The sequence below is a fragment of the Pseudodonghicola xiamenensis DSM 18339 genome (genome assembly GCF_000429365.1).
Taxonomy (GTDB): domain Bacteria; phylum Pseudomonadota; class Alphaproteobacteria; order Rhodobacterales; family Rhodobacteraceae; genus Pseudodonghicola; species Pseudodonghicola xiamenensis.
Genome location: NZ_AUBS01000020.1, coordinates 1 through 56,304, shown reverse-complemented (window position 1 = coordinate 56,304; position 56,304 = coordinate 1). Strand labels below are relative to the sequence as shown.

The window sequence follows — 56,304 nt, the reverse complement described above, 5'->3', positions numbered from 1 at the left end:
GGTCAACCCGACGATGCCCCATTTGGCGGCGGCATAGGGCGCGCGCAGCGGATAGCCGAACAGCCCGGCGGTCGAGGAGGTCAGCAGGATCAGCCCCGCCCCCTGCGCCCGCATCACCCGCGCCGCCCAACGACACGTCAGAAACGCCCCGTTCAGCGATACATCGAGGCAGGCGCGCCAGCCGGCGTAATCCAGATCCTCGATCCGGCCAGCCGGTCCGCCGATGCCGGCATTGGCACAGACCACATCGGCCCCGCCCCAGGCGGCCTCGACCTCGGCCAGAAAGGCGCCCATATCGGCCTCATCCGTGACATCGGCGCGGGTGACGATCCAATCCGGATGCGCCGCCGCCGCCGCCTCCACCGCAATGACATCGGCATCGCAGATCGCCAGCCGGTCGCCGCGCGCGGCGAACCGCGTCGCCAGCACCAGACCGATGCCGGCGGCACCGCCGGTGATCACCACCCGCTGCCCGCTCATCGGCTCAAACCAGCTTCGGGGCGCGCTTCACCAGGCCCAGCTTGGCGCGCACCTCCTCCGGCCCGATCACCCTTGCCCCCATGCGTTCGATGATACCCACGGCGCGATCGACCAACTGTGCATTGCTCGCCAGCACTCCCTTGTCGAGCCAGAGGTTATCCTCCAGCCCCACCCGCACGTTGCCCCCCGCCAGCACCGAGGCGGCGACATAGCCCATCTGGTTGCGCCCCAACCCGAAGGCCGAAAACGTCCAATCCTCGGGCACATTGTTGACCATCGCCATGAAGGTGTTCAGATCGTCCGGCGCCCCCCAGGGCACCCCCATGCAAAGCTGGACCAGCGCCGGGCCGTCCAGGACGCCGTCCTTGACCAGTTGCTTGGCGTACCACAGATGACCGGTGTCAAAGGCCTCGATCTCGGGCTTCACCCCCAGGTCTGTCATCATCCGGCCCATCGCCTGCAACATGCCCGGCGTGTTGGTCATGACATAGTCAGCCTCGGCGAAGTTCATCGTGCCGCAATCGAGCGTGCAGATCTCCGGCAGGCATTGCGCGACATGCTCGACACGCTCCGCCGCACCGACCATATCGGTGCCCACCTCCATCACCGGCAACGGCCGTTCGGTCGGGCCGAAGATGATATCGCCCCCCATTCCGGCAGTCAGGTTCAACACCACATCGACCTGCGATTCCCGGATGCGCTCGGTCACCTCGCGGTAAAGTGCCAGATCGCGCGACGGTGCCCCGGTTTCAGGATCGCGCACATGACAATGGACCACCGCCGCCCCGGCCCGCGCCGCCTCGATCGCACTTTCGGCGATCTGCGCCGGGCTGCGGGGCACATGCGGGCTGCGATCCTGGGTGCCGCCCGATCCGGTCACGGCACAGGTGATGAAAACCTCGCGATTCATGGTCAATGGCATGGCGCCCTCCTGTTCTGTCGCGCCGAGGATGTGCCGGATTGGCGAATTAAAGTTTCCTTGATACGAATGAAACTTTATGAAATGCGCAAAAAATATCCTGGTGCCCGATGAGGTGCCGCTCGACACCGTGATCCTGCTGCCACAGGAGACCAACACGCTCAGCTTCGCGGCCACAGTCGATCCGATGCGCGCCGCCAACCGGCTGGCGGGACGGCCCCTGTTTCGGTGGCGGTTCGCCACCCCTGACGGCCAGCCGGCAGGGCTGACCAGCGGGATCGCGGTGCAGGGGGAGGCGCTGGCGCGGATCGACCGCTGCGACCTGCTGCTGGTGATTGCGGGCTTCGGGCTCGAGCGGCACGACACCCCCACGCTGCGCGCTGGCCTGCGCCGGATCGCCGCCACCGGCACGACCCTGGCCGGGGTCGACGGCGGCCCCTGGCTGCTGGCCGCCGCCGGCCTGCTCGATGGCTATCGCGCCACCACCCATTGGGAGGATCTGGACCGCTTCGCCACCCGCTTCCCCGAAGTCCAGGTGCTGCGCGACCGGTTTCATGTCGACCGCACCCGGCTGACCTGCGGCGGCGCGCTCCCCGCGATCGACATGATGCTGCATCTGATCGGGCGCCGCCATGGCGCGGCGTTGGCGGCGCGCGTCGCCGGGGTGTTTCTGCACGACACCCCCAGCAACCCCGCCCGCGCCCAAAGCCGCAGCGCCCGCGACCCGCGCCATTCACGCCTGACCGCGCGCGCCAGCCTGCTGATGGAACAGCATATCGACCAGCCGCTCGCCCTGCCCGATCTCGCCCGACGCTGCGGCTGCAGCCCCCGCACGCTCGAGACGCAGTTTCGCGCCCGACTCGACACCACGCCCAGCGCCCATGGCCTGAGCCTGCGACTGGCGGAGGCAAAACGGCTGGTCACCGACACTGACCTGCCGATGATGGACATCGCGCTCGCCACCGGCTTCGCCTCCGCCGCCAGCTTCTCCCGCGCCTTTCGCGCCGCCCACGGTCAAAGCGCCCGGAGCCTGCGCCAGGCTGGCACCTCCTGACCTCCGCCTTTTTCTGGCCCTAAATATCCCCGCCGGAGGCATGCCGCATCAGCGGCATCCCCCCGCCTGCGGCGATCAGTAGGGCATCGGATGGGCGCGGTGCGCCTGGTCGATCTCGGCCAGGACCTCCTCGCTCAACGTCACCTCGACAGATCCCAGAATACGGTCCAGATGCTCCAGCCGCGTGGCGCCGAAGATCGCGCTGGCCATGAACGGCCGGGTGCGGCACCAAGCCAGAGCCAGATGCACCGGGTCGAGCCCGTGCCGCTCCGCGATCGCCACATAGGCTTCGACCGCACCATCGACGTAAGGCGTTTTGCGCCCGCCCATCTCCGGCACCAGCGACATGCGCGATCCCTCCGGCACCGCACCATCGCGATACTTGTCGGTCAGGAACCCGGCCGCCAGTGGAGAATAGGCCATAAGCCCGACATCCTCGTAACAGGACAGCTCCGCCATATCGGTGTCATAGAGCCGGCAAAGCAGCGAATATTCGTTCTGCATCGTGGCGACACGGGGGCCGCCGGTCTCCTCTGCCAGGCGCAGCCATTGCGCAGTGCCCCAGGCGCTTTCGTTCGACAGGCCGAAGTAACGGATGTTACCGGCCTTCACCTGCGCCTTCAGCGCCTCGAGACAATCGACCATATTGTCGATCACGGCCGCGCGGTCCCCGCCCGAGGGATCATAGGTCCAGTTCCTGCGGAACATGTAACTGCCACGATTGGGCCAATGGAACTGATAGAGGTCGATGACATCGGTCTTCAGCCGCTTGAGCGAGCCTTCGATGGCCCCGGCGATGGTCTTCGACGAGATCGGCGCCCCGTCGCGCGCCACCATCGAGCCCTCGCCGGAGTGCTTGGTGGCCAGAACGAACTCCTGCCGCCGGCCCGGGTTGGCGGCGATCCAGTCCCCCACGATCGCCTCGCTGTGGCCCATGGTTTCCTTCCGGGGCGGGTTCACCGGATACATCTCGGCGGTGTCGATGAAATTGACTCCCGCAGCCAGCGCCCGCTCGATCTGGGCGTGTGCCTCCTCCTTCGGGGTCTGATTGCCATAGGTCATGGTGCCGAGGCAAAGTTCGGTCACCATCAGGCCGGTGCGGCCCAGTGGATTCATCTTCATCGCGCGAAGTCCTTCCAAACGGATCGAGTATTGTGTCGGACCGGACCCTAGCGGCTTGATCGGCAAGGGCAATCGGAAAGCGCCGCGGACCGCCCGCCCTGACCCGGCACGCCTTTGGTCGCAGGTCTGCGGCTAGAAAAAAGGCGCTGTCGGTGCTGACGACGGGTCGGGGCGACGCGATATGTCGCAAAACCGCTCGACATCCGGACAAAGACCATCAGGGTGGGTGGACCATGCGCCTGATCGTCTCTTTCTTCGCCCTCTTCCTGTCCATCCTGCTCCTACAGCTTTCGACCGGCGGGGTCAGTCCGCTCGATGCGCTATCGGGCCTGTCACTGGGGTTTTCCACCGCCGAGATCGGCGTGCTGGGGTCGTCCCATTTCCTCGGATTCTTCATCGGCTGCTGGTGGGCGCCGCGGCTGATGGGCACCATCGGCCATTCCCGCGCCTTCGCAGCCTTCACCGCGGCCGGCGCGATCGGGCTCTTGGCCCATATGCTGGTGATCAGCCCCGCCGCCTGGGCGGTGATGCGGATGGCCTCGGGGCTCTGCGTTGCCGGTTGCTATACGGTGATCGAGGCCTGGCTACAGGCCAAGGTCACCAATGAGACACGCGGCCGCGCCATGGCCACCTATCGGGTGGTCGACATGAGCGGCTCGCTGCTTGCGCAGCTTCTGATCGGCGTGCTCGCCCCGGCGAATTATGTCTCTTACAACATCCTCGCGATCCTGTGTTGCGCGGCACTGCTGCCGCTGACCCTGACCCGCGCGGCACAGCCCGAAACGCCGTCCGCGCCGCGACTGCGCCCCGGCCTTCCGCTCAGCCGGTCGCCGCTGGCGGTGGCGGGCGTGCTGGTGGCGGCACTCTCCTCCTCCTCCTTCCGGATGGTGGGGCCGGTCTATGGCCAGGAGGTCGGGCTTAGCACCGATCAGATCGCCAGTTTCCTCGCCGCATTCGTCCTTGGTGGCGCGCTGGCGCAATATCCCGTCGGCTGGCTTGCCGACAAGTTCGACCGCCGCCGAGTGCTGATCTGGCTGTCGGCAGCGACAATCCTGGCCTCTGGGATCACCATCGCCGCGCAAGAGATCGGCACCTGGGGGGTGATGGGCACGGCCTTCCTGTTCGGGCTGACCAGTTTTCCGATCTATTCGGTCTCTGTCGCCCATGCGCATGATTTCACCGAACCTTCGGAGCGCGTCGAACTGTCGGCGGCGTTGATGTTCTATTTCGCGCTGGGGGCCATCGCGGCGCCCTATACAGCCTCTCTGCTGATCGGCGCCTACGGCCCCCCGGCCATGTTCCTGCTGATCTCGGCAGCACATGCCCTGCTGGTGATCTTCGGGCTGCTGCGCATGCGGGCGCGTCCCGCCCAGCGGCACACACGCTATATCTACAGCCCACGTACATCCTTCCTGATCGGCCGGCTGACCGGGCGACAGCGTGATCGTGACCCCTAGGCGCGACGCGCCCCTCGCCCCGCCGGCTGGCCGCTTTCCCTGAGCGCGACGCAGAAGAAAGGAGACCATCCTGGCTCTCGACCTCGACGCAAGACAGTGATCCTCACCAACGTCGCCCCGGGCATCGGCAAGACGGCCGCCAAGGAATTGGCGAGGCAGGCCTGTTTCCGGCTGTCGGACCGGGCGAGTTTCATCACCGGGCCCTATCATCTGCTCGGCGGCGGCCATACTGCCCCAACGATCTGGCCCAACGATCTGACCGGCGTCCCGCCTTCCCCCCGCGCGCTTGCCTCTGGCCTTTCGGCGGCCTGAAATGTAAGGGATGTCCGATCACGAAACAGTCGGGCATCCCATGGCACGCATTCTCATCACCTCCGCGATCCCCTACATCAACGGGATCAAGCATCTGGGCAACCTGGTGGGCTCGCAGCTCCCCGCCGATCTCTTTGCCCGTTACCAGCGCGGCCGTGGCAATGAAGTGATGTTCCTCTGCGCCACCGACGAACACGGCACCCCGGCGGAATTGGCCGCGTCCAAGGCCGGCAAGCCGGTAGACCAATATTGCACAGAGATGCATGAAGTGCAGGCCGATATCGCCCGCCGCTTCGGCCTGTCGTTCGATCACTTCGGTCGCTCGTCGAGCCCGCAGAACCACTGGCTGACCCAGCATTTCGCCGGCCAGCTGGCCGAACACGGGCTGATCCGCGAAGTGGTGGAACAGCAGATGTATTCCAAGGCCGATGGCCGTTTCCTGCCCGACCGCTATATCGAGGGCACCTGCCCAAACTGCGGATACGAGAGTGCACGGGGCGATCAATGCGACAACTGCACCAAGCAGCTTGACCCGACCGACCTGATCAACCCGCATTCGACGATCTCGGGTTCCACCGACCTGGAACTGCGCGAAACCAAGCACCTTTACCTGCGTCAATCGACGATGAAGGACAAGCTGGAGGCCTGGATCGACAGCAAGACCGACTGGCCGGTACTGACCACCTCGATCGCCAAGAAATGGCTGAATGACGGCGACGGGCTACAGGACCGTGGCATCACCCGTGATCTGGACTGGGGCATCCCGGTCAAGAAGGGCGCCGAGGAGTGGCCAGGTATGGAAGGCAAGGTCTTCTACGTCTGGTTCGACGCGCCGATCGAATATATCGCCTGCGCCAAGGAATGGGCCGATGCCAAGGGGCTGGACGATAGCGCCTGGCAACGCTGGTGGCGCACCGACAAGGGCGCCGACGACGTCCGTTACGTCGAATTCATGGGCAAGGACAACGTGCCGTTCCACACTCTGGGCTTTCCCGCCACCCTGATGGGCTCGGGCGAACCGTGGAAGCTGGTCGATTACATCAAGTCGTTCAACTATCTGAACTATGACGGCGGCCAATTCTCCACCTCACGCGGGCGCGGTGTGTTCATGGATCAGGCGCTGGAGATCCTGCCGGCGGATTACTGGCGCTGGTGGCTGCTGAGCCACGCGCCGGAAAGCTCGGACGCGGAATTCACCTGGGACAACTTCCAGGTTTCGGTCAACAAGGACCTGGCCGACGTGCTGGGCAACTTCGTCAGCCGGATTACCAAGTTCTGCCGCTCCAAGTTCGGCGAGGTGGTGCCCGAGGGCGGCACCTATGGCGCGCAGGAAGAGGCGCTGATCGCCGATCTGACCGCGCGCCTGCGCGCCTATGAGGCCTGCATGGAAGCGATGGAAGTCCGCAAGGCCTCGCAAGAACTGCGGGCGATCTGGGTCGCGGGCAATGAATACCTGCAATCCGCCGCCCCCTGGTCGACCTTCAAGGAAGACCCCGAGCGCGCGGCGATGCAGGTGCGGCTGGGGCTGAACCTGATCCGGCTTTACGCGGTGCTCTCGGCCCCCTTCATCCCCTTCGCCTCTGCCACGCTGGTCGAAGCGATGCGGATCGAAGATCAGAGCTGGCCCGCCGATGTCGTAACAGCGCTTGCCGCCCTGCCCGCCGGCCATGCCTTTAGCGTGCCGGACGTGCTGTTCGCCAAGATCAGCGACGAGGATCGCGAAGACTGGCAGACCCGTTTCGCCGGCATCCGCACCTGAGGCGACAGCTGAAACCAAGACAGAGGGCGTGCCAATGGCGCGCCCTTTTCATTTGCAACGGCTCCCGCGTTATGCGGCCCCGTTCCACCAGTGTATCGGGCCATCACAAGCCATTTCAGTCGAGGAAGATTATCCCGCTCAGACCACAGAGGTCATCGACACGGGGCTTGTCATGGGACATCGGGACACAAGACGCCAACACGGCATCATGTCGATCTGAACAAATCAATGGGCCCGGAACCGGCCCCATTGGTCCCGGTCTGCACCATCCGCGCCATCGGGGATGATGGCGCCGATGGGTCGCATCAGGGTCAGCGCGTCAGATAGCCACCGTCAATCGGAAGATAGGCACCATTGACGAAGGTCCAGTTCGGTGCGGACACCATGGCCACGACAGAGCCGACCTCTTCGGGTTCGCCCATGCGACCGACCGGATGCGCGGTATCAAGATCTGCGCGCGAGGCGGGATCGAGATTATCCTCCATGCCCGTCTTGATGAAGGCGGGTCCGACAGCAATGGCGCCAACGCCCTTGTCGGCATAGTCCACTGCAACCTGTTTCGTCAGGCCGACAACCGCGTGTTTCGTGGCCACGTAAGGTGCCATGCCGGGAAATCCGACCTGGCCGAGAATCGAGGCGACATTGACGATCACACCGCCGCCATTTTGCACCAGCGCCGGGATATGTGCGCGGATACCGTAGAACACGCCATCAAGATTGATCGACATGATGCGCCGCCACAACCCATCGTCGATTTCCGCCAGCGGCGTGGCGGGCGGGGCTACGCCTGCGTTGTTACAGGCAATGTCGAGCTTGCCATAGGTAGACAGCGCTTTTGCGACGAGCGAATCGGTATCTTTGGCCGAGGCCACATCGGTGTGCTGGAACTGGGCGACGCCGCCGGCTTCGGTGATCAGCCGGACAGTCTCTGCCCCGGCGTCATCGTTGAGGTCGGCCACCACAACCTGTGCCCCTGCCTTTGCATAGTGAAGCGCGATTGACCGGCCGATACCGGCACCCGCGCCGGTCACGAGAGCGACCTGCCCATCGAGGAAATGATTTGCCGATGTCGTCGATTATCTCCGTTCAGGAAGCCTGGACCATCACGCGGCAAGAGGGGCAGGTCTCTGCCTGATCGGCCTGTTTCGTGGGATGCGACCCGGTGGTTTCATTGCGGGGCAGAGGCAGCCCTCAGCCCTGCGTTGTCGAATTAGTTCATCAGGCTCAGCTTGCCCTTCAGGTTGGTGAACGCCCCATCCGTTGCCGCGATATTGGTATAGACGGTCCCCCCGGCGATATCCTGCACATGGGTCACATTGGAGCGGGTGCTGTTGGGTTCCAACCAATAGGCCATGAACACGCCCGGCCGGATCGCGACGGCGGTATAACTGACCGTATCGGACAACTCGCCGAACGCCCCGGTCAAATCCGTGAAGGTCATCTCCCGGTTGGTCTTGAAATCCAGGCCGAAGGCGAAATCGCCGAAATCGGCCTTCGCCTTGCGCCCGACGAAGGGATAGAGCTGAGCAACCTCCCACGGGATTTCCCCGGTGAATGCCTTTGCGCACATGTCGAGGAAATCCTTGACCGGCAGGTCCGGATACGCCCGCAGGACCGGGTCGATGATATCGCCGAGGACTGGGCGTTTTCGGCCGCGGCACGCCAGGTGCGCAGATAGTCGGTAAAGAACGGCACCACCTCGGGAGCGTCGGAGAACGCACCGATGATATGGCCGCCAATCACCTTTTCAGGGGACAGGGCCGCGATCTCCTCAAGCCGCGCGATCCATTGGTCGGCCGCCTCAAGGCTGGTCGTGTCGGCCATCCACGGATGTGCCCCGGTGAAGATGGAAACGCCGCCCAGAACGGTTTTCAGTGCGAGAACCCACAGGAAGATATGGGCCGGGTCGTCCTTGGACTGATGCACCTCGATCTCTTCGCCTTCGATGACGATATTGCCGATCAGAGCATCCGGCGTGATCAGTTCCTGCGGGGCGTCGTCGCCGAGTTGATCCTGCCAGACCGTCAGCTTGTCGGCTTTGGTCGCCTCGATCAGCCAGGCGGTTTGCGCTGTGGCCACGATACGGGCATCGGGAAATTCGGCGCGCAGGGTGTCGAGCGCGAAGTAGTAGTCCGGATCACTGTGCGAGATGAAGATCGTGGCCAGCTTGCGTCCGACTGCCTTGATCCGATCCGCCAGTTCCCGCGCCTTGGAGGCTTGGAACTACGCGTTGATCAGAACGGCTTCGCTTTCGCCGTAGATCAGGGTCGACGCGATGGGGAAGATGGCATCTTCGGGGACGTAAGTTTCTGCATGCAATGACATATTCTGTTCCTTTCGGAGGTTGCCTCAGACCGATGATCGGACTGAGGCGGTTGAGCTGCTGCGGATCGCGGCGCCGCTCGACTACGGACAAAGCTTCCTTGTTCCTGTGCTTGCGCAGTTCCGCGCGCTCTATCCAGCCTGCACGGTGGCGCTCGATCTCCGCGACAGTCTGGTGGATCTGCAGGCGGGCGACTGGGATCTCGCGATCCGGCTCGGATGGCTTTCAAACTCCAGCCTCAAATCAAGACGGGTCGGAAGCATCATGCAGCATCTCGTGGCGGCGCCGTCCCTGGCAGCACAGTTCGCCCCCCCGACCCACCCGGAGGCTCTCGGGCCATGGCCCTTTGTCACGAACAGCGCGCTGCGTGAGCCCCCCGGCACGAGTTCACAAGCGAGGACGGGCGCCGGGTACGCATCAGGCCAAGAGTCGTGGCCGGCATGACCACCACACCGGCGGTACTGGCAGGGGTTCTGGCCGGTCTCGGCGCGGCGAGCCTGCCCGATTTTCTCGTTGCCGAGCCGCTCAGGGACGGGCGGTTGGTAAAACTTCTGCCCGATTGGCGCCTGCCCGAGGGAGGCATCTACATGGTCTATCCCCCCCCGCGCGCTTCCGCCCTCCGCGTGTGGTGGAATTCACGAAACTGCTGATCAGCGCGGAAAAGCAAAGAAAAAAGGGCTGACCGCGCCGGGCAGAACCGGCCGGAACTGTCCGCATAAAGCGCCCCACGGACGCGGGAAACGTTTGGCGCGGCAAGACAAGACAAGACAAGACAAGACAAGACAAGACAAGACAAGACAAGACAAGACAAGACAAGACAAGACATGCCCGCATTCTTGGCCGGCAACAACGCAAGGCGCCGAAAAACGAAGACAAGCGCCAGCTCCGGACGATGAAGTCCGCCGCTTGAGCACGGCAGCCTCATTCTTCGCATCCACGATCCCCGGGCCGCTCCCCTTCATCGGTTCCCGCATCGTCTCTCGGCCCTCCTGAAACAGACGCACACCTGTTTGTGCCGAAAAGGCATGGACATGATTGGCATCCGGGACGAGGGAAATCCGCGCGCCCTCGCGGTAATCCGCTTCACGAGGCAATACGGCCGAGGCATAGTCTTCTGCCATCTGGCAATGGGCGATACGGCTGCACCAAGGTCTTCGATCTGGTCAATGCGGGCAGACAGGCCCGGCTGGCCGACGGGCCTGACCATGAGATCTTCGGGGCGTATGCCGAAGGTGTAGCTGGTCCCCGGTGCGATCCGCAGACCGGTGTGCAGCGGCGTGTCAGGCGGCGTGTCAGGCGCCATGTCCAGCCGGGTGGTGCCATCGCTCTCCACCCGCGCAGGGAACAGGTTCATCGCCGGCGCGCCCAGGAAGCTCGCCACGAAGGTGGTATGCGGGGCGGGCATAGATCTCTGCCGGGGTTCCTGTCTGTTCGATCCGCCCCGCATTCATGACGACCAGCCGATCGCCCATGGTCATGGCCTCGACCTGGTCATGGGTCACCAGCAGCGATGTCGCCCCGAGCTTGCGGTGCAGGCGGCGGAGTTCGATCCGCATCTGCACGCGCATCTTGGCATCGAGATTGGACAGGGGTTCGTCGAACAGGAACAGGGCCGGCTCGCGCACGATGGCACGGCCCATGGCGACGCGCTGGCGCTGCCCGCCCGACAGTTGCTTGGGACGGCGCCCAAGATAGTCCGTCAGGCCCAGAACCTCTGCCGCCTCGCGCACCCGGCGATCACGCTCTGCGCGCGGCACGCGGGCCAGCTTCAGCGGATAGCCAATGTTGGCCGCAACCGTCATGTGAGGATAGAGCGCGTAGTTCTGGAATGCCATGGCGCAGCCGCGGTCAGCCGGCTCGTGGTCGTTGACGACCTCTCCGGCGATGGCGATCTCGCCGCTGGTGATCGTCTCCAACCCCGCGATCATGCGCAGCAGAGTGGACTTGCCGCAACCGGAAGGCCCGACGATCACCACGAAGTCGCCCTTCTCAAAGGTCAGGTCCAGCCCGTGCAGGGTTTGAACGCCATCATAGCTTTTCTTGAGGTTGCGGATGGACACATGGGACATCAGGCAGCTCCCTGGATGAAAGTCTCGTTCAGCATGCGCGCACGGATGCGGGCGATCTCGGCCCCGGTGAGGCCATTGGCCAGAAGAAAGGTCTCTGCCCCCCCGTGGGTCTGGTCGATATGGTCGAGGAAGGCCTCCATTGTCGGGCTTTCGCTGGCCAGAAGCGGCGCATTGACGTCAAAGTCCTGTCCGGCGGCTTCCACCTCGCGGCGCAGGGCGGCGAACATCGCAGGAGCCTGCCGGCTGGTCAGCGCGTAATCGGCGACGATGTCGTCGCGCGCCACACCGACAAGGGACAGCAACAGGGCCGAGATGATACCGGTCCGGTCTTTGCCTGCAGTGCAGTGGAAAACCACGGTGCCCGGGGCTGCGGCAAGCAGGCGTAGCACCTCGATGACCTCAGCCGCCCTGACCGCCATCGCTTCGCAATACAGCAACAGAAGCGCATCCTCTGCCTCGACAAGATCGGTGCGGGTCGGGTCCAGCGCGCCGAAAAGCGACACATTGTGATATCGGATCGTGGGGTGACCGGCCGCGACGGGGTTGGGCTGCGCGCCGGCCTCCTCCGCATGGCGCAGGTCGATCACATCGGTGCAGCCCATGCCAGCCAAGGTGGCAAGGCCATCAGCATCGACGCGATGCAAGCTGTCTGCACGCAACGCGCGGCGCCAGACCGTCGTGCCATCGCCCGCCGGATAACCGCCGAGGTCGCGCATGTTGAAGCAGCCCGCCAATGGAATGTGTCTGAGATCAGTCATCAGCGAAGTCCGGATTTCATGAAGGAGGCGATCACCTGGCGCTGCAGCACGAGGTAGATCAGAAGGATAGGCAGACTGGCCATCGTCGAGGCCGCCATGAGTGGCCCCCACTGAGTGCCTTCTGCGGTGATGAACATCTGCAGCCCGATCTGAACCACCGAATTCTCCGGCGAACGGGTCAGCAGCAGCGGCCAGAAATATTCGTTCCAGGTGGTGATGAAGATCAGGATCGCCAGGGGCGCCAGAGTGCCGCGCAGATTGGGCACGATGAGCTGCCACAGGATATGTGCGTGGGTAGCGCCGTCCATGCGCGCGGCCTCGATCACCTCGGAGGGAAAGCTGCGCATGGCCTGGGCCAGCAACATGATCGCGAAGGCAGAGGCCACATGCGGCAGGATCAGCGCACCGAGGGAATCGATCATCCCCATCCGGGCGACCAGCAGGTAGTTCGGGATCATCACGACCTGAAGCGGCACCAGCCAGGTCAGGGCGATGGCCCCGAAGAGGAAGCCGGCACCGCGGAAGCGCCAGCGGGCAAAGGCATACCCCGCGAGGATACCCGTCAGAAGCTGCACCGGCGTCACGACCAGCGAGACGGTAAAGGTATTCACCAGCATCCGGACCATCGGCATCGTCCCGAGCGCATAGGCATAGTTGTCCAGGCTGACGGCATCGGACCAGAGCGCGGAGGAGAAGATCTCGTTCTCCGGGCGCAGCGACGTCACGATCATCCAATAGACCGGGAAGACGCAGATCAGCGAGACGATCATCATCAGAACCTGACCCACGGCATTGTCCCACCCCTTGGGCAGGAGGCGCGCGCGGCGGCGCCAACGATGCAGGGGCGCACGAAGGGCCGCGTCAGTCGTCATGGAATGTCACCTTGGATTTAAGGGCGAAGAGGGCAGCGGCGAGCAAGCCGAAGCCGACGCCGACGCCGACGCCGACGAATAGGGTGACTGCGGAGGCAGATGACCAGCCCACCGACAGCGAGCCGAAGCCGAATTGCCAGAGCAGGTAGTAGATGTTCGTGGTCGAGCCGAGCGGTCCGCCCTCGGTCAGGACATGGATGTAGGCAAAGCTCCACTGCGCACCCAACAGCACGACCATCAGGATCAGCAGCATTAGGGTCGGCGAAAGAAGCGGCAGCCGGATATCGCGGATGATCTCCCATTTGGAGGCGCCATCCAAGCGGGCTGCCTCGATCTGCGACGTGTCGATCGCAGCATCGGCAGCGGAGAGGATCAGCGTCGCGAAACCGACGAGCTTCCAGCCGGTGATAAAGGTAATGGTCCAGAGCGTGATATCCGGGTCATACGGGAAATCCACCGGCGAGCTGCCCAGCTTCTGCAGGCCAAGATTGATGATGCCGTGGCCGGGATCCAGCAGCCAACGCCACACGGCAGCCGCCACGACCGGCGGAATGATCATCGGCACGAAGATCAATCCCCGATAGAGGTTGCGTAGGCGCGGCGGTAAGTCCTGCGTGAACAGCGCGATCACCAAGGGCAGCCCCACAGCCAGCGGGATCAACCCCAACAGATAGTACCAGGTGTTCGACAACGCCTGCCAGAACTTGGGAAGCTCCAGGATGTTGCAGTAGTTATCGAGGCCAACCCAATGCTTGGGCGACACTGGAAGCATGTTCCATTGCCGAAAGCTCAACATGAATGCTTCGAACAGGGGCTGATAGACCCAGATCACGAAACAGGCCACCGCAGGCAGCAGGTAGAGATAAGGACGCAGCGCGCGGTCCCCCCTGCGTAGGGGCGTATTGCGCCTGCGGGCCTGACCGGGCCACGACACGTGCACGCGAGAAGGAGCGTCGGACATGTCTGAACCTTTCCATGAGGAACGGCGCAGCCTACCCGCGCCGTCCTTGGATCGTCGTACGATCGGGATCAGGGCATCATGCGCTGCAGGCGTTCCTGCGCGCTGCTCAGTTGGCCGGCGACGTCGTCATCGTCGCCAAAGGTCGCCATCTCCATCGCGTCCATCATCGAGATCACGATCTGCAGGTAATTGGGACCCGGCAGGGGGCGGTAGGGCGTCATGTCGGAAAGCTGTTCGAGGTTCGGCTGCAGCAACGGGTTGGCAGCGGCCCAGTCGGCCAGATATTCCGGATCATTCACGATCTCGGGGCGCAGCGGCAGATAGCCGATCTCGGAGGTGATCACCGTGTAGCCGCGCTTGGAGGTGAGATACTTCATCAACTCCCAGCTTGCGCGCTGCTTGGCCGGATCGGTCGAGAAGGTCATCAGCGCCGCCCCCGAGTTGCTGGGCTTCACCGGATAACCGTCGAAAGCGGGCATGGCGGCGGTGCGCGGTTCGAAATTATCCTTGGCACCCACCACAAGATAGCCCTGCACGGCAGAGGATTGCAGGTACATCGCGGTATTGCCCGAGGCCATCCCCTCCATCTGCGCCATGATCGACATGTTGCCCATCAGCTCGTTCTGAGCCAGATCGCGCATCGTCTCGATGGCCATCACACCCTGAGGGTCGGCAAAGGTCAGCTCGGTCCGGTCGTCATTCATGACCGAACCACCTGCCGAATTGAGGCTCCCCAGCATCAGCCAATCCAGCGCGGTCGGCCCATAGATGCCCGTTGCCAGCGGCAGGTGGTCGGTCTTCTCGGCAACCGCCTCGGCCGCAGTGCGTAATTCGCTCCAGGTCCGGGGCGGTTGCTCGGGATCGAGGCCCGCCTCACGGAAGATGTCGGCATTGTAGAACAGCACCGGCGTAGAGAAGGTATAGGCAAGGCCGTAGGCTTTCCCGGCGATACGACCAAGTTCAAGACCGTTGGGCACCATGCCTTCGAAATGCGCCTCGAGCTCAGCCGGCGCGATCATGTCTTCCAGCGCCTTGGCGCCGAAGTTCTCAGCCAGGTATCCCAGGTTCGGGAAGGTGATCTGCGCCACGTCGACAGGTTGGCCCGCCACTATGTCAGCCTGCACGTGCGCGGTGATGTCCTGCGCCGGCACCGGCACGCCCTCGACCTTAATGAGAGGGTTCAGCGCCTCGAACTCGGCGATCATCTTGCGCGTGGCATCGGCGCCGCCCCCGGCACTGCTCAGGTTATAGTTATAGAAGGTGATGGTAACCGGTTCGGTCACTTCCTGCGGAATGGTCTGGGCGCCTGCCATTGTCGCGCTCAGGGCGATCGTGGAGGCGATCAGGATCGTTTTCATGGGGTCTCTTTTCTGAACAAACGAATTGACTGGAGAGAATTCCCGCAGATCATTCGGCCGCGGCGCGATGGGCAGCGATGTGATCCGCGATCAGTTGCATGTCGATCATATGCCGGACTTCACGCGTTTGCGGATGGGGGACGAAGGTGGTTGTCAGGCCCGAGAGGTAGAGCGTGCAGACCCCGAGCCCGCTGCCATCCAGCATGTGGAAGGCGCGCGGGAAAGAAAGCGCATCGGTCCCGGCGTGATTGCCCATGCCGATGACCACGGGCACGCTATACCAGTGCGAGACGCGGTCCATGTGGATGTGCCCCGCCAGGATACCGACGATATTCGCGCCCTTAATCGCTGTGTGCAGCGCCTCGGTGGAACCTGCAGACAGCGTTTCCCACTCCATCTCGTGCCGTTCAGGTCGATCATCAGCGCGTGGTGCATGACCAGGAGCTTGGGCAGCTCGAGGTGGTCGGCAAGGCGGGATGTCAGCCATTCCATCTGGCCATCTTCCCAGAACCCGCCGACTTCGCCGGGCTTGGAGTTGTCGAGCATGATCACGTGCAACCCGTTCAGAACATGATCGTGGTCGACCGGCTTCGCAGGTTCCTGGTGCAGCTCGGGAAGGGCCGCGGCAAAACCCTCACGCTTGTCGTGGTTGCCCAGGGTGTAGAGGATCGGCATCTCAAGCCCGGCATCCGCGGCGATGCCTGCGAGGGTGCGATAGGATGCTTCGTCCCCGTTGTTGGTCAGGTCGCCAGAAACCAGGATGAACACGGGCGGCGTCTCCATGCGCTTCACCTCTGCAAGACTGCGACGCAGGTTTGCGCTGGTGTCACTGAATAGCATGTCGTCCTGCAATCCGGGGGCGTTCACGTGCAGGTCGGTCAGGTGGAGGAAGGTCAGCGGCTGGTCTGCAATGCGGGGTTCCTTTGCAGGTTTCTGTTCCGTATCTCGGGCACATGGTGAATCTCTTGTCCCCGCTCGAGGCGACGCCTACCATTCGAACATAATAACTGAATGAATGTTCATTCATTATGACGAAAGCTATCCCGATGCGGGACCGGATCCTGGACGCAACGGCCAAGCTGATAGTGGAGCACGGCACCCAGGTCTCGATGTCAAAGATTGCGCAGGGCGCTGAGGTCGCCGCCGGATCGCTCTACAACCATTTCGATTCAAAGGAAGATTTGATCCACGCCGTTTATGAACGCCTGGCTGGGGAATTCGCGTGCGCGATCGCGGAAGGGGATGAGGCCGCAGTCCCGCCGCAGGAACGGCTAGAGCGCTACATCGACAATTACATTGCCTTCATCTGGGATGATCCCGACCGTGCGGTGCTGTTTGAATACCTTGCCAGCGTCCCGATCCTGCCGCCACAAATGTTTGTAGAGAGCTTCCAGGCCAGCGCCGCTTTCATCAACGAAATCCTGAATGAACTGTCCGAATCAGGCTGGCTGGCCGAAGGCGACACCTTCTTCATGGCCGGGTTCCTTGGTGGTGCGATCCGCAATTCACTGAAATGGCAACGCGCCTACGACCGTCACCTGACGGACGAAGACCGGCTGCAGATCAAGGCGATGTGCATGAGGGCCATACGTCAGAAGACCTGAGGCTGCGGACCTCCCCAGGAAGACAGTCGCATCGGTGCAGTCACAAGGGCCCCGCCCTTCTTGGTAGCAGCGCAAGCCGGAATACCCCACGATTCCCCTGGGCCGCGTCTTTCGCGCCAGACGGTGACGACGAGACAGAGTTCCTCTCGAAGAGGTTGCCGATGCACTCAAGCTATGCGGCCACGAAGCGGTGGAACCTGCGGAGCTGAGACATGTTCTCCCGAAAGCCGCTCACCCCGCCGATCCGGCGGGGACAGTCTGAGCCACCCGGAAGTTCCACGCGATGATGGCGTTCAGGACTATGGCCCCCACGCAGGAATAAACGGCCCCCTCGAGCGGCAGCACCAGCAGCGCCAGCGCAAATATCACCGCGTCGAAGCACATCTGGAACCAACCGGCGCGAAAGCCGGTCCTTTCCTCGATGATCAGCGCCAAGATGCCAAGCCCGCCAGCCGAAGCCCCGTGCCGAAACAGAGCGATCAGCCCGACGCCACAACATGCCCCCGCCAGGACAGCCGCAAGCAGCGGCGGCAGTTCGTCAAAGCGGATCAACGCGCCCAGCGCCGGGGTAACCGTCGAGATGCCGAGAACGGCAACGATGGTCCGCAGCGTAAAGCTAACGCCCCGCCGCACCCAGGACAGCCAGAAGAACGGCAAGCTGATCAGAATGAAGAACGCCCCGAAATCAAGGGGCAGCACATAGGAAAGCAGCACAGCGGCCCCTGCGGTCTGGCCCGTCACCAGCGCTGCCTCCTTCAGGAAGGTGACACCCAGCGCGGTCATCAGCACCCCGAAAGCCAAGCCCTGGACGTCATAGAGGGAGATCGGTGATTTAAGGGACATGAGGTCAGAACTCCGAAGAGGCACGCCCCGCGGCAAGCACCGTGTCCAAGGTGTCCAGGAAATCGGCGCGCTCGGCCTCGCCCAGCGGAAACGACAGCGCGATCAGGCCACGCGCGGCAAAATAGTAACCCCGCTCCATCATGTGAAAATGCAGCAGGCGCAGCCGATCGCGGCGAACCGCAGGGTCTTCTGCCACGGCATGGATGTTCATGATCGACCCCATGCCCGTGACATGAAATGCGCCGCCCTGGGCCGAGAACCGCGCGTTCAGCGCCTCCCGGAACACCTCGCCCCGCTCGAACAGCGCCTCGAGCGCGCCCGGGGTCAAATGATGGCGCACCGCCTCGAGCCCAGCAGCCATGGTCAGGCGATTATTGTTGAAGGTGCCCGCATGGGGGATCGCCTCGGGATGCGAAGGGTCGAAGCGCGCCATCACCTCGGCCTTGCCCCCGAACGCCCCGAAGGCAAGGCCGCCGCCAAAGATCTTGCCCAGGGTCGTCATGTCCGGCGTGATGCCCAGGCGTTCCTGTGCGCCGCCGGGCGCCATGCGGGCGGTCTGCACCTCGTCGAAGATGAGCAGCGCGCCGCTATCATCGCAAAGCGTGCGCAGCCCCTGCAGGAAGGCCGGAGTCCCCACGACACAACCGCCGGCGCCTTGCATGGGCTCGACCAGGACCGCGGCGATACGATCCCCGGCGGCCGCGAATTCCTGCGCCACGGCCTGCAGATCGTTATAGGGCAGCACGGCGAACTCGAAGGGAATGTTCACCGGGGCATTGCCTGCGCCGAAAGTCAGGACGCCGCCGTGATAGCCCCCGGCAAAGACAACGATACGGTCGCGCCCTGTCACCAGCCGCGCGGCCGTCAGGGCCATCAGGTTGGCTTCGGTGCCCGAGTTGGCAAAGCGCAGCAGGTCGATCGACGGAAAGCGTGCCGCCAGTTCCTCGGCCAGATCCGCCTCGTAGGGCGTGTGCGACGACAGGCCGAAACCGCCGCGATGCGCCTCGGTCAGCGCGCGTTCCAGCGCCGGGCAGGTGTGCCCAAAGATACCGGCGGTGAACTCGCCCAGGAAATCGACATATTCATGCCCGTCGGCATCTGTAATGCGGCACCCCGAACCGCTGGTGATCGACAGCGGATAGGGCGCCGCCCAGAGCGAGCTGCGAGTGTTCCCACCCGGCATGACCCGCGCGGCACGGGCCTGTGCGGTGGCACTTTGCGGCGTGCGATCACGATAGCCTTGCTCGGCGCGGGCCAATTCAGAAGTCAGGGTACCGGCGTAGAATGTCATCGTTGCAGCCTTGTCTGGGGAAGAAGCGTGCTGAACTCGTCCGGCACCCGTCCGGCGACCATCTCGGCCAGCAACGCGCCGGTGGTCGGCCCGAGAGTGAAGCCCTGGTGCCCGTGGCCAAAGTTCATCCACAGCCCCGCGTGACGCGGAGCCGCCCCCACCAGCGGCAGCATGTCAGGCAGACAGGGACGGGTGCCGAACCACTGGGGTTCGTCAACGCGTTCACCGACCTCGATGAGGTCGGAGATCCCGGCGCGACCACGTTCGAGCTGGCGCGGGTTGGCGCCGCTCTTCCTGGTGACCAGCGCCGCACCGGTGGCAAGACGCAGCCCGCCAGTCATCGGTGCCGCAACGATCCCGTTGGCCGCGTCAAGGAAGGGCCGAACCGGAGAATGCGGTGCCGCGAAATGTCCGTGATAGCCGCGTTTGTAGATCATCGGGATACGATAGCCGAACCGGGCCAGCAGCCGCGGCGACCAGGGACCAAGGGCGATAACAGCCTGCTCGGCCGTGACGGTTCCCTCTGCGGTCTGAACCTGCCAGCCGGAGCCTGCCTGCCGCAGGCTGGCCGCATCGCCGATCAGAACCCGGCCGCCGCGCCGGACGAGAAGATCGGCATAGCCCGCCGTCAGCCCCCCCGGCGAGGCGCAGCTCCAGCAATCGCGCCAATGGATGACCCCGGCGGGCGCCTTGCGCAGCGCCGGGTCCTCGAGGACATACTCGTCACCATCGACCGCACGAAAACGGGTGCCATAGGTCCGGGCGACACGTTCTGCATCCGCCACGGCATCCTCGTATCCGGCCTGGTCGCGGTACAGGATGCCCATGCCATTGCGCGAAATCAGGCCTTCCATCCCCGCAGCCTCGATCAGCGGTGCGTGGTCGCGGGTGGAGCGCTCGGTCAACTGCACGTAGGTGTGCGAGATCTCGGCATGGCGGGCGGGCGCGGAGTTGCGGAAATAGCGCCACAGCGCGGGCAGCATCTCGGTCACGCCGCCCATCGACCAGGTCACATCGTTGGTTCGGCCAAGCGCGAAGCGCAGCAGCATCATCGGATCACGCGGCAAGGCATAGGGTTCGGCCGCTTCGGCCTGAATGATGCCCGCATTACCGAAGGAGGTTTCACGCCCCGGCTCCTTGCGATCAATAAGGGTGACCGCGTGGCCCTGTGCCTGCAGCGCAAGAGCAGCGGAAACGCCGACCATGCCGGCACCAAGAACGAGAAAGTCTGCCATGGGAAGTTCCGAAAATTTCAGAGGATGGCGATCACCCTGCAGGGTGCAGCGCCAGAGCAACGCGGCGCCCCGAGACAGGGGCACCGCGGACCGGTATCACACTTCGGCGATAACGGTGATCTCGACCTTCGCATCAATCATCAGGCCGCTCTGCACGGTGGTCCGTACCGGCAGCGGGTCCGAGAAATACTCGGCATACACTCGGTTGAATTCGGCGAAATCGCTGACATCGGTGAGGTAACAAGTCGCCGAAACCACATTGGCAAGGCTCAGTTCCTCAGCCTCGAGCGTTGCCTTGATCCGGTCGAAGATGTTGCGCGTCTGCGCCTCGATGCCTGCGGGCACCGTACCGTCGGCCCCAAAGCCGATCTCACCGGAGAGGTAGAGGGTGTTGCCGATGCGACGGGTCTTAGAGAAGGGGAGATTCATCAAAGTTTCCTTGTATTTTGACGATGGAAATTCCTGAAGATTCAGATGGGATCAGCGGGGGCGCGAGCTCTCAGCCCGTCGATCAGCAGATCGAGCAATAGTTCGAAACTGTCGCCGTAAGACACATCCACGCCGTTCTGCCAACGCAGGACAAAGATGCGATTGGAAATGTCCGGCAGCGCGCGAGAAGTCAGCGGGTAAACCTGCGGGTCGATCTGCGCGATGCGCTCGGCAAAGAGCGTCTGCCAGCTACCGCTGTCGCTGCCGCGCTTGCTCCCCGGGGCCGGAGCCAGTTCCATGGTAACGAAGCCCGCGAGCCCGCCGACCAGCACATTGAAGGCCAGGCGCAGGGCATCCCCACGATAGCCGCCGTCCTGAAGCGCCGAAAGAATGGTCTCGACCCAGTCGAGGTTGGCGACCCCGTTGGACTGCATCTGCGCCCCCAACAGCGGCGCGACCTCGGGATGACGATGCACCAGCTTGCGGTAATTGAGAAACACCTGCCTGAGCCGCACATCCCAGGGCATATCGGCATCGAGACCATCGGACAGAGCTCCGGTAATCGAGGCGGAGATCTCGGCGAAAAGGTCTTCCTTAGCCCCCCCGACATGCCAGTAGATCACCGCCGGAGAGACCCCGAGCGCGCGCGCCAATTCACGTAACGAGAAAGCGGCGAGCCCCTTCTCGTCAATCTGAGAGATCGCCGCAGCAACCACCTGCTTCTTGTCCAAGCCAATGGCTGCGGCGCGCCCGCGTGGAGAACTGCCTATTTTTCGTGCATCGTCGGTCATCATCAGCGCATTTCTGTCTTAAAAATAGGCAAATCATTTTTTGAATGATCGCGTGGACAAGTTCGATTTAACATTTATAGAACATCGTTCAATTAAAAACACAACACGCTTGGCCACCTGCCGGGCCATGAAACACACGAACCAGACGAATGGGGTCAAAATGACGGCACTGCCGATCTTAATCTTCTCGGTCGCCCTGCTCATGGGAGGGGCGGTGCTCGCCCACTTGATCGGCGCGGCCTCCATCCTGTCCTTCATCGCCGCCGACCGGACGCGGTTCCTCGCCGCCGCACCGCAACGGATCATCGCCCACGTTGACCTGTTCTCGATCATGTCGATGCCGCTCTTCATCCTCGCGGGCGAAATCATGAACCGCGCCGGCGTCACCAAGGCGCTGATCGACCTTGCCATGGCGATGATGGCGCGTCTCAAGGGCGGGCTCGGACATGTGAACATCCTGACCTCGGTTTTCTTCGCCGGGATCTCCGGCTCGGCCATGGCCGACGCTGCGGCGGTCTCGAACACCTTGGTCCCGGCCATGCGCAAGGCGGGCTACAGCGTCCAGTACGCCGGGGCCGTCACTGCGGCCTCCTCGGTCATCGGCCCGATCATACCGCCGTCGATCGTGATGATCTTCTATGGTGCGCTGATGAACACCTCGGTTGCCGCGCTCTTCGTGGCGGGCATCATTCCGGGGATCATCATGGCGCTGGCATTGTTCGGGGCAAACGCATGGATGGCCCACCGGCACGATCATCCCGCAGGCGAGCGGGTGCCCCTGCGCGAGGTGTTCCGCCGCGCGATCTACGCCCTGCCCGCCACCGTGATCCCCGTCATCATCCTGTCGGGCATCGTCTTTGGCGTCATGACCCCGACCGAGGCCGCCGGCGTCGCCGTCTGCTGCGCGATCCTGGCGGGGATCATCTATGGCCAGATGTCCTGGAGCAAGCTTCTGGCCAGCCTCGAACGCACGGCGATCCTGTCCGGCTCGATCTTCATCCTGCTCTCGGGCGTGGCAATCTTCGGCTATCTTGCCGGTCTGGAAAAGCTGCCAACCCTGCTGGCCGACGCGCTGATCGGGCTGGGTTTCGAGGGCTGGAAATACCTGCTGCTGCTCAACCTGGTGTTCCTCGTCGCGGGCATGTTCCTTGAGGTGCCTGTCGCCCTTGCCCTCCTGGTTCCGCTCCTGGTGCCCACGGGCATCTCAATGGGCGCCGATCCGATCCATCTCGGCATCGTCATCGTGGTGAACCTGATGCTGGGCATCGTCACCCCGCCCTTCGGTGCCGCTCTGCTGGTCGTCTCGGCGGTCTCGGGCGCACCCTACTGGGGCATCGCACGCGCCGCCGCCCCCTTCCTGCTGGTGCAGCTGGGCGTACTGCTGGTGCTGACCTTCATCCCCGAGCTGACACTGTTCCTACCGCGGCTCGCCGGGTTTGCGAACTGAGGAGAGAAGCCATGATCCGTCTTGCAGATCTCACCTATGCGCTGTCGCAGCGCGTCAACCGCATCGCCATACGTGTCGCGGCCCTGTGCTTCCTGGCCATGCTCTGCGTGATGATGCTGCAAGTCGTCGCGCGCTATGCCTTCGCCTCGCCGCCGTTCTGGACCGAGGAGCTGGCACGCTGGCTGATGGTCTGGGGTGGCCTTCTCGGCGCCTCGGCCGCGTTCCACACCCACGCCGACCCGGCGATGGTACATCCGCCGAGCCACGTGATCTGGCGCCAGAAGGTGCAGGTCGTGGCGCGGTTCCTCGCCTCCTGGACCTTCTTCGCGCCGGTACTGTGGTTCACCTGGCCCTATATCGAGCGTCAGATCGGCCGCACCTCGGAGGGGCTGGAAGTCTCCACCGCCTGGATGGCCTTTGCCCTGCCCGTCGCGCTGATCCTGATCCTGTTTCACGGGCTTGCCGGCCTCGGCGCGCTCATCTCGCCCAGGGTGCTCGAAGAAGAGATCGCCTACGCAAAAAACACCGAAGCCAACATGACGGAGTAACCGATGAAATTGCCTTTTACCGCCACCGCCCTTGCCGCGCTGCTGCTGGCTTCTGTCGCCTCGGCGCAGTCGATCAATGTCGCGCTCGATTCCAACCCCGACCGCGAACAATCCGGCACCTATCGCTATGTAGACAACCTTTTCACCAAGCTGGCCGACGCCGGCTGGGAAACCGAGACCTTCCCGCGCGATACCATCGGTGGCGAGGACGAGCGGCTGGACCAGATCCGCGCCGGCATCCTCGATCTGTCGATGTCGAACTACGCGGTCGCGACGCAGTTCGTCGAGGAAATGCGCGCGCTGCAACTGCCCTATACCTTTGAGAACCCGCAGCACGAGTTCAAGTTCTTCACCGATTCCGACTATCTCGACCAGGTGAACGAGAAACTGGAAGCCGAAGGCATGCGCATCCTGGCCATCGTGCCGACAGGCGGCTTCCTCGGCATCTTCAACAACAAGAAGGAAGTCCGCACCGTCTCCGACATGGAAGGCCTGCGGATGCGCGCGCTCGATCCGAACCAGCTCGAGATGTTCGCTATGATGGGGGCGAGCGGCGTGGTCATCCCGTTTTCCGAGGTGCCGAACGCAATCCAGACCGGGATTGCCGATGGCTACGTGAACGCCTCGCTGGTGCCGCTGGTCTTCGGTCAGGCAGATCTGTTCAGCAACTTCACGGATGCCAAGGTCATCATGTCCGCCCGGCTGGCGCTGGCCTCCAGCGCCTGGTGGGACGGCCTGTCCGAAGACGAGCAAGCCACCTTCAAGGCAGCCTCGCGCGAAGCGCTGGCAGAGGTCTTCGACTGGGTTGACGCCTCGGAAGTGACGCACAAGCAGCACCTCGAGGAAGCGGGGATCGCAGTCTATGAGCCTACCAAGGAAGAGCTCGCCACCTTCCGCGAGGCCACGCTGCCGATGGCCGACGTGCTGACCGAGGTGCCGAGCAGCCGCATCGAGGAGCTGCGCAGCTTCGTCAACGAATACGCGCCCAAGTGATCGCCAGTTCGGCGTGATATGGGGGCGTCCTGCCGGGCGCCCCTTTTTCGTTCCGGCCCTTGCCGGGCAGCAAAACGCCGGGTCCGCGATACGGCCCGGCGTTTCCGTTTCCTTCCGCGACAGGGATCAGAGGCTGAGGAAGCCTTCGACCTCCGACAGCGGGCCCGCGGCCTTGAGGGCAGCGATATCAGGTCCGCGCGGGGCAAGGTCAGAGCTCCCCGCGATGACCGCTTCCAGTTCCGCAGCCACGGCCAGCACCCCAAGGTCATCGTAACGCCGGCCGACGATCTGCAGCCCGAACGGCATGCCGTTGGCGTCGATCCCGCAGGGGATGGTGATCGACGGGTGCCCCGCAATGGTCGAGGCATAGGCCATCGCCAGCCAGTGGTAGTAGCTCTTGGTCGCCACCCCGTCGATCTCGGTCGGATAAAGTTCGTGCCAATCGCGCGGGCTGATGGTGACGGCGGGCGAGATCACGAAGTCATGGGTTTCAAACCACGTCTGCCAGCGCTGGTGATAAGCCCCCTGCATCGAAAGGGCATCGGCGATGTCGTCGGGGGTGAAGCTGCGGCCCTCGTGGACATTCTCGGTCACGTTGGGACCGACCTGCTCGGGGTGGGCATCCATGCGCTTGCCGTGCATCCCCACGAAGAGGATCCCGCGCAGAACCGAGAAGATGCGATCGGCGTCGGCGCAATCGGGCGTGCCCTCCTCTCCGGTCGCGAACAGCGGCGCCAGTTGCGGCACCACGCGGCGGAAGTGGTCGCGCACGATGCTCTCGGTCGGGGCAAAGCCGTAGTCCTCGGTAAAGGCCACCCGCAGCGAGGAGAGATCACGCCGCGGCAGGGTGGCAAAGCTTGCCGGTTCCCAAGCGGTGCGGCCATTCACGACGGCGGTATAGGGATCGCGCATATCGGGCCGCGCCAGCACCGACAGCATCAGCGCAGCGTCTTCCACGTTGCGCCCCATCGGGCCCGAGGTCGACATCGGGAAGTACCCGATGCCGCGGGTGTTGCCCGGCACCACGCCCGGCGAGGGGCGATAGCCGACAACACCGCAGAAGGCCGCCGGATTGCGTAGCGAGCCGCCGGTGTCCGACCCGGTGGCCAGCGGGAAATACCCCGCCGCCAGCCCAGCAGCCGACCCGCCCGACGATCCCGCGCAGGTGCGGGTCAGGTCATATGGGTTGGCAGTGGCGCCATAGACGCGGTTGCGGGTGTTGCCGCCAGCGCTCCATTCCGGATTGTTGGTCTTGCCCATCGGGATGGCCCCGGCGCCGCGCATGGCGGCGACGATGGCATCGTCCTTCGTGGCGATATTGTCGCGGAAAAGTTCCGAGCCGAAGGTCGTCGGCAATCCCGTCACGTCGATCATGTCCTTCACGCCGAAGGGCAGACCATGCAGCAGGCCGAGCGGGGCGCCGGATGCCAGCGCCGTGTCGGCATCCTTGGCGCCCTTGCGCAGCCCGTCGAAGTCACGTGCGACAAGGGCATTCACCGCATGGTCCACCGCCTCGACACGGGCGATGCAGGCCTCTGCCAGTTCTGCGGCAGACAGTGCCTTGCGGGCGATCAGCCGGCGGGCTTCGGCGGCGCCGAGATCGGCGGGATCGGTGGGAGGGGTCTGGACCACGGGAAAAGTCTCCTTCACAAGAGGGTCTTGCGCAGCAGTTTGATCGCCGCGCGGATGAGGATGAGGGCAAAGATCTGGCTTAACCGCCCAGCGGACGGCATGCGGGTCACCCTGCTGCCAATGGGCACCGCAAGGAAGGTCATGACCGTGATCGCCGCCGAGGCCGGCAAGCCCACGAGCCCAAGCAGGACCAGCAGCAGCGGACCGTTGCCCGGAGAGATCGGCAGATGGTCCACACCAGCAGGAAGTACGATCATCAGGCCGCCCCCGCCGCCATCCATGGCGCCCGGGCCCACAAGACGCCGGCCAATGCACCCCTGGCCATGAGAAGCCCCAGGATGAGAAGCATGGAAAGATCGAACATGGATGCGCCCTGCCTTCCGGATTTGCGATCCCTCCTAACAATTAATTGTACGATGTTCAATTGAGATACAGCCACGGGCTCCGCTGATTGTCTGGCCCTCGCGCTCAGCCCGGGTTCCAACCTGCCTGGCAGGCGCCGAACGCGTCCAAACCGCTCCCCATCAATGCCCCCCCGGAACCTGCGCGCCGTCACGTGCTTTGTCGGGCGCAACTGCCGACTATGCGCCGCCGGCGGATCAGGAGGACAGCCAGATAGTTGCACCGCCTGCGGCCAGAACGATGGCATAGACCCCCAGCACCCGCAGACCGAAATCACGGCCGCCGACGACAAGCGCGATGAGACCCTTTACCGAAGTATTGACCGAGACTGCCAACACGATCGCCACCGCAGCCGCCTGCAGGGCCAGATCGTTCCGGCTCAGCCTGGCGACCGAAATGGTCAACGCATCGACATCGGTGAGCCCCGAGAGGGCTGCCACGACATATACGCCCCCCTCTCCGAACCAGAGCCGCAGATAGTAGGTTCCCAGCAGTACCACCACCAGAACCGCGCCAAAGGTGAGCGCCGTTCCCAGCGCCAGCGGGTTGGTCACCCCCTTGAGATCGGAACTGGCCTTGCGTTGTGGCCGCGCGGCAAGTGCAAGCCCTCCGGCGCCGACCAGACCGGTCAGCCCCATGACGCCAAGAGGCCAGGCCAGCGGCCCAAGCAGATCACGGCAGAAGATCGTTCCGACGATCAGCACCCGCAGAAAGGTGACCGCCCCCGCCAGCACGACACCGACAGCCAGCGACGGGCCCAGCCCGCTGTCCCCGCGCACCATTCGCGACAGCGCCAACGTTGTCGAGGTCGAGGAGGCCAACCCGCCGAACAGGCCGGCAATCGCCGCCCCGACCCGCGCCCCTGCTACCCGCATCGCCACATAGCCCAGGAAGGATAACCCGGCCACCAGCACCACGGCCCACCAGAGCTCATAGGGGTTGAGTGTCCCTCCCGGCCCGTATCCCTGACGCGGCAGCAACGGCAGGATCACCACGGAAATCACCGCGAGCTGGAGCAGCGCCGCCAGCTCGAACCGCCGAATGCGGGCGACCCAGCCATGCAGCACCCGTTTGAGCGACAGCAGCGCCACCGCCATCACCGCCGACGCGGCAGCGACCGCCATGTCGCCCAGCAGCGCCACCGCCCCCAGCGCGAAGGTCAGCAGCAGCGCCACCTCGGTCGTCAGACCCAGATCATCATCCCCGTCGATCTGAACCCAATAGGCAACCGCGACCAGCATGGTCAGCGCCAGAAACGCAAAGCCCAGAAACAGGGGCGAGGTGAAAAGGCTGATCCAGCCGCATAGCCCGCCCAGCAGACCGACCAGGGCGAAGGTGCGCAACCCGGCGGCCCGGGAGCCCTCCGCATCCTCGCGCGCGTGCCAGCCCCGTTCGAGGCCCAGCAGAAGCCCGATCCCCAGAGCGAGGCCCAGACGCCGAAAAAGCTCGATCTCATCCATGCAATGAAGCATGAGCCAAAATCCGGCCCGTGGCCAGATCGGGCTTTGCGTCCTCTGGCGATCTACTGTCCGGAGGCTCTCCAACACGGAAGGCCGACACCGACCGCAATGCCGGGTTCGGACGGCAAGCTCACCGCGCCGGCAGTCAGCCGACGGTTTCTGCCGTCACGACAAGCTCTGTGCCCAGCCAGCTCAGATAGTCCCGGATCGCCGCCTCGTCCCGCTTGCAATAGGACCATTTCGCATGCTTGCGCACGGTGATGAACCCCGCCTGCTTCAGCAGTTCCAGATGTCGGCTGGCGGTGGGCTGGGCAACCTCCAGCGCCTCGGCGATCAGGCTCATGCAGACGCCGAACTCCACCGGATCGGCCGACCATTGATGACCGAAATGGGCCTGCGGGTTCGCCAGCAACCGCAGGATCTTCAGCCGCGGCGCGCCGGACATCGCCTTGATTTGGGTTGATCTGTCCATGCATCATTCATATCGTCAATTAGCTAATTGTCAATGTGAGTCGCCGAAATGCTGGACCTACCGAATACCGCGATGATCGAGGGTAATGCCGTTCGCTGGGGCGTATCCGGAAACGGCCCGCCGCTCGTCGTCCTTCACGGAACCCCGTTCTCCTCTCAGGTCTGGCGCCGGATCGTGCCGCTGCTGACCGATTGGCGAACGGTCTATTACTTCGACTTGGTCGGATATGGGCAGTCCGAGATGCGCCCGGGACAGGACGTCTCTCTGGCGATGCAGAACCGGGTGCTTGCCGCCCTCTTCGCGCAATGGGGCCTCGATCGGCCCGATGTACTGGCGCATGATTTCGGCGGCGCCACGGCGCTGCGCGCCTATTACCTGAACGGATTGCGCTATGCCTCTCTGACGATCTTCGACGCGGTGGCACTGGCGCCCTGGGGTTCGCCGCTGGTGCAGCATGTGCGCGAGCACGAGGCGGCGTTTTCAGGCATGCCGGATTACATGCATCGGGCGGTGCTGCGGGCCTATCTGCAGACCGCCGCGCATGGTCCGCTTTCGGAGGAGGCGTTGGAGCTCTATTCCGCCCCCTGGCTCGGCCCGGTGGGGCAACCGGCCTTCTACCGCCAGATCGCCCAGATGGACCAGCGCTTCACCGATGAGGTCGAACCGACCTACAACAGGATGGATTGCCCGGTCACGGTCTTGTGGGGCGAAAACGACGATTGGATTCCCCTTGAGAAGGGCCAGGCGCTGGCGGCACGAATTTCCGATCACCCCTGCATTCCCATCGCGAATGCCGGGCACCTGGTGCAGGAGGACCGCCCCGAAGCCATCGTCGCGGCCCTGCTGGCGCGTTTCGCCCAGGGCTGACACCCCGCCCGGGCCCCGTCGCCTGCGGCCCGAAACCACCGGCGACGGGACAGGTCCGAAGGCGCCTCAGGACGGTTTCATTGCCCCGGCGGGCCACTCTTCGCCCGAGGCCAGCCAGAGACGCAGCGCCCGGGTCAAACGCTCCGGCGCGTCCTGCTGAACGAAATGGCCGATGCCGGGCCAGGTTTCTATCGTCAATTCCGCCTCGACCCATTGCCATAGATCATTCAGACCAGCCGGCAGGGCATAGGGATCCTCCAGCGCGTGAATTGCCAACGTCGGGCAGGTCACGGGCGGCGGCGCCTCGGAACGTTGGGCATAGGGCGGCGCCGGAAAACAGGCGCGATAATAGTTCAGCATCCCATTGGCATCGGATCGCACCAGGGCCGCAGCGTGACGTTTGGCAAAAGCCGCATCCCGAACCCATGCCGAGAGCCGCGCAGGCTCCAGCGCCTGATGCGCCTGAGGATGCTGGAACTGGCGCACATAGGCGCTGGCCTCCCGCTGCGCCGGGTTGACCGCCAGTTCACGCGCAATGGCCCATGGATGAGGCATGTTCACGATCCCCAGCCGCGAGACCAGCCTTGGCCTGTCCATCGCCATATGCCAGGCCACGAAACCACCCCAATCGTGGCCGATCACAACCGCATCCTCCGCACCGCAATCGGCAATCACCGCAGCGACATCCCCTGTCAGGTGGTCTGGCGCATAGGCGCTGACCGCTGCGGGCCGGTCGCTGAGGTTATACCCCCTGAGATCCGGCGCAACACAGCGATAGGCCGGCGACAGCGCCGCCATTTGCTGCCACCAGGTCAGCCAGTGATCCGGAAACCCATGCAGGAAGACGACAAGCGGCCCCGTGCCGATGCTTGCATAATGGATGCGAATGTCGCCGTTTCGCGCGACGTGATGGGTGAGCTGCGCCTCAAAGGCGGAAAGGTCATCCTCCAAATCGACAGTGAACATCGTCATGCCCCCTCTACTCTTGTGTCTGGACGAAAGCGAAAGGCCACAAGCAAGGCCAGCACCACCCCAGGCAGCAGCAGGACCAGCCCGCTGGCCGGAGCCGCGCCAAGCCCATAGCGCGAAAAGGCGGTGGCGCCGATGAGGATGCCAAGGCCCTGCCCCAGATAGATCATCGACCCGTTGAGCGAGAAGGCGAGCGTCGCGGCACTGCCCGCCAGCCCGGCCAGGCGCGATTGCACCAGAGCCCCGGTCGAGGATTGCGCCGCCGGCCCGGTGCAGACGCTGACCACCATCGCCGCCATGCCGAGCGCCGAGATCCCGCCGGCCATGAGCGGCGCCACGACGATGCCGAGCGACAGCGCCAGCAGACCGAAAGGCACCAACAGCGCGTGGCGCGTCTCGCCAGATACCAGTGCCGTCCCCAACCGCACCCCGGCCAGGCTGCTCAGCCCGGCCAGGACCTGCATTGCCGCGATCCCTGTCCCGCCGAAACCGGTGGTGGCGCGGATCGCCGGCCCGATCAGGCCGACCAGAGCGAACAAGGCGGTCGAGGCAACCAGGGTGACCCCGAGATGGGCATAGATCCCGGGCCCGAACCGTGATGAAGCGGCGCTGCCCGGTTCGATCTGCGCGACCACCGGCACGGCCGGAACGAACCGCCAGACCAGCAGCGCCGCCACCGCGCAGATCACGGCCGTCGCGAAAAAGCTTGCCGGCCAGCCGAAGGCATTGCCCGTCACCGACCCGAGGGGGATCCCGACGATCAGCGCCACCGGGATCCCCGCGTAAACCGCCGCAACGGCCTTTGGCCGCGCCTCTGGCGCCAGCCCCGCCACCGCCAGCACAGTCGCCAGCGGAAAGGCGAGCGATCCGATCGCCCCCACCGCCAACCGCAGGGCGAAAAGCATGTGAAAGTCACGCGCCATCCCCGATGCACCATTGAGAAACACCAGCAGTATCAGCACCACCAGCAGCAATGCCCGCGGTGCCCGCCCTCGCGTAAGCTGTGCCAGGACCGGCCCCGAGAAAGCGCAGGCGATGGCAAAGGCAGATTGCAGCGTCGCCACCGCCGAGACCGAGGTGCCGAAGGCCGCCGCCATCGGCTCCAGCACCCCGGAAAAGACGAAGGCCCCGGTGGTGAAGGCAAAGGGGCAGAAAAGAAGTGCGATCAATCTCATGCCTTATTCCGCCCCTGCACTGCGGATAAAGCAGGTGGTGGTGCCCGTCGCCAGCAGACGGCCGGTGCTATCCTCAATCCGGCCCGATGCCGTCGCCGTGTTCCGGCCCCGGTTTTCCACCTCGGCACGGCATCGCACCTGACCGGTTTCGGCCAGAATGGGACGCAGGAATTTCACCTCGGTTCCCAGCGAGGCATAGGTTTCCCCCCGCGCCAGAACCGTCTGCACGGCGCAGCCCAGCGCGGAATCGAGCAGCGTCATCGCCCAACCGCCATGGATCAGCCCCATCGGGTTGAGATAACGCGCATGCGGATCGCCAAGAAAGGTGACATGGCCCTCGCCCATCTCGTGAATCCATTGCTGCATGACCTCGACGATGGGGGGCGCCGGGAACCGCCGCTCGACGATGGCCCGCATCTGTTCAAGTCCGGTCATTGTCGCCGCGACACGCGGGTCCGCGAGGCCAAAGGCCAGTTCCGGCATCGGGACGGCGGCTGAGGGCATCGACAACATGCTCATCCCTCCACCTCCACGGCGATGGCTGTCGCCTCGCCACCACCGATGCACAGGCAGGCCACGCCACGCCGCAGCCCGCGCGCCCGCAGGGCATGGATCAGCGTCACCAGGATACGCGCCCCGGTCGCGCCGATCGGATGCCCCAGCGCGCAGGCTCCGCCATTGACGTTGAGCCGGTCACGCGGGATGCCAATATCACGCGCCGCCGCCATCGCGACCACCGCAAAGGCCTCGTTGATTTCGAAAAGATCGACATCGCCGGCCTGCCAGCCGACCAGGTCCAGAAGCTTGCGGATCGCCGGGATCGGCGCCGTAGTGAACCACTCAGGTTCCTGCGAATGGGTGGCATGGCCGAGAATGCGCGCCATGACCGGCATCCCGCGCGCGGCGGCCTCGCTCTCCCGGGTCAGGATTACTGCGGCGGCACCATCGGCATTGGCCGAGGAGCTGGCCGCGGTGATCGTGCCATCTTCGCCGAAGGCGGCGCGCAGACCGGGGATCCTCGCCGGGTCGATCTGCTCGGGCCGCTCGTCGCGGGCCACGGTGACGGCGCCCTTGCGGGTCTCGATCGTGACCGGTGTGCATTCCGCATCGAACGCCCCCGAGGTCACCGCAGCGCGCGCCCGCTCCAGCGTCTCGATGGCATAGGCGTCCTGATCGTCGCGGCTGAAGCCATAGCGCGCGGCGGCGGCCTCGCCAAAGGCGCCCATCGGGCGGCCCCGGTCATAGGCGTCTTCCAGCCCGTCCCGCATCATGTGATCCAGCGTCTCGACACTTCCGGCCTTATGGCCATGGCGCATCTCGGGCAGCAGGAACGGCGCTCGCGACATCGCTTCCATCCCGCCTGCAACGACGATGTCGGCGCTGCCCGCGCGGATGAGATCATGCCCCAGCATGACTGCCTTCATGCCCGAGCCGCAGACCTTGTTGATCGTGGTGGCGCCGACCGCATCGGCCAGTTGCGCCCTGCGCGCCGCCTGTCGCGCCGGCGCCTGCCCCTGCCCCGCGGGCAGCACGCAGCCCATCAGCACCTCGGAGACATCGGCCCCGTCAATACCGGCATCGGCGACAGCCGCGCCAATTGCCGCGGCCCCGAGATCGGTGGCCGCCGCCCCCGACAGCGCCCCCATGAAAGCACCGAGCGGCGTCCGGCGCGCGGCCACGACGACAATTGCGTCAGAGTGTGAATCCGGCATCTGCATCCTCCTGAAGTTTCGATTAGATTATGACCATAATCAAACTTGTCAACAATAAGATTTAGACTATAATCCAAACTCGAACTGCAGGAGGGCCAGATCATGCGCATGAGCCGACAGGACGCGGCGAAGAACCGCGAGCGGGTCGTGAAGGCAGCAAGCGAGATGTTTCGGGATTCCGGCTATGACGGTGTCGGCATCGCCGCGCTGATGAAGGCGGCAGGCCTGACTAATGGTGCCTTTTACAAGCAGTTCGACAGCAAGGAGGCGCTGATCGCAGAGGCAACGGAATATGCGCTGGCCCGCAATGCCGAGGCCTGGCAGGCCGTGCTGGACCAGGCCAAAGACCAACCGCTCGAGGCGATCGCCAAATGGTATCTGTCCGCCCCCCATATGCAGCACCGGGGGCTCGGCTGCACCTATGCGACGCTGGCCGCAGAGGCACCGCGTCACGCCCCGCCTGCTCGTGAGGCCTTTGACAGCGGGATTCGCAAGACTTTGGAGCAGTTGGCCGAGGTCGCCCCCACCGGATCGGAAACCGCGGACGATACCGCCGCGATCCGCCTTCTCAGCCGACTTGTCGGGGCGCTCACCCTTGCCAGGGCGGTCTCCGACCCCGAGCTGGCGGATCGCATTCTGGCCGCCAATGGTGCCGTGACGAAATAGACAGACCTGCGCCCCACCCGCGCAGGACGCTTGCGCGGCTCAGGTCCGCATGGCGCCCGCCTTCACGGGATCACCGCCACCGATTGCGGTCGCCGGCCGGCCCTCCCCCTGACATTCGAATCACACCCGCCTGTCAATCTGACGGAAACATCGCGGCCAAGAGGCCGCTTTTCCCTGCCTGAAACCGGGACGGGAGAATAGATTTCTATAATCACGATCAATTTAGACGTGATTATTCCTTTGCAAAACACGATTAATCCTGTCGTTATTTACGTGTCAGGCAGCCGCGCTGCTCCCCCCGGTTCGTGAAGCGTATCGCACGACCCGGACGGGCTGAGCCGGTGAACAGACACAGGGTTCAACAGCGATCCGCAGAGGAGGTCGACATGATCCATACAATCAGCCTCGGCACGCATGTGCTCGCGCAGGGGACATTCATCCGGAAACTGGGGGATGGGCGCATTGAAATTGACACCGGAGGCCAGCGCCTTGCCGGCACTCCGGTGGCAGGGCCGCTCAGCGCGCCGCGCAGCGGATCGCCGCTCCGGCGTCTCATGTCTGCCCCGCGCTGGAAGGGTGGCCTCTTCGCGGCGCTCAGCGCGATCCCGCTGGCCTTCGCCGCCGCCACCGCGCCCCGGGCGCAGGAGGCCAGCGAGATTCTCAACGTCTCCTACGACCCGACCCGGGAATTCTACCGGCAATACAACACGCTCTTTCGCGACTGGTGGGCCAGCCAAGGCCATGAGGAAGTGACCCTCCGGCAATCGCATGGCGGCTCGGGCGGGCAGGCTCGATCGGTCATCGACGGGCTGGAAGCCACGGTCGTGACCCTCGCGCTATCGGCGGATATCTCGGCCATCGCCGAGCGGACCGGAAAGATTCCGGCGGACTGGCAGACGCGACTGCCACATAACTCCTCACCCTACACCTCGACCATCGTCTTTCTGGTCCGGGACGGGAACCCGAAAGCCATCGCCGACTGGGACGACCTAACCCGCGACGATGTACAGGTCATCACCCCCAATCCGAAGACGTCTGGCGGGGCGCGCTGGAACTTCATGGCCGCTTGGGCCTGGGCACTGAAGGAACACGATGGCGACGAGCAGGCCGCACGGGATTACATGACCGCGCTGTTCCACAATGTTCCGGTGCTCGATACCGGCGCGCGCGGCGCCACCAACACCTTCACCCAGCGCGGCATCGGCGACGTGCTGCTGGCTTGGGAGAACGAGGCATTCCTGGCGCTTGCCGAACAGGGCGATGCCGCCTTCGACATCGTGGTGCCCTCGGTCTCGGTGCTGGCAGAGCCGCCGGTGACGCTGGTGGACGGCAACATCCGTTCGGACGCCCAGCGCGCCGCGGCCGAGGCCTATCTTACCCATCTCTACAGTCCCGAGGCGCAGGCGCTGGCCCTCAGGAACTTCTATCGGGCCTGGGATACCTCGGCGGCCTCGGAGGAGGATATCAGCCGCTTCCCCGCGGTCGAACGGTTGTCAATCGACGCCTTCGGCGGCTGGGCCCTGGTGCAACCCACCTTCTTCGGTGACGGCGGCGTGTTCGACCAGATCTATGAGGGGCAATAGACCATGCGGGCGGGATATCTTTCCGCGCCCTCCCCTCTGCCGGGGTTCGGGCTGAGTTTCGGGATCACGATAAGCATTCTGTCCATCACCGTCCTGCTGCCGATCGCCGCCCTTGTCGGCCACGGGCTGGGCATCGGCGCGGCGGACTTGTGGGAGGTGATCAGCGCGCGGCGTATCCGCGCCGCGCTGGCGCTGTCGTTCCGCGCGGCACTGGCCGCCTCCGTCTTCAACCTGGTGTTCGGCCTGGCCTTGGCCTGGGCCCTGGTCCGCTATCGCTTCTGGGGGCGCCGGCTGATCGACGCCGCCATCGACCTGCCCTTTGCCCTGCCGACCGCGGTGGCCGGCATCGCGCTGACCGCGCTTTACGCGCCCAGCGGGGTTTTCGGACAGCTTCTGTCACCACTCGGCATCCAGATCGCCTATACTGAAACCGGCATCTGGCTGGCCCTGATCTTCATCGGCCTGCCCTTCGTGGTGCGCACGGTGCAACCGGTGATCGAGGAAATCGACCGCGAGGTCGAAGAGGCCAGCGCCACGCTGGGAGCGCGCCGCACCTATACCCTGCGCCGAGTGATCCTGCCGATGCTCACCCCCGCCTTGTTGACCGGCTTCGCCCTCGCCCTGGCCCGATCTTTCGGCGAATACGGTTCCGTCATCTTCATCGCCGGCAACCTGCCGTTCCAGACCGAGATCGCCCCCCTGCTGATCGTGATCCGGCTCGAGGAATACAATTACGACGCGGCCACCGCGATCGGGCTCGCCATGCTGCTGATCTCCTTCGCGATGCTGCTGACGATCAACGCCATACAGATCTGGAGCCGTCGGAGGATCGGAAATGTCTGACACAAATCTCATGACCCGGCCCACCCCGGTCACGACGGAACCCCGACTTGCCCGCCACATCCTGATCGGAACGGTTGTGACCCTGATCGCGGCCCTGCTCTTTGCGCCGCTGATGGCCGTCTTTGCCGAAGCGCTGCGGCAAGGCTGGGCCGCGTCTTTCGAAGGCCTGACCTCGCCCGACGCACGCGCCGCGATGCGACTGACCCTGATCGTCGCCGCCGTGGTGGTGCCGCTGAACGCGGTGTTCGGCATCGCCGCCGCCTGGGCGATCACCCGGTTCGACTTTCGCGGCAAGGCCTTCCTGATCACCCTGATCGACCTGCCCTTCTCGGTCTCTCCGGTTGTCGCCGGGCTGGCGCTGGTGCTGCTGTTCGGGGCGAATTCCTGGCTCGGGGCCTGGCTGATCGACCATGACTTGCGGATCGTCTTCGCCTTTCCGGGCATCTTGCTGGCCACATTGTTCGTGACCTTTCCCTTCGTGGCGCGCGAACTCATCCCGGTGATGATGGAGCAGGGCCGCGCCGAGGAAGAGGCCGCACTGACGCTGGGCGCCGGCGGTTGGCGCATCTTCTTCACCGTGACACTGCCCAATATCCGCTGGGCGCTGCTGTATGGGGTTCTGTTGTGCAATGCGCGCGCGATGGGAGAGTTCGGCGCTGTCGCCGTCGTCTCGGGCAAGATCCGCGGCGAGACCACCACCATGCCGATCATGATCGAGATGCTTTACAACGAATACCTCTCGGTCGCGGCCTTTTCCCTGGCCGCAGCCCTGGCGCTGCTGGCGCTGGTCACGCTGCTGCTGAAATCCCTGCTCGAATGGCGATACGCCGATCTTCTGGCCATCACCAGACGCCACTGATCCCGCCTGGAAAGGACCTGTCATGTTTGTCGAAATCGAAGAAATCGCCAAGGAATTCGGAACCGGGCGCGCCCTGCACCCGGTCTCCCTCTCGATCCCCTCGGGGGCGCTCATCGCGCTGCTGGGGCCATCGGGATCGGGCAAGACGACATTGTTGCGCATCCTCGCCGGGCTGGAGTTCCCGACCTCAGGCCGGGTGCTGTTCGACGGTCGCGACGCCACCGGGCTGAGCGTTCAGGAACGCCGCGCCGGCTTCGTGTTCCAGCACTATGCCCTGTTCCGGCACATGACGATTTTCGAAAACGTGGCCTATGGCCTGCGTGCCCGCAAGCGACGCGAGCGCCCCACCGAGGCCGAGATCGGCCGGCGGGTGAACCGGCTGCTAGAGCTGATCCAGCTTCCCGATATCGGGGCGCGCTATCCCGGCCAGCTCTCCGGCGGCCAACGCCAGCGGGTGGCCCTGGCACGGGCGCTGGCGATCGAACCGCGCATGCTGCTGCTCGACGAGCCCTTCGGCGCTCTCGATGCCAGGGTCCGCAAGGAACTGCGCCAGGGGTTGCGCGAAATTCACGATACCACCGGGCTGACCACCGTCTTCGTCACCCACGACCAGGACGAGGCGATGGAACTGGCCGATCTGGTAGTGGTCATGTCGATGGGGCGGATCGAGCAGGTCGGTCGTCCGGCGGACATCCGTGCACGCCCCGCCAGCGACTTCGTCCGTAGCTTCACCGCCGCCTAAGGAGGCCGCTGATGACATGCCGTTGCATCCACCGACATATCCGAGCCCCTGGCTTCACGCCGCGCTATGGGCCACCACCTCGCGTCTTGCGCCTTCCGGTCGCGCCGCCCGCTTGCCTGGGCACATCCTTGACCGCGCCCGAGGCCCAGGCTGGCGCCTGCGCGTGGCCTCGCCCAGATGGGCGATGGTCTGGCATACTCACTCGGAGACGCAACGCGCCCTGCGCGCGATCGTCCTGCCGCGCCCCGGAACCGACATCACCGATTGCGCCTGGCAGGTGCTGTTGCAGCACCGCCTGCACGGCTTCGGACTATCCGACACCGCGCCGGACACCCGACACCTGGCCAAGGCCGAACACGAACTTCTCGTTCGGCTTGCGTCCCCCTGGACAAAGCTGATGACAGGAGCCTGCGAATGAGCGAACCCATCCTCGACCGGATCGACCGGAAAATTCTCGACCAGCTGATGCGTGATACCACGCTGCCCGTCGCGCAGCTCGCCGATCGCGTCGGACTGTCCCAGACGCCCTGCTGGAAACGGGTGCAAAAGCTCGAGGCGGCGGGGATCATCACCGGGCGCGTGGCTTTGGTGGACCCGAAAAAGATCGGCCTCGGTCTGATCGTTTTCGTGGAGATCGAAGCCACAGAGCACACCCCGGCATGGCGCAACACCTTCCAGAAGGTCGTCAAAGGCATGGATGCCATCACCGAAGCCTACCGGATGACCGGAACCGTCGACTATCTGCTGAAGGTCATCGTCCCGGACACCGCCGCATTCGATGACTTCTATCTGCAGCTCACCGAGGCGCTGCCGTGCCGAAACGTCACGTCGAAATTCGCGATGGAGACGATCCGACGCTCGACCGTCCTGCCCATTGACGTGAACAAGATCTGACCCCGCGCGCCGGCGCGCGCGGCCTCTCCCCACCCTGGGCAACATAAGCGCCAGGCTCTCTATCAGATGGCCCGCCGAAGCGTTGCATCATCCAATCAGACATCCTGCAAAACGGTGCCTGATTGCTGCAACACAGCGCGTACCTCCACCGGCAAATCCTTGTCGGTGACAAGGATGTCGACATCCTCGAACGACCCCAGTCGCACCAGGCCGCGGTGGTCGAACTTGCTGCTGTCGACCGCCAGGATCACGCGTTCGGAATGCCGCATCGCCCGCTGCACGATCCGCACCTCGGCCAGATCGTCGTCACCGAGGTTGCCGGCGGCATCTACCCCCGACACCGAGACGATCGAGACATCGAAACGGAAACTGTCGAGAAAGGTTTCCGCCTCTTCATGAAAGACGCCGCCATCGACCTGGCGCACGAAGCCGCCGGGAATGGCGATGATGAAATCGGTGGCCTCGCGCAGCCAGGCGGCGGTGCGCAGGCTATAGGTCAGGATCCGCAGGTTGCGCCGCCGCGCAAGCGCATGGGCAATCGTCTCGCAGGTGGTTCCGGTGTCGATGAAAACCGCGGCCCCATCGGGAACCAGATCGGCCACACGTTCGGCGATGCGTTGCTTGACATGGACGTTGCTGACCCGCCTGCGATGCAGCTCGCTCGGGGCGACCGAGTCCATAATCATCGCGCCACCATGCATCCGGCGCAATTTCCCCTCGCGCTCCAGATCCATCACATCACGACGGGCAGTCTGTGTGGTGACATCGAAACGGGTCGAGATATCGTCAAGCGACAGGTAGCCGTTCAGTGCCAAAGCCTCAAGCAAACGGGCCTGACGTGCCGCTTTCTTGCCGCCGTATTCCATTGGGTCTTGTCCCTCAGTTTGTCTCAGGGGGGATATCATCAAAGCCATGGCTCTCCGAAAGAAAAATGCTGAATGCAAAAGCCGCGGCTGAGACAGCCGCGGCCAATTGTTCCGGAACTCGGATCAGAAGCGGAAGCCGAAACCCGCGCTGAAGGCCGAGACATCGCCATCGTCGCCGAATGCGCCATTGTAGCCGATCGAGAAGACACCGCTTTCGCTGATCGCATAATCGAAGGCGATCCCGACACTCAACCGGTCCTGTGCCAGGCCAGCACCCGACACGCCGAAGGCATCGCCGCCGGCAAAGGCCATGCTTGCATTGGCGGGATCGCCGCTGAAGGCGTGACGCCAGCCGATCTGGCTGCGCAGATTGGCTTTGTCAGAGGCACCGATACCGGTGTTCAGCCGCAGGCCGACCTCAGCAAAGGTCACATCATAGCTGCCACCGACCTTGCGAAGCGCGGCGGAACCGCCGGTTTCGCTCACCCCGTCGGTCTTCACCCGGATATGGGACAGCGATCCGAAGGGCTCCAGCAGGGTATTGCCGGTCTTCATCTGATGCGCCAATTCGGCAAAGACATGCGTGGTGTTGGCATGCCCGCCAGAGGAAAGCGTGTTCGCAAAGCCGGTGGTGCTGACATCACGGCTGCCCGACAGGGTGCTGTGGGTATAGGCCAGACCGCCGCGCAGGATCGTCGCGCCGAATTGCTTGCCAATGGACAAACCAAGATGCAGGTCATCGGTATCCACCGTGCCCGACCGACCGGACAGCGAAACCTCGCCTTGCCCGAACCCGGTCATGACACCGATCTCCAGCCCGTTTTCGGTCAGCGCATCAGCGCCGAAGAGCGTGCCGACCGTCTTGTTCCGGACGTCGGACAGATCCCCGCCCGCCTTGGTCGTGCCGTTCTCGCCGTAACCGCTGGCCCAGAATGACAATCCCTCGCGTTCCATCCGCGAGGCGCCGCGGCTCTTCTCGCCCCAGACATTGGCGACGCGGGCGCTTTGGTTCGCCAGCGCCCCCATGGTGGCGGCGTGGATTTCGCCGGACATCTGGGAAAAGGCATCGCTGGCAGTGTCAGCGCCCAACAGCACCACGGCGTCATAGACCTCATTGCCCATACCCAGCGCTTCGATCGCGGTGGCTGCGGCGCGGGCGTTGCCGGAGACGGCCACGGTATCAAAAGAGGTATCGTTGCGATCCAGCGTCAGATCGACCGAGGACGCCCCATAGCTCAGCTCGGCATCAAGGAAGGCCAGAGAAGAGGTGATGCTGTCGAACCGGCCCGAAACGGTGCCGCCAGCGCTCAGCACTTCATAGCTGGTCTGCGGGCGGTAGTCCCCGCCTTCGGCCAGGGCGATGGCGCTGCCGCCCTCGATGGCGATGTCACCAGAGACAGCGACCTTATCAGCCTCGCCATCGGCATTGGCCTCGATCTCGAGGATCGAACCGCTGGCAAAGCTCAGGTCGCCGGCGACGTTCAGCGTGCCGATGCTGTTTCCGGCCCCGAGCGTACCGCCCTCGGCAACACGCACGCTGCCCGTGGTGCCCGTGCCGCCCAGCCGGGCCCCGTCGCCCACCGTGGTCAGGCCGGCGGTGGCGATCGAACCGTTGACGATCAAGGCGCCCGCCTCGATCCGGGTGGCGCCGGTATAGCTGTTCTCGGCCGCAAGCGTCAGGCTGCCGACGCCGCGTTTGATCAGATCGCCCGAACCACTGACGGCCTGCGCCACCTCGACCGCGCCGCCGGCGCTGCGGACATCCAGCCAGCCGCCTTCGTCTTCCAGAGAGATTTCGCGGTCAAGCGTGGTCATCTCGGTGCCGATGACGGCAAGCCCGCCGTTGGACAGCCGCAGCCGCGCGTCCGCCTCGCCAAGGGCTGCATCCTCGGCCACAACCACCGTGCCACCGTCCGCGACCAGCGTTTCACCGATAAAGCTGTGATCGTCGATGCAATAGTCCTGAACCGCCTGCTGCAACCGCGGATCGTCGGTGGTGCAGTCCAGCAGCGTCTTTTTCTCGTCCAGCGTCAGCCCGGTAAGGATCGGCACACCGTTTTCATCCGCGATCTGGCCCAGATAGACATCAGAGCGCATGTTGTTACGGGTCAGGAAGAATTCCGGGTTCTCTTCGCTGAACGTCGTGGCGCCCTCGCCCCAGACCAGACGGGTTTCCTCGGTCGCCTCGGCACCGGTGTAATATTCCAGCTTGGGGCCGATCCAGCGGAATTCATGGGCCACGGCGGCGTGGTCGGCATAGGGCACACCATCTTCGGTGCGCAGATCGTCCAGCGTGCCCAAGTTCGGATCGGTCGGATCATCGACGATCTGCCACCATTTGCCGAACGGCCGCGATGCCAGGTAGTGGTCGATCCGGGTCCGGTCCCAGCTGGCCCAGACATTGGTCGCATCCTCGCCCACCGAGGGCCAGGTGGTGGACCCATCGGCCAATTCGTGCGGGGCGAACCCTTCGCGTTCGCCGTCCAGTTGCAGGAGCATATAGTCCCGCTTCATCCGGTTCATCGTGTAGGGGGTATTCGATTCAATCGGATAGGTCTCATCGGCGAAGAACGTGTCCGGGATCTGATCCAGGCTGAGGCTTTCACCTGTGTGGTCCGCGATGAAGGCCTCCATCGCCTCGGCATCGACGGTATATTCCGTCAGCAATTGACGGTAATAGCTGTTGCCCGACCGCAGATAGTCCTGAAGGATCAGCTTTTGCTGAGAGGCCCGGTTCAGGCCCCGTTCGGACACATCCCCGGCGTTCCAGTCGCCGACAAGGATGGTCGGACGGTTGACGCCCGCGGCCCAGTCGGTGATCCCGTCAACCTCTTGCAGGCGCAGATCGGCCGGGTCGTGATAGTCCAGATGAACCACACCAAGCAGCGTGTCGGGAACACCCTTGCCCGGTTCCATCAGCTGCCAGGCCACTGAATCGCCCTGAGTGCTTTGCCCCAGTGTACCGTCGATCCGGCTGAGCACCCCATTGTCGAGCTGCCGGATATACCGGTAATCCCCCGCGCCAGCCTCGGCCAGCAGGCTCTGCAGCTTGCTCAGGGTCTGTTCGCTGACCAGTTCCTGAAAGACGATGGTGTCATAATTTCCCTTCAGGAACTGTTCGGCGATCTTTTCCGGCTGATCGCGGAATTTCTCGACCCAGACATTCAGGCTGGCGATACGCAGGGTTCCGCTGTCACTGGCGCTTGCGGCAACAGCGGGAGAGCCGAGCAGGGCAAGCGCGGCGACACCGCACAAAAGCGTCTGCCGCATGGTCACCCGACTGCCGCCGAGGCGCGCGGGACGATGATGGTGTTTGAGCATGTTTCTGGTTTCCGTCGGAGTTCACAAGATTCGTCGCGATCACCGGATCGACCGGGCGCGGGTGTGACATGACAGGCAAAAATGTCAGTAAAATTACAAAAGTACTTTTTTGATAATTTTTCTGCAGACACGCCTCTCCAGACCGCAGGAAATGCCTATCGCCTTGCATCGACACATTGCCGCTCCGATCAGAGCGGAGCCTGCATGCAACCACATGCGGCACAGATGTCAGGAAAGGGTTTTCGCGCGTCATACCGCCTGCGGGGACATGCAAAGCGCCTATCCCACGCTGGACCATGTTGCGCGGAAATGGTGCCGGCCTCACCAAGGCCGGAAACGGGATATCAGGCGCAGACCCCGCCGTCTGGGCAAAAGCTGACGCGTCTGAGAGGGCAGATCAAAAGGGGAAGGATGTCACCGAAAACCCGGGGGAGGGGCGGCCCTGCGGCTGCCCCCGGGCGTCACTCCGGCGCTTCAACCAGGATTTTCACATGGGATTTCTCGGCAACCAGCGCATCGAACCCCTCTGTGGTGATGTCTTCCAGCGCGATCCGCTTGGTCACCAGCTTGTCGGCACTGAAATAGCCCTGCATCATCAGTTCCATCACCGCCGGATAGATATGTCGGTAGGCGATGCTGCCCAGAAGCTGCCGCTCTTTCAGCACGACGGTATTCGGCTGGAACGCGGCGGCCTTTTCCCAGATCGAGACAATCAGCACCTGCCCTTCATGCCGGGTCGCCTCGATACATTGCTGCAACACCTGCGGCACGCCGGTCACCTCGAAGGAGACCGCCACACCTCCGGTTGCGGCACGGATGGTCGCGACCGCATCCTCGACGCTCGGGTCGATAACGCTCGTGGCCCCCAGCTCAAGCGCCTTCTGGCGCCGGACTTCTGACGGTTCGACCACGTGAATTTGCGCCGCCCCCGCGACGCGCAGCGCCTCGACCACCAAAAGGCCGATGGGCCCGGCACCGAAGACGGCCGCCGTATCCCCTGCCTTGATCTTGGACATGCGCACCGCATGGAGCGCGACGGCAGAGGGTTCGACAAGCGCGCCCTGCTCCATCGACAGCGCGTCTGGCATCTTGTGCACCATGCGCGCGGGCACCACGGAATAGGCTGCAAAGCCACCATGGCCGCCAGACAGCCCGACGAAGCCAAGGCTATCGCAAAGGTTGTATTTCCCCTCCAGACAGGCGGGACAGGTGCCACAGGCAAAGATCGGTTCGATCACCACCCGGTCACCCGGCACGACATTGGTGACGCCCTCCCCCACCTCGGTAACGGTGCCGCTGTATTCATGCCCCATGGTGATCGGCGCCTGATCATGGCTCAGCGGGTGATCCTCTCCCACCGGGACAAAGATCGGGCCGGCCAGATATTCATGCAGATCGCTGCCACAAATCCCGGTCCAGGCCACCTTGAGTTTGACCTCGCCGGGGCCGACCGCAGGCTCATCCACCTGTTCGACCCGGATATCTTTCACGCCATGCCAACGTGCTGCTTTCATTTTTTTCGTTCTCCATGAATTAAAAAGGGACGCCCGGGCCTGCGGCAGGGCCCGGGCGCAGGCTGTCTCATGCCAGGTGATGCACCTCCTGCAGACCGTAGACCGGGGTTTCGAGCCCCTCCATCCGCGCCTTCAGCTGCAGTGCGAGATAGAGCGAATAATGCCGCGACTGATGCAGGTTGCCGCCGTGGAACCACAGGTTCTCCTGCTGCGTGGGTTTCCACATGTTGCGCTGCTCCCCCTCCCAGGGGCCCGGGTCCTTGGTGGTGTCAGAGCCAAGCCCCCAAACCTTGCCGACCTTGTCGGCGACCTCCTGACCGATCAGATCCGCAGCCCAGCCGTTCATAGACCCGAAGCCCGTGGCCATGACCACCAGATCGGCCTCGAGCCGCGTGCCGTCATCCAGAACAACGGCGGTCTCGTCGAAATGATCTACCTGCCCCTGCACCAGCTTGACCTCTCCATCAATGATCAGCTGGCTTGCGCCCACGTCGATGTAATAACCCGAGCCACGCCGCAGGTATTTGAGGAACAGCCCAGAACCGTCGTCCCCCCAGTCCAGCTTGAACCCGGCCTTTTCAAGCCCGGCATAGAATTCGGCGTCGCGCTCGCGCATCTGGTCATAGAGCGGGATCTGGAATTCATGCATGATCTTGTAAGGCAAAGACGCGAAGATCATGTCCGCCTTTTCGGTGGTGATGCCGTTGGCCAGCGCCTGTTCGGAATAAAGCCCGCCCAGACCGATCTCCATCAGGCTGTCAGATCTGACGATATGGGTCGAGGAGCGCTGCACCATCGTGACATCGGCACCGGCCTCCCACAACGCGGCACAGATATCATGCGCCGAGTTGTTGGAGCCGACCACCACCACTTTCTTGCCAGTCCAGGCATCCGGCCCCTCGTGCCAGGAGGAATGCTGGATCGTGCCCCTGAAACTGTCCATGCCGGGAAATTCGGGCATGTTCGGTTTTCCCGACATGCCGGTGGCCAGAACCAGATGCGTCGGATGCAGCGTGATCTCTTCCCCGTCGCGATCGACCGTCACCGACCATCGGCCACTGGCCGCGTCATAGGCCGCCTTCTGAACCTCGGACCGGGTCCAGTAGTTGATCTCCATGACCTTGGTATACATCTCCAGCCAGTCGCCGACCTTGTCCTTGGGCGTGAACACCGGCCAGTTGTCGGGGAACTTGATATAGGGAAGATGGTCGTACCAGACCGGATCATGCAGGCAGAGCGACTTGTAGCGACTGCGCCACTGATCCCCGGGCCGGTCGTGCTTGTCGAGCACGATGGCTGGAACCCCCAGTTGACGCAGCCGCGCGCCAAGAGCGATGCCGCCCTGCCCGCCGCCGACGATGACGGCATAGGGCTGGGTCTGATACCCGAGCTCGGCGGTCTCCGCCTCGCGGCGCTCCTTCCAGCTTGTGCGGTTCTTCCTGGCGCCATGTTCGGCCCCCATCGGGCGACGCGTCCCGCGGTTCTCCTCATGGCCCTTCAATTCCTGAAGCGTGGTCAGCAGGGTCCAGATCCGACCGTCCTTCAGCCGCATCAGCCCCCAGCCACGCCCTACCGCAGTCTCGAAGGTGATCCAGGCGGTGGTGACGCCGTCTTCCTCGACAGGCAGTTCGCCTTCCTGAAGCCGGAACTTTCCGGGACGGGTCTGCGCCAGTTGCTGCGTCAGCATGTCGGCCACTCCGGCCGGCCCCTCGACGGTCTTCAGGTTCCATGTCACCGAAACCAGATCTCGCCAGTAGCTATCGGTGGCAAAAAGCCCGGCGACAGCGACAATGTCCCCTGCCTCCAGCGCCGCGTTAAGCGTTTCCAGCACCTCCTCCGTGCGGGAAATAGCAATTGAATCAAGCATCGCGTCTCCTCCTACGAGCGTGTTGCCACAGGAGTGTCGCGGAGGTTCCGCTGCGTAATCCAGCCAGAGACGACAAAAGATGCCCAAAAGCTGGGCGCTGCATTGCGGCATGTTGCGCGCGCAACATCCTGCAACCTGTCAGGTGGGCGGACGCAACCCGGCGCGCCGCAAACGGCGCAGAACGGTCGAGCGGTTGACCCCCAGACGCCGCGCTGCGCGGGCCATGTTCCAACCACAGGCCTCCATCACCTGCTCCAGGGGTTCTTCCGCCTCGGTCGAGCCAGACACCATGGTGACCGGAGCCGGCAGGTCCTGCTGGTCGATCACCCGCCCCTCGCACAACGCGATGGCGACATCGAGCACATGCTCCAGCTCGCGCAGGTTTCCCGGCCAGTCGCGGCCCAACAGCTCCGCCCGGGCCGAGGGCGACAGGCGCATATCCTCTGGCGCACGGCGCCGCAGCAGCAGATTCACCAGCCAACTCAGGTCCCGGCGCTGCCGCAATGGTGGTATCGACAGCGTCGCTCCGGCCAGCCGGTGAAACAGCGGCAGCGGCAGCTCCAGCCTGTCAGGCGCGACACAGGTGGTCGTGATCGCCCGCAGGTCATTGCGACTATCGAGGATCGCGCTCAGCGCCACCATGGTCTCCTCCGGCATGTCCTCGATCCGGCGCAGCAACAGCGTCGTGGCGCCCCCCCGCGCCCCGGCGCAGCCCTGTCGCAAGGCCTCCGGCGTCAGCCCGGCGCAGTCCAGCATAACGAAACCGCCAGCGCTGCCCGCCATATGCAGCGCCCGCGCCAGTCGCGTTTTGCCGGTGCCGGTTTCGCCGCAGACAAGCAGCGGCACGCTGGTCCGGGCCAGTCTTGCCGCACGGTTCAGCATCTCGGTCATGGCAGGATCGCCCTGGGTCAACCCCGCCAACGGCCCACCCCGGCGCGCGCTGCGCAAGGCCGAGCGCGGCGCCTGCGGCGCGATCGCATGGCCGAAAAGCGCCCCTCCGTCGCGCATCTCGATCATGCGGTCTTCGCTGGGCCGGTCGCGCATCAGGTCGGGCAAATCGTCCACGGTCATCCCCAGAACCTCGTCGATGCGACGCCCCAGCACGCCACCGCCATCTGGAAAAAGCCGCCGCGCACCCCGGGTATAGCCCAGAATTCGACCCGCCCCATCCAGCCGCACCGCCGCCTCCGGGTCGATATCGAGAAACTCGGGCCGGTCCGAGACACGCAGGATCCAGTCGCGACGCCCCTCAGCCATGAGATTGGCCATTTCCACCCGCCGGGCGGCATTGGTGACCAGACTCATCGCCAGGTTCTGACTGCGTTTTGGCGAAGGCGAGCGCAGCAGGGAGATATCAAGCACCGCCGCCAGCTCTCCAAGACTGTCAAAGATCGGCGCCGCCGTGCAACTGAGCCCGGTATGCGCATTACCGAAATGATCGTCCTGATGCACCGTCACCGGTTCCTGGGTGACGATGCAGGCGCCCACGCCACAGGTCCCGGCCAGGTCTTCCGACCAGTTGGAGCCGAGATAGAGCCCGGCGCCGCGCAGTTCCTCGACGAAAAGATCATCGCCGAAGAAGTCGACACAGACGCCACCGGCATCGGTCAGCAGCAGGACATAGTTCTGACCGGCCACCTGTCGGAACAGCGTCTTCAGGCTCGACCGGGCGGCGGCGATCATCCGTTCCGCCTGGACACGATGTTCGCGCAGCTCCGCCTCGGTCACGATATGGGCGGGATCGCGGCGTGTCGGGTCCATTCCGTAAAGTTCGACGCAGCGTCGCCACGAGGCCGACACGAAACCATCGCGCCCGGTCACCGCACCATCAAGCACACGTTCGATTTCCGCCACATGATGATAATCCGACATGTCGCTTCCCTCCTCCTCAGCGGCAAAGCTAGCACAGGTTGCACACCCTTCAGAACGAATTTCCACGGTCACGCAAACGTCGGCCCCGCTCCGCCGGCAACGGGACAAGCCGCCCCCATGAAAGGTCTTCTTGGTCTGCCCTGCTCCGTCATGCTTGCTGGAACCGGGCCAAAGACATCTCTGCACGTTCTGGTCACATAGGAAGGACAGATCGGGCTTGCCTTTGAAAAAATCCTGATGGCTACAATGTCGCCGCCAGCCGGGCCGTGCTCGCGCGGATTTCATCGGCGACCTCGGTGACGATCTTCGTGCGGCTTGACCAGCTTGGGTAGAGAAAGCCGTAACTCAGGATGCCGCGCGGTTCGAACGGACGCAGCACCAGCGACTCGACCCCGCTCGAAAGCGCGACGAAGGGATCGGCCAGACAACAGCCGAGATTCAGGCCCGCCATCTGGCAGGCGATGACGCCATTGCGGGCTTCGATACGGACATCCAGGCGTTCCCCGTATTGCTTGCAAAGCGATTCGAGATGCTGACCAAGCAGGGATCGGGCATGTGTCGAAACGATCGGACGTGCGATGAAGTCCTGAAATGTGACTGTTTTTTGGGCAGCCAACGGGTGATCTGGATGCATGGCCACCATCATTGGCAATTCCAGGAAAGGTTCGACCTCGAACGCTCCGGCCTTGATCGGCAGTGGAGCGATGCCGAGATCGAAGGTTTCCTGACCGACCCAGAGGTCGATATCCAGCCGCACCCGGGCGTCGATCTGGGCCGTCATCTGGGGATGCCTTTCCATCACCTGCGCCAGTGACTGGTTGATGACGGCATGTGAGATGAAGGGTGCCACAAGGATGCGCAAATGCTCCTTTCGCCCCCGCCTGATTTGGTCGGCGCGACGTTCAGCATCGTCGAATGCCTGCATAACCCTTTCAGTTTCTGCATAAAAATCTTTCCCTTCACGGGTAAGCCGCAGCCTCCGCCCATGCCGGGTCAGGACCGAAAACCCCAACTCGTCTTCCAGAGCAGACAGCAGACGGCTGACCTGCGCCGGAGTCCGCAAGAGCCGGTCCGCAGCACCATTGACCGAGCCGGTTTCGACGAAGGCACGGAAGGCTTCGAGGGTTCGTTGAGTAAGCGCCACTGTCGACTGTCCTGCTGTTCTTTGCTGATCACACAGTTACTATAAAAGTAACAAAACTGCCAAAATATTCAATTTACGCAAGTACAAATTTTCGGCTGTAACGACTCCCAAACAAATCACGGAAGTCCCAATGACCAAGCAAGTCGATCTCAACAGCCGCGTCTCCGCATACGAAGCTGACCGAGCAGTGCCCTACAGCCTGCCGTCCAAGCCGCAGTCCAGCTATCTGACGATGCGCGATGGTTGCCGGATTGCTGTCGACGTCTGGTGCCCCGAGGGCGCGGCGGAGGGAGAGACCTTTCCGACCTTGCTTCTGTTCACCCCCTACTTCCGCCGCTTCAAGCTGGCCGAAGGCTCCGATGCCATCGCCAACCCGAACACTGCCAAGTTCAGCAACTACTTCGTGCCGCGTGGCTATGTGGTGGTGGTGGTCGATGTCCGGGGCACCGGTGCCAGCTTTGGCACACGTGACGGCTTCCGCTCTCCGAGAGAACGCCTCGACAGTGCCGAAATCGCCGATTGGGTCATCGCTCAACCCTGGTCGAACGGTATCTTGGGGGCGACGGGCATTTCTTATCTTGGCGCGGCCTCCGACTTCCTGGCCTCAACCGGGCACCCGGCCGTCAAGGCCATCGCGCCGCTCTTTTCGGTCTGGGACACCTATGCCGACAACTACTTCCCCGGCGGGATGCAATGCACGTCGCTCACCCAGCTTTACGACAACCTGATGAAGGGGCTCGACCTGGATCAGCGTGATTACCTGAAGGACTACAAATACTACGCAAGTCCGGACTATCAGGGGCCGCAACCCGTCGATGAGGACACGGACGGCAGCATGGTCGCCGCCGCGGTGGCCGAGCACCAGGCCAATTTCCGGCAAACCGACTTCATGGCGGACCTCGCCTACCGCGAGGAAGGTCTGCCCTATGACCCCGATTACAGCAGCGCCTCGATCAGCCCCTATTCCTACACCGCAGGGTTCCGTGATGATGTCGCGATCCTCTCGCTCTCGGGCTGGATGGACGGAGCCGGCTATGCCAATGGCGCCATCGCGCGTTTCCTGACCCTGGACAAGAATCCGCATCACCTGGTGCTGGGCCCCTGGGATCACGGCGCGCGGATCGCCGTTTCGCCCTGGCGCAACAGCGAAGAGCCCGACTTCTCGGTGCTGGGCTGCGTGCTGCGCTTCTTCGATACCTACCTGATGGGCGCCGATACGGGCCTGAAAGGCGAACCGCCGGTGTCCTACTTCGCGATGCATGAAGAAGCCTGGGCCGAGGCCGAAAGCTGGCCGCCGCAACCCACGCTGGACGTGCTGCACCCCGGCACCGCGGGCGCGCTTGGCCAAAGCGCCACGGAAGGGGCCGCGGAATACCAGTTCGTGCCCCATACCCGGACCGGCTTTGAAACGCGCTATGAACGTATCGCGGGTATGGATTCGCGGAACTACTATTACGACTGGCAGGGCCGCACCGCCGAGATGCTGAGCTGGGACAGCGCGCCGCTGTCCGAGGAGACGCGGATCGCGGGCCATGCCCTGCTGGATCTCCATGCCAGCTTCGACGCGCCCGATGCCGGTCTCTTCATCTACCTGACCGAAGTCGAGGCCGACGGGACCGAGCGGTATATCACCGAAGGCGTGCTGCGTGCGATCTTCCGGGCCGAAGCCGAGGCCCCCGAGAACATCCGCATCAACTGGCCCTACCGGACCTTCCATCGCGACAGTGCAGAGCCCCTGCCCGCGGGCGAAATGCAGCAGATCCGCATCCCGTTGCTGCCGGTCGCCTGGACCCTGTCGCAGGGCAGCCGGCTGCGCCTGTCGATTGCCGGGGCCGATGCCGACCATTTCAAGAAAGTGCCCCATGGCCGTATGGCCCGGATCTCGGTCGACCTGGCGCAGACCCGTCTGGATCTGCCCGTCGTCAAGACCGAGGGGCCCGCATGACCTCGACCCGCAGTCTCTCCGACCTGCTGCCCGAGCTGGCGGCACAGGCTGACATTCGCGCCCTGACCGCGTTATTATACCACGACGACCGGGCAGAGCGCGTCTTCACCAGCCATGCTGAGATCTTTGCAGGGTCCGGGTTCAAGCTGTTTGCCGATGCGCCAACCATGGCACGTGTCCGGGACACTGGGGCGCCCATCCTGACCAAGGGGGAGGATGCCCTTCGGGCCGGGTTCCCGGATGCCCAGAGCATTCTCGACCTTGGCGCCGACGCCATCGTCAACTTGCCGGTCCGCACGGAGAATGGCGAGGTCGTCGGGCAAGTGAACCTGATGGGCGGCGAAGAGGCATTCGACGCCGCCCGCCTGGAGGCCCTGCAAACCGTAGCAGACAGCTTTTCCTGTTGCTTTCTGAGGACCGATACAAAGAAAGGCGCGCCATGCGACTGACTGGACTTATCTACCGCGGCGGGATCGTTATCGCCTATACCGTGATGCTGCTGCCGGTCCTTCTGCTGGTGGTCACCTCCGTTTTCCGCGATGCGATCATCGCCTTCCCGCCGAGCGGCCTGTCGCTGGATTGGTACCGCAATGCCATCGGCCGCGAGGAATTCCTCAACGGCTTCATCGTCAGCTTCAAGGTGGCCGCGATCGCCACGGTGATCGGGGTGCCGGTGGGAACGGCGGCCTCGCTTGCGCTGGTGCGGAGCAACATCCGCGCCAAACAGGCGATTACCACCTTCCTTCTGGGTCCGATCATCGTCCCCGGGATCGTGGCGGGCACCGCGCTGTATCTGACCTACCTGCTGGCGCAGAACCAGCTGGACATGGACATTGTGGGCACGCTGCCCGGTCTGGTCGCATCGCATATCCTGCTGACGATCCCCTGGACGGTGCGGGTCGTGACCGCTGGTCTGCAGGGGCTCGACCGCAGCGTGGAAGAGGCGGCGCTGAACCTCGGCGCCCGTCCCTTCACGGTATTCTGGCGGGTCACCCTGCCGATGATGCGCCCGGCCATCGTCGCCGCTTCGATGTTTTCGTTCATCCAGAGCTTCGAGAACCTCGAACTGACCCTGCTGCTGGTCGGCCCCGGCATGAGCACCCTGCCGATCGCAATGCTCAACTACCTGGAGTTCCAGATCGACCCGACCCTCGCCGCCGTCGCAACGATCCAGATCGTCGTCATCGCCGCCATGATGCTGATCACCGATCGCTACGTGAAACTGTCCCGCATCGTCTGAATGCCCGGAGATCAAGAGATGAAATCGCTCGAACTAATCAACATCCGCAAGGAATACGGCGAAGCAATCGCGGTTGCGGACATGAACATGCAGATCCAGCGCGGAGAGCTGGTTTCGCTGCTGGGGCCCTCGGGCTGCGGCAAGACGACGACGCTGCGCATGGTCGCGGGCTTTATCGCCCCGACCTCCGGCTCGGTGGTGCTGGACGGGCGCGATGTGACCGACCTTGCGCCCTACGAGCGCAACACAGCCCTTGTCTTCCAGTCCTACGCACTGTTTCCGCATATGACCGTGGCGCAGAATGTCGGATTCGGCCTCGAGATGCGCAAGGTCGGCAAGGCCGATCGCGAGGCGCAAAGCCTCGAGGCCCTGAAGCGGGTGCGTCTCGACCACCTGGCAGATCGCTATCCGCGTCAGCTTTCGGGCGGACAACAACAGCGGGTCGCCCTGGCGCGCGGACTGGTTCTGAACCCGGCGATCTTCCTGCTGGATGAACCGCTGTCGAACCTCGACGCCAAGTTGCGCGGCGAAGTGCGCAGCGAAATTCGTTCGCTGCAGCAATCGCTGGAATTGACGACCCTGATGGTCACCCACGACCAGGAAGAGGCGCTGACGATGTCCGACAAGCTGGTGCTGATGGAAGGCGGCAAGGTCCGTCAGGCCGGCACCGCCCAGGATCTCTATGAACGCCCGGCGGATTCTTTCGTGGCGGATTTCGTCGGCCGCTCCAACGTGATCGAGGGGCGCGTCGAGGAGGATGGTTTCCATACCGTCTGCGGCACGCTGCTCCCTCCCGCGGCGGCAGGGCAGCCTAACGCCCGCTTCTACTCGGTCCGGCCCGAGAAGATCGCAATCACCCGTGCGGGGGATGGGGTCGAGGGCGCGCTGCGCGAGATCCTCTATCTCGGGGCGCAGACCGAATACACCGTGATGCTCGGAGAGACGTCTGTGACCGTGGTCACCGCGACCCCAGGCCCCGATGACGCCCTTGCCGGTCTGCAGACGGGCGACCCGGTCCGTCTGCAATGGAACGGCGGCGATGCCCGCCTGCTTGACGCCTGAGGTCAGAAACGCCGACCGGAATACCGATCCAGAAAACCCAAACCAGAAAATCCCAACAGGAGACTCCCAGATGACCAGACTTTCCCGGCGCAGCTTCCTCGCCACCGCTTCAGCGGCCACAGCCACGGGGCTGCTGTCCAGCCCGGCCATCGCCCAGTCCAAGGACCTTGTCGTCGGCACCTGGGGCGGCACCTTCGGCGACCTGCTGAAAAAGAACGTCGACCAGGCGATCCTGGAACCCGCAGGCTGGAACATCCTGCAAGAAGTGTCGGGCCCGGTGCCGCGCCGCACCAAGCTGATCACCGAACGCATGCAGCGTCGCGGCAGCATGGACGCCGCGCTGCTGGCCGATTTCGACATGCACGCCGCCGCAAAGGTGGGCGCGCTGGAAGAGCTGAGCGCCGATAACGTGGCCTCCTATGACAACATCCTGCCGTTTCTCCAGAAGAAGCACTCGGTGCCGCTGATCTATTCGGCCCATGCCGTCGTCTACCGCAAAGACCTGATCACCACGCCGCCGGCATCTATCGCCGAGCTGTGGAACCCGGCCTACAAAGGCAAGATCGGCCTGAGCGACTTCCTCTACACCTCGAACATGGCCTATGCGGCGATCGCCAACGGCGGCACGCTGTCGGACTTCAACGGGGCGGATAAGGGGGTCCAGCAGTGGAAGGACCTCGACGCCAAGCTGCTCCCGTCGACCGAGGCCGTCGGACAGGCACTCGCCTCCGGTGACATCTGGATCACCATCATTTCGGCTGCGCGCGGTTACAGCTGGAACAAGAGCGGCATCGACCTTGGCTGGGTCGTGCCCGAGGAAGGCGCGTTCCCCGCGGTCTACGAGGCGGCGGTGCCGAAGAATGCCCGCAACTCCGAGGGCGGCATGGCCTATATGGATGCCCTGCTGAACCCGCAGGCACAGGCGGCCTTCGCCGAAAAGATGGGCTACCTGCCGACCGTCAAGAACGGCTCCATCAGCCCCGAACTGGAAGCGCAGATCGGCTTCAGCGAAGCCGAACAGAACCGCCTCTGGCAGCCGGATCTGGACTTCATCATGGAGAACCAGGCCTCCATGCTGGATTCCTGGAACCGCATTCTCAAGGGCTGACACATGGCAAAGCTTGTTCTTCCGGCCGGTCTTCTGGTGCTGCTTCTGCTCGGGGCGCCCATGCTTCTGATGTTGCGGTACTCGTTCAATGTCTTCGACCCGCTCTACCTGATGAAGACCGCCTTCACCTTGGATAACTATGCGAAGGCGGTGGCCGATCCATATTACCAGAAGATCCTGACGACCACGATCGTGGTGGCCCTGACCTGTACGATCTTGACCACGTTTCTTGCCTATGGTCCGGCTTATTTGCTGGCCCGGATGGAAGGACGCTGGAAGAGCAAGCTGACCATTCTGACCATGTTCCCCCTGCTGGTGGGGGGCGTGGTGCGCTCAGCCGGGTATCTCGCCCTGCTGAGCACCGATGGCCTGGTCAACGCCTCGCTGCGCAGCCTCGGGATCATTTCGGAACCGCTGCAACTGCTCTACACGCCCGGCGCGGTGATCTTCGCCACCGTGGGCATCGTGCTGCCCTACATGATCCTGACCCTTGCCTCGGTCATCGAAAGCATTCCGCGTCAGGTCGAAGAGGCGGCGGCGAACCTTGGGGCACGCCCGGCACGTTCGTTCTTCCGGGTGCTGATGCCACTGTCGCTGCCCGGGGTGCTGGCCGGGGCAACGCTCGTCTTCATCCTGTGCATGAATGCCTATGCCACGCCGCTTCTGCTGGGGGGGCCGCAGTTCCAGATGATGGCTCCGGCGGTCTACGAACAGTTCGCCCGGGCGTCCAACTGGCCCTTCGGTGCAGCGCTTGCCTTCATCCTGCTGATCGTGACGGTGGTGCTGACCAGCCTGGGCAGCTCGATCATCGCGAAGCGTTACAAGGCCGGCTGAGCTGATCACCGCCGCGACACCGACGGACACCTCCCAGGTTGTCGAATGAACGCCTCTCGTCGACAGCGTGACCGTTGCGATCACGCTGTCGACGGACTTCAGCTCTGAATTTTCCGGAAAAATCGGGCGCGCCATCTTGCTTGCGCCGATATTCCGCCGGCTCGCCCCGGAACCAGGATATGGGGTGCCCCGCTGATCCCCCGGCTCCCAGACACCTGCCCCTTTCAATTTCAGCGGTCTCTTTTAGACGTCAACAGGGATAACAAGACGTTGTCCCTGTGCCTGCACGTCGGGTGCCCTCCTCCCGTCTTCCGTCCCCTGGCCGCGTGTCAGGAGGTTGCAGATGCCAGGGCCTGAAACTCACTCGGCCGCCGGGGTCCTTCACCCGCACCCAAGTTCACTTCGGCAACGCAGTTGCCGCTCTCTGTCTGCCACGACACGTGACGCTCGAACAATTTCGGCTCATGCCCCGGAATAACACGGTCGAGATCGTTGTTCAGGATCTTGCGGATCTTCAGGAACACCTCAATCTGATTTGTCCCCCGTCAGCGCCAATGGCACAGATTTGAGGTTGTGATTTAAGGAGGATTTGGGCTTCGTCGTAGTGACGAAGGAACGAAGATGAAACCC

55 protein-coding genes and 2 pseudogenes (1 of these 57 only partly in view) are annotated in these 56,304 nt (G+C 64.0%); 25 read left to right on the top strand and 32 right to left on the bottom strand.

Going from position 1 to position 56,304, the window contains the following annotated elements:
- Window positions 1–480: the 5' portion of an SDR family oxidoreductase gene (locus tag G455_RS0115575; protein WP_028094545.1), read on the bottom strand. The gene continues 288 nt to the left of window position 1, outside the view; only the first 480 of its 768 coding nucleotides appear in the window; the start codon lies at window positions 478–480; its stop codon lies off the left edge, out of view.
- Window positions 481–484: 4 nt separating this feature from the next.
- Window positions 485–1,402 (bottom strand): BKACE family enzyme, encoded by a 918-nt coding sequence (locus G455_RS0115570; RefSeq protein WP_028094544.1) that lies wholly within the window; start codon window positions 1,400–1,402, stop codon window positions 485–487.
- Between the two features lie 76 nt (window positions 1,403–1,478).
- Between G455_RS0115570 and G455_RS0115565 the strand changes: the two genes are divergently transcribed.
- On the top strand, window positions 1,479–2,453 hold the full coding sequence (locus tag G455_RS0115565; RefSeq protein WP_028094543.1) for a GlxA family transcriptional regulator: 975 nt from the start codon (window positions 1,479–1,481) through the stop codon (window positions 2,451–2,453).
- 75 nt (window positions 2,454–2,528) lie between these two features.
- Here the strand turns inward: G455_RS0115565 and G455_RS0115560 are convergent, their stop codons facing one another.
- Complete coding sequence (locus G455_RS0115560; protein ID WP_028094542.1) at window positions 2,529–3,575, bottom strand: aldo/keto reductase; 1,047 nt, start codon at window positions 3,573–3,575, stop codon at window positions 2,529–2,531.
- A 233-nt stretch (window positions 3,576–3,808) separates the two neighbouring features.
- Between G455_RS0115560 and G455_RS0115555 the strand changes: the two genes are divergently transcribed.
- The 3 genes from G455_RS0115555 to metG all read left to right on the top strand — a co-directional run bounded on the left by G455_RS0115555 (window position 3,809) and on the right by metG (window position 7,103).
- Complete coding sequence (locus G455_RS0115555; protein WP_028094541.1) at window positions 3,809–5,032, top strand: MFS transporter; 1,224 nt, start codon at window positions 3,809–3,811, stop codon at window positions 5,030–5,032.
- A gap of 96 nt (window positions 5,033–5,128) precedes the next feature.
- Window positions 5,129–5,344 carry a hypothetical protein gene (locus G455_RS0115550; RefSeq protein WP_028094540.1) on the top strand — a complete coding sequence of 72 codons (216 nt, stop codon included), beginning with the start codon at window positions 5,129–5,131 and terminating at the stop codon, window positions 5,342–5,344.
- A gap of 40 nt (window positions 5,345–5,384) precedes the next feature.
- Window positions 5,385–7,103, top strand: coding sequence for a methionine--tRNA ligase (gene metG / locus G455_RS0115545; protein ID WP_028094539.1), 1,719 nt, complete (start codon window positions 5,385–5,387; stop codon window positions 7,101–7,103).
- A 311-nt stretch (window positions 7,104–7,414) separates the two neighbouring features.
- On the opposite strand, the gene G455_RS0115540 is transcribed toward metG, so the two are convergent.
- Both G455_RS0115540 and G455_RS26965 read right to left on the bottom strand, forming a co-directional pair.
- On the bottom strand, window positions 7,415–8,134 hold the full coding sequence (locus G455_RS0115540) for an SDR family NAD(P)-dependent oxidoreductase (protein WP_028094538.1): 720 nt from the start codon (window positions 8,132–8,134) through the stop codon (window positions 7,415–7,417).
- Window positions 8,135–8,313: 179 nt separating this feature from the next.
- Window positions 8,314–8,673 (bottom strand): MoaF-related domain-containing protein, encoded by a 360-nt coding sequence (locus tag G455_RS26965; RefSeq protein WP_051312561.1) that lies wholly within the window; start codon window positions 8,671–8,673, stop codon window positions 8,314–8,316.
- A 158-nt stretch (window positions 8,674–8,831) separates the two neighbouring features.
- Between G455_RS26965 and G455_RS26960 the strand changes: the two genes are divergently transcribed.
- Genes G455_RS26960 through G455_RS27120 form a run of 3 tightly spaced genes read left to right on the top strand, consistent with a single transcriptional unit; the run spans window position 8,832 to window position 10,076 of the window.
- The gene (locus G455_RS26960; protein ID WP_229861802.1) at window positions 8,832–9,425 is read left to right on the top strand and encodes a hypothetical protein; all 594 of its coding nucleotides are present in this window, start codon (window positions 8,832–8,834) and stop codon (window positions 9,423–9,425) included.
- A gap of 22 nt (window positions 9,426–9,447) precedes the next feature.
- The gene (locus G455_RS27125; RefSeq protein WP_051312560.1) at window positions 9,448–9,870 is read left to right on the top strand and encodes a LysR substrate-binding domain-containing protein; all 423 of its coding nucleotides are present in this window, start codon (window positions 9,448–9,450) and stop codon (window positions 9,868–9,870) included.
- On the top strand, window positions 9,867–10,076 hold the full coding sequence (locus tag G455_RS27120; RefSeq protein ID WP_051312559.1) for a LysR substrate-binding domain-containing protein: 210 nt from the start codon (window positions 9,867–9,869) through the stop codon (window positions 10,074–10,076). Before G455_RS27125 ends, G455_RS27120 begins: the two co-directional genes overlap by 4 nt.
- 345 nt (window positions 10,077–10,421) lie before the next feature.
- On the opposite strand, the pseudogene G455_RS24320 reads toward G455_RS27120, so the two are convergent.
- From G455_RS24320 to G455_RS27205, 7 genes and pseudogenes are all read right to left on the bottom strand, one after another.
- Window positions 10,422–11,495, bottom strand: a pseudogene (locus tag G455_RS24320) (ABC transporter ATP-binding protein); the annotation flags it as partial.
- On the bottom strand, window positions 11,495–12,253 hold the full coding sequence (locus tag G455_RS0115515) for a tyrosine-protein phosphatase (protein ID WP_035366863.1): 759 nt from the start codon (window positions 12,251–12,253) through the stop codon (window positions 11,495–11,497). The gene G455_RS0115515 and the pseudogene G455_RS24320, both read right to left, overlap by 1 nt.
- Window positions 12,253–13,125: a carbohydrate ABC transporter permease gene (locus tag G455_RS0115510; protein ID WP_028094534.1), complete on the bottom strand. Its 873-nt coding sequence runs from the start codon at window positions 13,123–13,125 to the stop codon at window positions 12,253–12,255. Before G455_RS0115510 ends, G455_RS0115515 begins: the two co-directional genes overlap by 1 nt.
- Entirely contained in the window at window positions 13,115–14,086 is a 972-nt protein-coding gene (locus tag G455_RS0115505; protein ID WP_028094533.1) for a carbohydrate ABC transporter permease, read from the bottom strand. Before G455_RS0115505 ends, G455_RS0115510 begins: the two co-directional genes overlap by 11 nt.
- Window positions 14,087–14,154: 68 nt before the next feature.
- A complete protein-coding gene (locus G455_RS0115500) occupies window positions 14,155–15,444 on the bottom strand; it encodes an ABC transporter substrate-binding protein (protein ID WP_028094532.1) in 1,290 nt (429 codons plus the stop codon).
- A gap of 49 nt (window positions 15,445–15,493) precedes the next feature.
- The gene (locus G455_RS26950) at window positions 15,494–15,841 is read right to left on the bottom strand and encodes a hypothetical protein (RefSeq protein WP_051312558.1); all 348 of its coding nucleotides are present in this window, start codon (window positions 15,839–15,841) and stop codon (window positions 15,494–15,496) included.
- A gap of 77 nt (window positions 15,842–15,918) precedes the next feature.
- Window positions 15,919–16,284: pseudogene (locus tag G455_RS27205) on the bottom strand (metallophosphoesterase); the annotation flags it as partial.
- Between the two features lie 188 nt (window positions 16,285–16,472).
- Between G455_RS27205 and G455_RS0115490 the strand changes: the two are divergent.
- Entirely contained in the window at window positions 16,473–17,048 is a 576-nt protein-coding gene (locus tag G455_RS0115490) for a TetR/AcrR family transcriptional regulator (protein ID WP_035366862.1), read from the top strand.
- A gap of 231 nt (window positions 17,049–17,279) precedes the next feature.
- Here the strand turns inward: G455_RS0115490 and G455_RS0115485 are convergent, their stop codons facing one another.
- The 5 genes from G455_RS0115485 to G455_RS0115465 form a co-directional block, all read right to left on the bottom strand.
- Entirely contained in the window at window positions 17,280–17,891 is a 612-nt protein-coding gene (locus tag G455_RS0115485; protein ID WP_028094530.1) for a YitT family protein, read from the bottom strand.
- 4 nt (window positions 17,892–17,895) lie between these two features.
- Window positions 17,896–19,182, bottom strand: coding sequence for an aspartate aminotransferase family protein (locus G455_RS0115480; RefSeq protein ID WP_028094529.1), 1,287 nt, complete (start codon window positions 19,180–19,182; stop codon window positions 17,896–17,898).
- Window positions 19,179–20,417, bottom strand: a complete 1,239-nt coding sequence (locus G455_RS0115475; RefSeq protein ID WP_035366878.1) for an NAD(P)/FAD-dependent oxidoreductase — start codon at window positions 20,415–20,417, stop codon at window positions 19,179–19,181. Before G455_RS0115475 ends, G455_RS0115480 begins: the two co-directional genes overlap by 4 nt.
- Before the next feature lie 96 nt (window positions 20,418–20,513).
- Window positions 20,514–20,846 (bottom strand): RidA family protein, encoded by a 333-nt coding sequence (locus G455_RS0115470; RefSeq protein WP_028094527.1) that lies wholly within the window; start codon window positions 20,844–20,846, stop codon window positions 20,514–20,516.
- 41 nt (window positions 20,847–20,887) lie between these two features.
- A complete protein-coding gene (locus G455_RS0115465) occupies window positions 20,888–21,577 on the bottom strand; it encodes a TetR/AcrR family transcriptional regulator (RefSeq protein ID WP_229861801.1) in 690 nt (229 codons plus the stop codon).
- Window positions 21,578–21,797: 220 nt separating this feature from the next.
- Between G455_RS0115465 and G455_RS0115460 the strand changes: the two genes are divergently transcribed.
- The 3 genes from G455_RS0115460 to G455_RS0115450 are packed head-to-tail and all read left to right on the top strand — an operon-like array spanning window position 21,798 to window position 24,625.
- Window positions 21,798–23,084: a TRAP transporter large permease gene (locus G455_RS0115460; protein WP_028094525.1), complete on the top strand. Its 1,287-nt coding sequence runs from the start codon at window positions 21,798–21,800 to the stop codon at window positions 23,082–23,084.
- An 11-nt stretch (window positions 23,085–23,095) separates the two neighbouring features.
- Entirely contained in the window at window positions 23,096–23,632 is a 537-nt protein-coding gene (locus G455_RS0115455) for a TRAP transporter small permease (protein WP_028094524.1), read from the top strand.
- A 3-nt stretch (window positions 23,633–23,635) separates the two neighbouring features.
- On the top strand, window positions 23,636–24,625 hold the full coding sequence (locus G455_RS0115450) for a TRAP transporter substrate-binding protein (protein WP_028094523.1): 990 nt from the start codon (window positions 23,636–23,638) through the stop codon (window positions 24,623–24,625).
- A 126-nt stretch (window positions 24,626–24,751) separates the two neighbouring features.
- On the opposite strand, the gene G455_RS0115445 is transcribed toward G455_RS0115450, so the two are convergent.
- From G455_RS0115445 to G455_RS0115425, 4 genes are all read right to left on the bottom strand, one after another.
- Window positions 24,752–26,257, bottom strand: a complete 1,506-nt coding sequence (locus tag G455_RS0115445) for an amidase (RefSeq protein WP_028094522.1) — start codon at window positions 26,255–26,257, stop codon at window positions 24,752–24,754.
- 14 nt (window positions 26,258–26,271) lie between these two features.
- Window positions 26,272–26,514 carry a hypothetical protein gene (locus G455_RS0115440; protein WP_154664402.1) on the bottom strand — a complete coding sequence of 81 codons (243 nt, stop codon included), beginning with the start codon at window positions 26,512–26,514 and terminating at the stop codon, window positions 26,272–26,274.
- A gap of 342 nt (window positions 26,515–26,856) precedes the next feature.
- On the bottom strand, window positions 26,857–28,131 hold the full coding sequence (locus G455_RS24310; RefSeq protein WP_084437101.1) for an MgtC/SapB family protein: 1,275 nt from the start codon (window positions 28,129–28,131) through the stop codon (window positions 26,857–26,859).
- Window positions 28,132–28,264: 133 nt separating this feature from the next.
- Window positions 28,265–28,591, bottom strand: coding sequence for an ArsR/SmtB family transcription factor (locus tag G455_RS0115425; protein WP_028094520.1), 327 nt, complete (start codon window positions 28,589–28,591; stop codon window positions 28,265–28,267).
- Between the two features lie 48 nt (window positions 28,592–28,639).
- On the opposite strand from G455_RS0115425, the gene G455_RS0115420 reads away from it, so the two are divergent.
- Window positions 28,640–29,458: an alpha/beta fold hydrolase gene (locus G455_RS0115420; RefSeq protein ID WP_028094519.1), complete on the top strand. Its 819-nt coding sequence runs from the start codon at window positions 28,640–28,642 to the stop codon at window positions 29,456–29,458.
- 66 nt (window positions 29,459–29,524) lie between these two features.
- On the opposite strand, the gene G455_RS24305 is transcribed toward G455_RS0115420, so the two are convergent.
- Genes G455_RS24305 through G455_RS0115400 form a run of 4 tightly spaced genes read right to left on the bottom strand, consistent with a single transcriptional unit; the run spans window position 29,525 to window position 33,314 of the window.
- Window positions 29,525–30,430 (bottom strand): alpha/beta fold hydrolase, encoded by a 906-nt coding sequence (locus G455_RS24305; RefSeq protein WP_051312555.1) that lies wholly within the window; start codon window positions 30,428–30,430, stop codon window positions 29,525–29,527.
- Window positions 30,427–31,602: an MFS transporter gene (locus G455_RS24300; protein WP_051312554.1), complete on the bottom strand. Its 1,176-nt coding sequence runs from the start codon at window positions 31,600–31,602 to the stop codon at window positions 30,427–30,429. Before G455_RS24300 ends, G455_RS24305 begins: the two co-directional genes overlap by 4 nt.
- A 3-nt stretch (window positions 31,603–31,605) precedes the next feature.
- Window positions 31,606–32,121, bottom strand: a complete 516-nt coding sequence (locus G455_RS0115405; RefSeq protein ID WP_084437100.1) for a PaaI family thioesterase — start codon at window positions 32,119–32,121, stop codon at window positions 31,606–31,608.
- Entirely contained in the window at window positions 32,118–33,314 is a 1,197-nt protein-coding gene (locus tag G455_RS0115400) for an acetyl-CoA C-acyltransferase (protein ID WP_028094517.1), read from the bottom strand. The genes G455_RS0115405 and G455_RS0115400 overlap by 4 nt, the downstream gene beginning before the upstream one ends.
- A gap of 102 nt (window positions 33,315–33,416) precedes the next feature.
- On the opposite strand from G455_RS0115400, the gene G455_RS0115395 reads away from it, so the two are divergent.
- From G455_RS0115395 to G455_RS0115365, 7 genes are all read left to right on the top strand, one after another.
- Window positions 33,417–33,980, top strand: coding sequence for a TetR/AcrR family transcriptional regulator (locus G455_RS0115395; RefSeq protein WP_028094516.1), 564 nt, complete (start codon window positions 33,417–33,419; stop codon window positions 33,978–33,980).
- Window positions 33,981–34,366: 386 nt separating this feature from the next.
- Window positions 34,367–35,563 (top strand): sulfate ABC transporter substrate-binding protein, encoded by a 1,197-nt coding sequence (locus tag G455_RS0115390; protein ID WP_028094515.1) that lies wholly within the window; start codon window positions 34,367–34,369, stop codon window positions 35,561–35,563.
- A 3-nt stretch (window positions 35,564–35,566) separates the two neighbouring features.
- Window positions 35,567–36,406 carry a sulfate ABC transporter permease subunit CysT gene (cysT, locus tag G455_RS0115385; RefSeq protein ID WP_028094514.1) on the top strand — a complete coding sequence of 280 codons (840 nt, stop codon included), beginning with the start codon at window positions 35,567–35,569 and terminating at the stop codon, window positions 36,404–36,406.
- The gene (gene cysW / locus G455_RS0115380; protein WP_028094513.1) at window positions 36,399–37,265 is read left to right on the top strand and encodes a sulfate ABC transporter permease subunit CysW; all 867 of its coding nucleotides are present in this window, start codon (window positions 36,399–36,401) and stop codon (window positions 37,263–37,265) included. Before cysT ends, cysW begins: the two co-directional genes overlap by 8 nt.
- 22 nt (window positions 37,266–37,287) lie before the next feature.
- The gene (locus tag G455_RS24295) at window positions 37,288–38,007 is read left to right on the top strand and encodes a sulfate/molybdate ABC transporter ATP-binding protein (RefSeq protein WP_051312552.1); all 720 of its coding nucleotides are present in this window, start codon (window positions 37,288–37,290) and stop codon (window positions 38,005–38,007) included.
- 184 nt (window positions 38,008–38,191) lie between these two features.
- Entirely contained in the window at window positions 38,192–38,425 is a 234-nt protein-coding gene (locus G455_RS0115370; RefSeq protein ID WP_028094512.1) for a hypothetical protein, read from the top strand.
- On the top strand, window positions 38,422–38,901 hold the full coding sequence (locus G455_RS0115365; protein WP_028094511.1) for an Lrp/AsnC family transcriptional regulator: 480 nt from the start codon (window positions 38,422–38,424) through the stop codon (window positions 38,899–38,901). Before G455_RS0115370 ends, G455_RS0115365 begins: the two co-directional genes overlap by 4 nt.
- A gap of 95 nt (window positions 38,902–38,996) precedes the next feature.
- On the opposite strand, the gene G455_RS0115360 is transcribed toward G455_RS0115365, so the two are convergent.
- The 6 genes from G455_RS0115360 to G455_RS0115335 form a co-directional block, all read right to left on the bottom strand.
- A complete protein-coding gene (locus G455_RS0115360; RefSeq protein WP_028094510.1) occupies window positions 38,997–39,767 on the bottom strand; it encodes a DeoR/GlpR family DNA-binding transcription regulator in 771 nt (256 codons plus the stop codon).
- Window positions 39,768–39,890: 123 nt separating this feature from the next.
- Window positions 39,891–43,088: an autotransporter domain-containing protein gene (locus G455_RS24290; RefSeq protein WP_051312551.1), complete on the bottom strand. Its 3,198-nt coding sequence runs from the start codon at window positions 43,086–43,088 to the stop codon at window positions 39,891–39,893.
- A 461-nt stretch (window positions 43,089–43,549) separates the two neighbouring features.
- On the bottom strand, window positions 43,550–44,602 hold the full coding sequence (locus tag G455_RS0115350) for a 2,3-butanediol dehydrogenase (RefSeq protein WP_028094509.1): 1,053 nt from the start codon (window positions 44,600–44,602) through the stop codon (window positions 43,550–43,552).
- Between the two features lie 67 nt (window positions 44,603–44,669).
- Window positions 44,670–46,469, bottom strand: coding sequence for an NAD(P)/FAD-dependent oxidoreductase (locus G455_RS0115345; protein ID WP_028094508.1), 1,800 nt, complete (start codon window positions 46,467–46,469; stop codon window positions 44,670–44,672).
- A gap of 138 nt (window positions 46,470–46,607) precedes the next feature.
- On the bottom strand, window positions 46,608–48,341 hold the full coding sequence (locus G455_RS0115340) for a sigma-54-dependent Fis family transcriptional regulator (RefSeq protein ID WP_028094507.1): 1,734 nt from the start codon (window positions 48,339–48,341) through the stop codon (window positions 46,608–46,610).
- 241 nt (window positions 48,342–48,582) lie between these two features.
- Window positions 48,583–49,485: a LysR family transcriptional regulator gene (locus tag G455_RS0115335; RefSeq protein ID WP_028094506.1), complete on the bottom strand. Its 903-nt coding sequence runs from the start codon at window positions 49,483–49,485 to the stop codon at window positions 48,583–48,585.
- A 130-nt stretch (window positions 49,486–49,615) separates the two neighbouring features.
- Between G455_RS0115335 and G455_RS0115330 the strand changes: the two genes are divergently transcribed.
- The 6 genes from G455_RS0115330 (at window position 49,616) to G455_RS0115305 (ending at window position 55,674) form a co-directional block, all read left to right on the top strand.
- Entirely contained in the window at window positions 49,616–51,430 is a 1,815-nt protein-coding gene (locus tag G455_RS0115330; RefSeq protein ID WP_028094505.1) for a CocE/NonD family hydrolase, read from the top strand.
- The gene (locus G455_RS25675) at window positions 51,427–51,879 is read left to right on the top strand and encodes a GAF domain-containing protein (RefSeq protein WP_051312550.1); all 453 of its coding nucleotides are present in this window, start codon (window positions 51,427–51,429) and stop codon (window positions 51,877–51,879) included. The genes G455_RS0115330 and G455_RS25675 overlap by 4 nt, the downstream gene beginning before the upstream one ends.
- Window positions 51,870–52,670 (top strand): ABC transporter permease, encoded by an 801-nt coding sequence (locus G455_RS0115320; protein ID WP_028094504.1) that lies wholly within the window; start codon window positions 51,870–51,872, stop codon window positions 52,668–52,670. The genes G455_RS25675 and G455_RS0115320 overlap by 10 nt, the downstream gene beginning before the upstream one ends.
- A gap of 18 nt (window positions 52,671–52,688) precedes the next feature.
- Entirely contained in the window at window positions 52,689–53,732 is a 1,044-nt protein-coding gene (locus tag G455_RS0115315) for an ABC transporter ATP-binding protein (RefSeq protein WP_028094503.1), read from the top strand.
- A gap of 70 nt (window positions 53,733–53,802) precedes the next feature.
- The gene (locus G455_RS0115310) at window positions 53,803–54,840 is read left to right on the top strand and encodes an extracellular solute-binding protein (protein ID WP_028094502.1); all 1,038 of its coding nucleotides are present in this window, start codon (window positions 53,803–53,805) and stop codon (window positions 54,838–54,840) included.
- Between the two features lie 3 nt (window positions 54,841–54,843).
- Window positions 54,844–55,674, top strand: a complete 831-nt coding sequence (locus G455_RS0115305; RefSeq protein WP_028094501.1) for an ABC transporter permease — start codon at window positions 54,844–54,846, stop codon at window positions 55,672–55,674.
- A 329-nt stretch (window positions 55,675–56,003) separates the two neighbouring features.
- Here the strand turns inward: G455_RS0115305 and G455_RS26435 are convergent, their stop codons facing one another.
- On the bottom strand, window positions 56,004–56,198 hold the full coding sequence (locus G455_RS26435; RefSeq protein ID WP_154664401.1) for a hypothetical protein: 195 nt from the start codon (window positions 56,196–56,198) through the stop codon (window positions 56,004–56,006).
- Between the last annotated feature and the right edge of the window lie 106 nt (window positions 56,199–56,304).

Coding starts and splice junctions, on each gene's coding strand:
- G455_RS0115420 (WP_028094519.1), top strand. CDS start 28,640: ATGCTGGACCTACCGAATACCGCGATGATCGAGGGTAATGCCGTTCGC.
- G455_RS0115515 (WP_035366863.1), bottom strand. CDS start 12,253: ATGACTGATCTCAGACACATTCCATTGGCGGGCTGCTTCAACATGCGC.
- G455_RS24310 (WP_084437101.1), bottom strand. CDS start 28,131: ATGCTTCATTGCATGGATGAGATCGAGCTTTTTCGGCGTCTGGGCCTC.
- G455_RS0115455 (WP_028094524.1), top strand. CDS start 23,096: ATGATCCGTCTTGCAGATCTCACCTATGCGCTGTCGCAGCGCGTCAAC.
- G455_RS0115505 (WP_028094533.1), bottom strand. CDS start 14,086: ATGTCCGACGCTCCTTCTCGCGTGCACGTGTCGTGGCCCGGTCAGGCC.
- G455_RS0115485 (WP_028094530.1), bottom strand. CDS start 17,891: ATGTCCCTTAAATCACCGATCTCCCTCTATGACGTCCAGGGCTTGGCT.
- cysT (WP_028094514.1), top strand. CDS start 35,567: ATGCGGGCGGGATATCTTTCCGCGCCCTCCCCTCTGCCGGGGTTCGGG.
- G455_RS0115480 (WP_028094529.1), bottom strand. CDS start 19,182: ATGACATTCTACGCCGGTACCCTGACTTCTGAATTGGCCCGCGCCGAG.
- G455_RS0115460 (WP_028094525.1), top strand. CDS start 21,798: ATGACGGCACTGCCGATCTTAATCTTCTCGGTCGCCCTGCTCATGGGA.
- G455_RS0115320 (WP_028094504.1), top strand. CDS start 51,870: ATGCGACTGACTGGACTTATCTACCGCGGCGGGATCGTTATCGCCTAT.
- G455_RS0115310 (WP_028094502.1), top strand. CDS start 53,803: ATGACCAGACTTTCCCGGCGCAGCTTCCTCGCCACCGCTTCAGCGGCC.
- metG (WP_028094539.1), top strand. CDS start 5,385: ATGGCACGCATTCTCATCACCTCCGCGATCCCCTACATCAACGGGATC.
- G455_RS0115360 (WP_028094510.1), bottom strand. CDS start 39,767: ATGGAATACGGCGGCAAGAAAGCGGCACGTCAGGCCCGTTTGCTTGAG.
- G455_RS0115555 (WP_028094541.1), top strand. CDS start 3,809: ATGCGCCTGATCGTCTCTTTCTTCGCCCTCTTCCTGTCCATCCTGCTC.
- G455_RS0115475 (WP_035366878.1), bottom strand. CDS start 20,417: ATGGCAGACTTTCTCGTTCTTGGTGCCGGCATGGTCGGCGTTTCCGCT.
- G455_RS0115350 (WP_028094509.1), bottom strand. CDS start 44,602: ATGAAAGCAGCACGTTGGCATGGCGTGAAAGATATCCGGGTCGAACAG.
- G455_RS0115315 (WP_028094503.1), top strand. CDS start 52,689: ATGAAATCGCTCGAACTAATCAACATCCGCAAGGAATACGGCGAAGCA.
- G455_RS26965 (WP_051312561.1), bottom strand. CDS start 8,673: ATGTGCGCAAAGGCATTCACCGGGGAAATCCCGTGGGAGGTTGCTCAG.
- G455_RS0115425 (WP_028094520.1), bottom strand. CDS start 28,591: ATGGACAGATCAACCCAAATCAAGGCGATGTCCGGCGCGCCGCGGCTG.
- G455_RS0115490 (WP_035366862.1), top strand. CDS start 16,473: ATGACGAAAGCTATCCCGATGCGGGACCGGATCCTGGACGCAACGGCC.
- G455_RS0115330 (WP_028094505.1), top strand. CDS start 49,616: ATGACCAAGCAAGTCGATCTCAACAGCCGCGTCTCCGCATACGAAGCT.
- G455_RS24300 (WP_051312554.1), bottom strand. CDS start 31,602: ATGAGATTGATCGCACTTCTTTTCTGCCCCTTTGCCTTCACCACCGGG.
- G455_RS0115305 (WP_028094501.1), top strand. CDS start 54,844: ATGGCAAAGCTTGTTCTTCCGGCCGGTCTTCTGGTGCTGCTTCTGCTC.
- G455_RS0115365 (WP_028094511.1), top strand. CDS start 38,422: ATGAGCGAACCCATCCTCGACCGGATCGACCGGAAAATTCTCGACCAG.
- G455_RS0115500 (WP_028094532.1), bottom strand. CDS start 15,444: ATGAAAACGATCCTGATCGCCTCCACGATCGCCCTGAGCGCGACAATG.
- G455_RS0115560 (WP_028094542.1), bottom strand. CDS start 3,575: ATGAAGATGAATCCACTGGGCCGCACCGGCCTGATGGTGACCGAACTT.
- G455_RS0115370 (WP_028094512.1), top strand. CDS start 38,192: ATGGTCTGGCATACTCACTCGGAGACGCAACGCGCCCTGCGCGCGATC.
- G455_RS24295 (WP_051312552.1), top strand. CDS start 37,288: ATGTTTGTCGAAATCGAAGAAATCGCCAAGGAATTCGGAACCGGGCGC.
- G455_RS26960 (WP_229861802.1), top strand. CDS start 8,832: ATGGCCGCCAATCACCTTTTCAGGGGACAGGGCCGCGATCTCCTCAAG.
- G455_RS25675 (WP_051312550.1), top strand. CDS start 51,427: ATGACCTCGACCCGCAGTCTCTCCGACCTGCTGCCCGAGCTGGCGGCA.
- G455_RS0115440 (WP_154664402.1), bottom strand. CDS start 26,514: ATGATCGTACTTCCTGCTGGTGTGGACCATCTGCCGATCTCTCCGGGC.
- G455_RS0115340 (WP_028094507.1), bottom strand. CDS start 48,341: ATGTCGGATTATCATCATGTGGCGGAAATCGAACGTGTGCTTGATGGT.
- G455_RS26950 (WP_051312558.1), bottom strand. CDS start 15,841: ATGGAGTGGGAAACGCTGTCTGCAGGTTCCACCGAGGCGCTGCACACA.
- G455_RS0115345 (WP_028094508.1), bottom strand. CDS start 46,469: ATGCTTGATTCAATTGCTATTTCCCGCACGGAGGAGGTGCTGGAAACG.
- G455_RS0115570 (WP_028094544.1), bottom strand. CDS start 1,402: ATGCCATTGACCATGAATCGCGAGGTTTTCATCACCTGTGCCGTGACC.
- G455_RS24305 (WP_051312555.1), bottom strand. CDS start 30,430: ATGACGATGTTCACTGTCGATTTGGAGGATGACCTTTCCGCCTTTGAG.
- G455_RS0115400 (WP_028094517.1), bottom strand. CDS start 33,314: ATGCCGGATTCACACTCTGACGCAATTGTCGTCGTGGCCGCGCGCCGG.
- G455_RS0115565 (WP_028094543.1), top strand. CDS start 1,479: ATGAAATGCGCAAAAAATATCCTGGTGCCCGATGAGGTGCCGCTCGAC.
- G455_RS0115405 (WP_084437100.1), bottom strand. CDS start 32,121: ATGAGCATGTTGTCGATGCCCTCAGCCGCCGTCCCGATGCCGGAACTG.
- cysW (WP_028094513.1), top strand. CDS start 36,399: ATGTCTGACACAAATCTCATGACCCGGCCCACCCCGGTCACGACGGAA.
- G455_RS27120 (WP_051312559.1), top strand. CDS start 9,867: ATGACCACCACACCGGCGGTACTGGCAGGGGTTCTGGCCGGTCTCGGC.
- G455_RS0115470 (WP_028094527.1), bottom strand. CDS start 20,846: ATGAATCTCCCCTTCTCTAAGACCCGTCGCATCGGCAACACCCTCTAC.
- G455_RS0115390 (WP_028094515.1), top strand. CDS start 34,367: ATGATCCATACAATCAGCCTCGGCACGCATGTGCTCGCGCAGGGGACA.
- G455_RS0115450 (WP_028094523.1), top strand. CDS start 23,636: ATGAAATTGCCTTTTACCGCCACCGCCCTTGCCGCGCTGCTGCTGGCT.
- G455_RS24290 (WP_051312551.1), bottom strand. CDS start 43,088: ATGCTCAAACACCATCATCGTCCCGCGCGCCTCGGCGGCAGTCGGGTG.
- G455_RS0115510 (WP_028094534.1), bottom strand. CDS start 13,125: ATGACGACTGACGCGGCCCTTCGTGCGCCCCTGCATCGTTGGCGCCGC.
- G455_RS0115395 (WP_028094516.1), top strand. CDS start 33,417: ATGCGCATGAGCCGACAGGACGCGGCGAAGAACCGCGAGCGGGTCGTG.